This is a genomic window from Cupriavidus sp. 05T41, assembly GCF_056396525.1.
Window position 1 is genome coordinate 1 of the sequence record NZ_JBFTLQ010000063.1, and the last position, 46,517, is coordinate 46,517.

At 67.8% G+C, this 46,517-nt stretch carries 43 protein-coding genes; 17 read left to right on the top strand and 26 right to left on the bottom strand.

Annotated elements, in window-relative coordinates; all coding sequences use genetic code 11:
* The coding region (locus tag AC1DKV_RS29085; protein WP_477138588.1) for an MFS transporter at positions 1-888 on the bottom strand (888 nt) is incomplete at its 3' end.
* A gap of 245 nt (positions 889-1,133) precedes the next feature.
* On the opposite strand from AC1DKV_RS29085, the gene AC1DKV_RS29090 reads away from it, so the two are divergent.
* The 4 genes from AC1DKV_RS29090 to AC1DKV_RS29105 all read left to right on the top strand — a co-directional run bounded on the left by AC1DKV_RS29090 (position 1,134) and on the right by AC1DKV_RS29105 (position 6,183).
* Entirely contained in the window at positions 1,134-1,445 is a 312-nt protein-coding gene (locus AC1DKV_RS29090) for an ArsR/SmtB family transcription factor (RefSeq protein WP_441612088.1), read from the top strand.
* A gap of 96 nt (positions 1,446-1,541) precedes the next feature.
* Positions 1,542-2,597, top strand: coding sequence for an alkene reductase (locus AC1DKV_RS29095; RefSeq protein ID WP_441612087.1), 1,056 nt, complete (start codon positions 1,542-1,544; stop codon positions 2,595-2,597).
* 491 nt (positions 2,598-3,088) lie between these two features.
* Positions 3,089-4,141, top strand: a complete 1,053-nt coding sequence (locus AC1DKV_RS29100; protein WP_477138589.1) for an alpha/beta fold hydrolase — start codon at positions 3,089-3,091, stop codon at positions 4,139-4,141.
* Between the two features lie 305 nt (positions 4,142-4,446).
* A complete protein-coding gene (locus tag AC1DKV_RS29105; RefSeq protein WP_477138610.1) occupies positions 4,447-6,183 on the top strand; it encodes an FAD-dependent oxidoreductase in 1,737 nt (578 codons plus the stop codon).
* 22 nt (positions 6,184-6,205) lie between these two features.
* Here the strand turns inward: AC1DKV_RS29105 and AC1DKV_RS29110 are convergent, their stop codons facing one another.
* Positions 6,206-7,129, bottom strand: coding sequence for a tripartite tricarboxylate transporter substrate binding protein (locus tag AC1DKV_RS29110; RefSeq protein WP_477138611.1), 924 nt, complete (start codon positions 7,127-7,129; stop codon positions 6,206-6,208).
* Between the two features lie 231 nt (positions 7,130-7,360).
* On the opposite strand from AC1DKV_RS29110, the gene AC1DKV_RS29115 reads away from it, so the two are divergent.
* Positions 7,361-8,182, top strand: a complete 822-nt coding sequence (locus AC1DKV_RS29115; protein WP_477138590.1) for a class II aldolase/adducin family protein — start codon at positions 7,361-7,363, stop codon at positions 8,180-8,182.
* 7 nt (positions 8,183-8,189) lie between these two features.
* Here AC1DKV_RS29115 and AC1DKV_RS29120 read toward each other — a convergent pair whose 3' ends face one another.
* Positions 8,190-8,351, bottom strand: a complete 162-nt coding sequence (locus AC1DKV_RS29120; RefSeq protein WP_441612083.1) for a hypothetical protein — start codon at positions 8,349-8,351, stop codon at positions 8,190-8,192.
* A 133-nt stretch (positions 8,352-8,484) separates the two neighbouring features.
* Between AC1DKV_RS29120 and AC1DKV_RS29125 the strand changes: the two genes are divergently transcribed.
* Entirely contained in the window at positions 8,485-9,186 is a 702-nt protein-coding gene (locus AC1DKV_RS29125) for a glutathione binding-like protein (RefSeq protein ID WP_477138591.1), read from the top strand.
* A gap of 13 nt (positions 9,187-9,199) precedes the next feature.
* On the opposite strand, the gene AC1DKV_RS29130 is transcribed toward AC1DKV_RS29125, so the two are convergent.
* From AC1DKV_RS29130 to AC1DKV_RS29170, 9 genes are all read right to left on the bottom strand, one after another.
* The gene (locus AC1DKV_RS29130; protein ID WP_441612081.1) at positions 9,200-9,856 is read right to left on the bottom strand and encodes a methionine ABC transporter permease; all 657 of its coding nucleotides are present in this window, start codon (positions 9,854-9,856) and stop codon (positions 9,200-9,202) included.
* Positions 9,837-10,769, bottom strand: coding sequence for a methionine ABC transporter ATP-binding protein (locus AC1DKV_RS29135; RefSeq protein WP_477138612.1), 933 nt, complete (start codon positions 10,767-10,769; stop codon positions 9,837-9,839). Before AC1DKV_RS29135 ends, AC1DKV_RS29130 begins: the two co-directional genes overlap by 20 nt.
* A gap of 25 nt (positions 10,770-10,794) precedes the next feature.
* Entirely contained in the window at positions 10,795-11,607 is an 813-nt protein-coding gene (locus AC1DKV_RS29140; RefSeq protein WP_477138592.1) for a MetQ/NlpA family ABC transporter substrate-binding protein, read from the bottom strand.
* A gap of 259 nt (positions 11,608-11,866) precedes the next feature.
* Positions 11,867-13,075 (bottom strand): ABC transporter substrate-binding protein, encoded by a 1,209-nt coding sequence (locus tag AC1DKV_RS29145; protein WP_477138593.1) that lies wholly within the window; start codon positions 13,073-13,075, stop codon positions 11,867-11,869.
* An 88-nt stretch (positions 13,076-13,163) separates the two neighbouring features.
* Positions 13,164-13,934 carry an enoyl-CoA hydratase/isomerase family protein gene (locus AC1DKV_RS29150; protein WP_441612078.1) on the bottom strand — a complete coding sequence of 257 codons (771 nt, stop codon included), beginning with the start codon at positions 13,932-13,934 and terminating at the stop codon, positions 13,164-13,166.
* A 79-nt stretch (positions 13,935-14,013) separates the two neighbouring features.
* Entirely contained in the window at positions 14,014-14,817 is an 804-nt protein-coding gene (locus AC1DKV_RS29155) for an enoyl-CoA hydratase-related protein (protein ID WP_477138594.1), read from the bottom strand.
* Positions 14,818-14,828: 11 nt separating this feature from the next.
* Complete coding sequence (locus AC1DKV_RS29160) at positions 14,829-15,596, bottom strand: glucose 1-dehydrogenase (protein ID WP_477138595.1); 768 nt, start codon at positions 15,594-15,596, stop codon at positions 14,829-14,831.
* Positions 15,597-15,600: 4 nt separating this feature from the next.
* Positions 15,601-17,277, bottom strand: coding sequence for an AMP-binding protein (locus AC1DKV_RS29165; RefSeq protein ID WP_441612075.1), 1,677 nt, complete (start codon positions 17,275-17,277; stop codon positions 15,601-15,603).
* Positions 17,278-17,348: 71 nt separating this feature from the next.
* Positions 17,349-19,373, bottom strand: coding sequence for an oxidoreductase (locus AC1DKV_RS29170; RefSeq protein ID WP_477138596.1), 2,025 nt, complete (start codon positions 19,371-19,373; stop codon positions 17,349-17,351).
* A gap of 417 nt (positions 19,374-19,790) precedes the next feature.
* Here AC1DKV_RS29170 and AC1DKV_RS29175 point away from each other — a divergent pair, with 417 nt between their 5' ends.
* Entirely contained in the window at positions 19,791-20,267 is a 477-nt protein-coding gene (locus AC1DKV_RS29175) for a MarR family transcriptional regulator (protein WP_477138613.1), read from the top strand.
* Between the two features lie 387 nt (positions 20,268-20,654).
* Positions 20,655-22,739: a putative bifunctional diguanylate cyclase/phosphodiesterase gene (locus AC1DKV_RS29180; protein ID WP_477138597.1), complete on the top strand. Its 2,085-nt coding sequence runs from the start codon at positions 20,655-20,657 to the stop codon at positions 22,737-22,739.
* Positions 22,740-22,810: 71 nt separating this feature from the next.
* On the opposite strand, the gene AC1DKV_RS29185 is transcribed toward AC1DKV_RS29180, so the two are convergent.
* From AC1DKV_RS29185 to AC1DKV_RS29225, 9 genes are all read right to left on the bottom strand, one after another.
* Positions 22,811-23,497 (bottom strand): MlaC/ttg2D family ABC transporter substrate-binding protein, encoded by a 687-nt coding sequence (locus tag AC1DKV_RS29185; protein ID WP_441612072.1) that lies wholly within the window; start codon positions 23,495-23,497, stop codon positions 22,811-22,813.
* A 181-nt stretch (positions 23,498-23,678) separates the two neighbouring features.
* A complete protein-coding gene (locus AC1DKV_RS29190; RefSeq protein WP_441612071.1) occupies positions 23,679-24,743 on the bottom strand; it encodes a 2-aminoethylphosphonate aminotransferase in 1,065 nt (354 codons plus the stop codon).
* The gene (aepY, locus tag AC1DKV_RS29195) at positions 24,743-25,927 is read right to left on the bottom strand and encodes a phosphonopyruvate decarboxylase (RefSeq protein ID WP_477138598.1); all 1,185 of its coding nucleotides are present in this window, start codon (positions 25,925-25,927) and stop codon (positions 24,743-24,745) included. Before aepY ends, AC1DKV_RS29190 begins: the two co-directional genes overlap by 1 nt.
* Entirely contained in the window at positions 25,924-27,630 is a 1,707-nt protein-coding gene (aepX, locus tag AC1DKV_RS29200; RefSeq protein WP_477138599.1) for a phosphoenolpyruvate mutase, read from the bottom strand. The genes aepY and aepX overlap by 4 nt, the downstream gene beginning before the upstream one ends.
* Positions 27,627-28,391 carry a phosphocholine cytidylyltransferase family protein gene (locus tag AC1DKV_RS29205; protein ID WP_441612068.1) on the bottom strand — a complete coding sequence of 255 codons (765 nt, stop codon included), beginning with the start codon at positions 28,389-28,391 and terminating at the stop codon, positions 27,627-27,629. Before AC1DKV_RS29205 ends, aepX begins: the two co-directional genes overlap by 4 nt.
* Positions 28,392-28,422: 31 nt before the next feature.
* Positions 28,423-29,448: a flippase-like domain-containing protein gene (locus AC1DKV_RS29210; protein ID WP_477138600.1), complete on the bottom strand. Its 1,026-nt coding sequence runs from the start codon at positions 29,446-29,448 to the stop codon at positions 28,423-28,425.
* Positions 29,445-30,272, bottom strand: a complete 828-nt coding sequence (locus AC1DKV_RS29215) for a 2OG-Fe(II) oxygenase family protein (RefSeq protein ID WP_477138601.1) — start codon at positions 30,270-30,272, stop codon at positions 29,445-29,447. The genes AC1DKV_RS29210 and AC1DKV_RS29215 overlap by 4 nt, the downstream gene beginning before the upstream one ends.
* Positions 30,269-30,943: a CDP-alcohol phosphatidyltransferase family protein gene (locus AC1DKV_RS29220; protein WP_477138602.1), complete on the bottom strand. Its 675-nt coding sequence runs from the start codon at positions 30,941-30,943 to the stop codon at positions 30,269-30,271. Before AC1DKV_RS29220 ends, AC1DKV_RS29215 begins: the two co-directional genes overlap by 4 nt.
* A 316-nt stretch (positions 30,944-31,259) precedes the next feature.
* A complete protein-coding gene (locus AC1DKV_RS29225; protein WP_477138603.1) occupies positions 31,260-32,153 on the bottom strand; it encodes a LysR family transcriptional regulator in 894 nt (297 codons plus the stop codon).
* 120 nt (positions 32,154-32,273) lie between these two features.
* Between AC1DKV_RS29225 and AC1DKV_RS29230 the strand changes: the two genes are divergently transcribed.
* Both AC1DKV_RS29230 and gcvA read left to right on the top strand, forming a co-directional pair.
* The gene (locus AC1DKV_RS29230; protein ID WP_441612063.1) at positions 32,274-33,167 is read left to right on the top strand and encodes an alpha/beta fold hydrolase; all 894 of its coding nucleotides are present in this window, start codon (positions 32,274-32,276) and stop codon (positions 33,165-33,167) included.
* A 279-nt stretch (positions 33,168-33,446) separates the two neighbouring features.
* The gene (gene gcvA / locus AC1DKV_RS29235; RefSeq protein ID WP_477138604.1) at positions 33,447-34,358 is read left to right on the top strand and encodes a transcriptional regulator GcvA; all 912 of its coding nucleotides are present in this window, start codon (positions 33,447-33,449) and stop codon (positions 34,356-34,358) included.
* A gap of 23 nt (positions 34,359-34,381) precedes the next feature.
* Here gcvA and AC1DKV_RS29240 read toward each other — a convergent pair whose 3' ends face one another.
* The 5 genes from AC1DKV_RS29240 to AC1DKV_RS29260 all read right to left on the bottom strand — a co-directional run bounded on the left by AC1DKV_RS29240 (position 34,382) and on the right by AC1DKV_RS29260 (position 38,965).
* Complete coding sequence (locus tag AC1DKV_RS29240) at positions 34,382-34,804, bottom strand: thioesterase family protein (protein ID WP_441612061.1); 423 nt, start codon at positions 34,802-34,804, stop codon at positions 34,382-34,384.
* A 62-nt stretch (positions 34,805-34,866) separates the two neighbouring features.
* A complete protein-coding gene (locus AC1DKV_RS29245) occupies positions 34,867-35,778 on the bottom strand; it encodes an amidohydrolase family protein (protein ID WP_477138605.1) in 912 nt (303 codons plus the stop codon).
* A 2-nt stretch (positions 35,779-35,780) separates the two neighbouring features.
* Positions 35,781-36,788 carry a tripartite tricarboxylate transporter substrate binding protein gene (locus AC1DKV_RS29250; protein ID WP_477138606.1) on the bottom strand — a complete coding sequence of 336 codons (1,008 nt, stop codon included), beginning with the start codon at positions 36,786-36,788 and terminating at the stop codon, positions 35,781-35,783.
* 69 nt (positions 36,789-36,857) lie between these two features.
* Entirely contained in the window at positions 36,858-38,096 is a 1,239-nt protein-coding gene (locus AC1DKV_RS29255) for a CaiB/BaiF CoA transferase family protein (protein ID WP_441612058.1), read from the bottom strand.
* Positions 38,097-38,185: 89 nt separating this feature from the next.
* Positions 38,186-38,965 carry an enoyl-CoA hydratase-related protein gene (locus tag AC1DKV_RS29260; RefSeq protein ID WP_477138614.1) on the bottom strand — a complete coding sequence of 260 codons (780 nt, stop codon included), beginning with the start codon at positions 38,963-38,965 and terminating at the stop codon, positions 38,186-38,188.
* 359 nt (positions 38,966-39,324) lie between these two features.
* Here AC1DKV_RS29260 and AC1DKV_RS29265 point away from each other — a divergent pair, with 359 nt between their 5' ends.
* From AC1DKV_RS29265 to AC1DKV_RS29295, 7 genes are all read left to right on the top strand, one after another.
* Positions 39,325-40,464 (top strand): iron-containing alcohol dehydrogenase, encoded by a 1,140-nt coding sequence (locus tag AC1DKV_RS29265; protein WP_441612056.1) that lies wholly within the window; start codon positions 39,325-39,327, stop codon positions 40,462-40,464.
* A gap of 80 nt (positions 40,465-40,544) precedes the next feature.
* Positions 40,545-41,516, top strand: a complete 972-nt coding sequence (locus AC1DKV_RS29270) for a Bug family tripartite tricarboxylate transporter substrate binding protein (protein WP_441612055.1) — start codon at positions 40,545-40,547, stop codon at positions 41,514-41,516.
* A 147-nt stretch (positions 41,517-41,663) separates the two neighbouring features.
* Complete coding sequence (locus tag AC1DKV_RS29275; RefSeq protein ID WP_477138607.1) at positions 41,664-42,671, top strand: DctP family TRAP transporter solute-binding subunit; 1,008 nt, start codon at positions 41,664-41,666, stop codon at positions 42,669-42,671.
* Between the two features lie 8 nt (positions 42,672-42,679).
* Entirely contained in the window at positions 42,680-43,630 is a 951-nt protein-coding gene (locus AC1DKV_RS29280) for an amidohydrolase family protein (protein WP_441612053.1), read from the top strand.
* Positions 43,631-43,673: 43 nt separating this feature from the next.
* Complete coding sequence (locus AC1DKV_RS29285) at positions 43,674-44,210, top strand: TRAP transporter small permease (protein WP_477138608.1); 537 nt, start codon at positions 43,674-43,676, stop codon at positions 44,208-44,210.
* Between the two features lie 16 nt (positions 44,211-44,226).
* A complete protein-coding gene (locus AC1DKV_RS29290; protein WP_441612051.1) occupies positions 44,227-45,507 on the top strand; it encodes a TRAP transporter large permease in 1,281 nt (426 codons plus the stop codon).
* A 141-nt stretch (positions 45,508-45,648) separates the two neighbouring features.
* Positions 45,649-46,305: a PPC domain-containing DNA-binding protein gene (locus AC1DKV_RS29295; protein WP_477138609.1), complete on the top strand. Its 657-nt coding sequence runs from the start codon at positions 45,649-45,651 to the stop codon at positions 46,303-46,305.
* Positions 46,306-46,517: the final 212 nt, after the last annotated feature.

Below are 46,517 nucleotides of genomic sequence, written 5' to 3' on the forward strand. Positions count from 1 at the left end.
GTCGGCCAGCCGGCCGGCGCKCGCGGCCGCCAGCGCGCCCGCCGCGCCCACCAGGCCGAAGGCGCCGATGGCGGTGTGCGACATGGCATGCGGCGGCGCGCTCAGCGGCAGCACCAGCGCGGTCCAGAACACGCTGAAGGCGGCGAACATCAGCATCGCCAGCACGCCGCGGATCTGCAGCGTGCGCTCGCTCTTGAGCAGCGCGAACATCGAGGCGAGCAGCCCCGCATAGCTCATGCGCAGCGGCGCCACCRCCTGCCGTGGCAGGCGGCGTGCCAGCACCGCCAGCAGCAGCAGCGCCAGCAGGCCCGATACCGCGTACACCGCGCGCCAGCCGCCCAGGTCGGCCAGCGCGMCCGCCATGGCGCGCGCAGCCAGMAAGCCGGTCACCACGCCGCCCTGCGCCGCGCCCACCACGCGCCCGCGCTCGGCCGGCGCGGCCAGGGTGGCGGCAAACGCGATCAGCCCCTGCGTCATGGCCGTGCCCAGCAAACCCACGGCGAGCATGCCGGCCAGCAGCGCGGTGCGCGTCGCGGCAAGACTGACCAGTGTCAGCGCCAGCGCCAGCAGCAGCGATTGCAGCAGGATCAGCCGGCGCCGGTCCACCAGGTCGCCCACCGGCACCAGCAACAGCAGCGCCAGCGCGCAGCCGGCCTGGGTGACGGTCACCACCATGCCCACCGCGCCTTCGGCAAAGCCGAACTCGCGCGCCATGGCGTCCAGCAGCGGTTGTGCGTAGTAGACATTGGCCACGCTCAGCCCGCAGGCCAGCGCGAACAGCCAGACCAGCGCGGGCGGCATGCGGGCCGGCACCGAGGCATCGGGGGGCGCTGCGCACGCGTCGGGCGTGGTGGCGGCGGTGGCGGCGGTGGCGGCATTCACGGTCATCTGCGGCTCCATCCGGTCTTTCTGGTTGCATTAGAAAACCAGATGGAGTTTAGTCACTATGGTTTTTTAAAGCAACCACGCGATGAAAGCCGCACATCACGCTGCATCGTAAATGTGCTGCCAAAGGCTGCCCAGCAAACCTTCCATGTATATCGTATAGTTGCGATCTTAATTTTGTGAGAAGCGGATATATGTTTCGTAGAAAGACGAAACARGTCCCACTCCGCCCGCATGCAGACCCGCCCATGGACACCGACGCCATCGACATCGACGCCATTCACAAGGCCCTGGCCAATCCGCTGCGGCGCAATATCCTCGCCTGGCTGAAGTCMCCCGAGGAGCACTTCGCCATGCAGGACCACCCGCTTGACATCGGCGTCTGCGCCGGCCTGATCGACGCGCGCACCGGGCTGTCGCAGTCCACCGTGTCGGCCCACCTCGCCACGCTGCAACGCGCCGGGCTGGTGACATCGAAGCGGGTCGGCCAGTGGATTTTCTTCAAGCGCAACGAGCAGACCATCCAGGCCTTCCTCGACCAGATGCATAGCGATCTCTGACCCCTGGCGGCGCGCAAGCGCCGCCTGACCGACAAACGGCGCGAACGCCGGAACCCGCACCACGGTGCACTTCTCACCTCGACCCGAAACACGTACATGACCACACTCTTCGATCCCATCCGCATCGGCGACCTCGATCTTCCCAACCGCGTCATCATGGCGCCGCTGACGCGTTCGCGCGCAGTGGGCGGCGGCCGCGTGCCCAACGCAATGATGGCCGAGTACTACGTGCAGCGCGCCTCGGCGGGCCTGATCCTCAGCGAGGCTACCGCCGTCACCCCGCAAGGCGTGGGCTACGCCGACACCCCGGGCATCTGGTCCGACGAACAGGTCGCCGGCTGGAAGGTGGTCACCGATGCCGTGCACGCCGCGGGCGGCCGCATCTTCCTGCAGCTCTGGCACGTAGGCCGCATTTCCGACCCGGTCTTCCTCGACGGCGACCTGCCGGTGGCGCCCAGCGCCATCGCGGCTGGCGGCAACGTCAGCCTGGTCCGCCCCAAGCGCCCCTATGTCACCCCGCGCGCGCTGGAAACCGATGAGATCCCCGGCATCGTCGCCGCCTATCGCCACGGCGCCGAAAACGCCAAGGCCGCCGGCTTCGACGGCGTGGAAGTGCACGGCGCCAACGGCTACCTGCTCGACCAGTTCCTGCAGGACAGCACCAACCAGCGCACCGACGCCTACGGTGGCTCCATCGAGAACCGCGCCCGCCTGCTGCTGGAAGTGACCGACGCCTGCATCGCCGTATGGGGCGCATCGCGCGTGGGCGTGCACCTGGCACCGCGCGGCGATGCCCACACCATGGGCGATTCCGACCCCGCCGCCACCTTCGGCTATGTGGCGCGCGAACTCGGCAAGCGCAAGATCGCGTTCATCTGCGCGCGCGAAGCGCTCGGCGACAACCGCCTGGGCCCGGCACTGAAGCAAGCCTTCGGCGGCGTCTATATCGCCAACGAGAGGATGACCAAGGCCACGGCCGGGCACGTGCTGGAAGCCGGCGAAGCCGATGCGGTGGCCTTCGGCCAGCTGTTCATCGCCAACCCGGACCTGCCGCGCCGCCTGCAGATCGACGCGCCGCTCAACGTGCCGCAGCCGGAGACGTTCTACCACCCGGGCGCCGAGGGCTATCTCGACTATCCCGCGCTCGCCTGAGCCAGGGACACCGGCMCCGCGCAGCATTGCGCGGGGCACGCCGGACGCCGCGCCCTGGCGTGGCGTCCGGCCCGAAGGGCGCCACAGCCGGCCAGCCTTGCCCAGCCTCCTGACCGAACGCACAGCCACCGCGCATCTTCACGAACGCGCTGCGCACCACGGGTGCCCCGGCATCGGCGATGCCAGCCACGGCCCACCCGCGCGCAATCAACCACACCCGCCTTCTTTCCGCCAACCCTCGTTCTCGCTGTTCCCGCGGCGCCCGACGGCTTCCGGCCTGTTCACGCACTGGCTMGCCGGCATCTTGGCGATACCTCCCATCCGGCATACATTGGTTTGATCGCACTGCAAACCATCGTCGTGTCGGCTCTGGTATCGGCGTGTGACGCAAGCGCTCATGCTGCCAGCGGAATTGCTTCCACCCCAGGATAGAGCGCACCTGATGGAACGATTCCGCCACAGGACCGCATCAAGCGCGCCAGGAGACGAAAATGACGGAGAAGATCGATTTGCCTCGTCGAGGCTTCCTGGGCACGGCAGCCTCGGCACTCGCTGCCGCACAACTCGGGCTGCTGCCTCGCGCACAGGCCCAGACCAATCAGCCGAAGCCGGCACCMCGGCCCCGGGCCACGCCGGTTAGCCCGACGGCCTTTACGTCGATCAGGCAGATCAACGCCGGGCTGCTCAACGTCGGCTACGCCGAAGCGGGTCCTGCCGATGGGCCAGCGGTCGTCCTGCTGCACGGCTGGCCCTACGATATCCACAGCTTCGTCGAAGTCGCGCCTCTGCTGGCATCGCGCGGGTATCGCGTGGTGGTCCCGTATCTGCGCGGCTATGGTTCGACGACCTTCTTGTCGGGCGAAACCATGCGCAACGGCCAGCCGGCGGCCGTCGCTCTCGATATCGTCGCACTGATGGATGCGCTTGGTATCCAGAAGGCCGTCGTGGCAGGGTTCGACTGGGGCGCACGCACGGCCTGCATCATCGCCGCACTGTGGCCGCAGCGCTGCAACGGGCTGGTATCCGTAAGCGGCTACCTGATTGGCAGCCAGGCGGCGGGCAAGGTGCCGTTGCCGCCCGAGGCCGAGTTCCAGTGGTGGTACCAGTTCTATCTGGCAACGGAGCGCGGACGCGCTGGCTATCAGAAGTTCACGCACGATTTCGCCAGGCTGATCTGGCGGCAGGCGTCTCCCAAGTGGAAATTCGACGACGCCACCTTCGAGCGCAGTGCGGTGGCCTTCGACAACCCCGATCACGTGGACATATCTGTTCACAACTATCGCTGGCGGCAAGGTCTTGCACCAGGCGAGGCGAAATACGACGATGTCGAGAAGCAGCTCGCGGCGGCMCCCGTCATCAGCGTGCGCACGATCACCATGGAAGGTGATGCCAACGGCGCCCCCCATCCGGCGCCCTCTGCCTACGCAAGCAAGTTMACCGGCAGATATGAGCACCGCGACCTCACGGGAGGCATCGGCCACAACCTGCCGCAGGAAGCGCCACGGGCATTCGCGCAGGCGGTGATCGACGTCAGCAAGCCCTAGCCGCGGACCGGTACCGGATGAAGCCCTGGCCAGAAGGCTCTCGAGCTCGCGCCCCGGGACGAATGCAAGAGTTCTTGGCTGGCCGCGGCAGGTCAATTACTCTCGTCAATGCAACCGCGCCTCCAACCCTGGTGCCCGGCTATTCCCCTGCGACCCGTCAGCTTGCGCGCGGGGCGTGCTKAAGTACCTTGCAGCCGACTTKCCTTGACATGGGGGGAAGTCCTGGCTGTCCGTCACTGACCGCAGTCGACGGAGAAGTGGACGGAGAAGTGGCGGCGCCATCAGCCGCCGGAGGAGATTCGGCGATKAGCAACGAGGCAGAGCCGGGGGCCGGGGACGCTACCCATCAGCCGGCAGCAGATCCGGGCGGTATCGACGACGGCGCGATCGACGACGACGAGATCGTGCGGCAGCATCCGCGCTATCAGCAAATGTTTCCCGTCCTTGGCGAGGAAGAAGTCGACAGGGTGCGTCGCTTCGGCAGCCCGTGCCACCACGCCAGGGGCGAGATGCTCTACAGCGCCGGAAGCATCTGCCCGGGCGTGTTCGTCGTCCTGTCCGGAAAGGTGCGGATAGTCACGCGCGACGGTTTGTCCCACATGCGGATCCTCCACACCTACACACAACGCGGAGAGTTCACTTCCGATATCAYGCAACTCTCCAGCAAGCAGGCGGTCGTTGACGCGCATGTCATCGAAGATGTCGAGGCAGTGCTGATACGCCCCGACGATCTCAGCGCCATGATGATCAGCGAGGCCGATCTTGGCGAGAAGATCATGCGCGCCCTGATCCTGAGGCGTGTCCTGGCGATCGAACGCGGACGCGGTGTCGTCATCGTCGGGACCCCCAGCAACGCGCGGCTCCTCGAACTGCAGAATTTCCTGCGCAGCAACTCCTTTCCGAATACGACGCTCAATGCCGAACAGGACGCTGAAGCGATTGCGCTGCTGCAGCGCCTGACGCCGCAGCCCGATGACTTCCCGCTGGTTGTCTGCCCGAACGGCACCGTGCTGCGAAACCCCGATGTGGGGCAGCTCGCGTCTTGCCTTGGACTGATCCCCGACTTCGATCCGGCGCATGTCTACGATGTGGCCATCATCGGCGCCGGCCCGGCGGGACTGGCGGCGGCCGTCTACGCGGCATCCGATGGCCTGTCCGTGGCCGTGTTTGATTGTCGCGCCCCCGGGGGCCAKGCCAGTACCAGCGCGCGCATCGAGAACTATCTGGGCTTCCCCACCGGCATCACCGGGCAGGACCTCGCGGGACGCGCATTTATCCAGGCRCAGAAGTTCGGCGCCCATATCGGCATACCGTGCGAGGTGAAGGCCTTGTACTGCGACCAGCTCCCGCTGGTCGTCGAGCTTGCCGACGACCGCCGTATCCCCGCGCGCACCGTCGTCATCGCCAGCGGCGCAGAATACCGGCGCCCGGTTGTCGACGGACTCGAACGCTTCGAGCGCTGTGGCGTCTACTATTGGGCTACGCCGATCGAGGCCCGACTATGCCGCAAGGAGCCAGTGCTGTTGCTCGGTGGAGGCAACTCGGCGGGCCAGGCGGTGGTATTCCTGGCATCGCACGCCGAGCACGTGCACATGTTCATTCGCGGATCGCGCCTCGCCGACAGCATGTCACGCTACCTCGTCGAACGCATCGGCTCGCTTGCGAACGTGACGCTTCATACGCGGATCGAACTGACCGCGCTCGAGGGCGGCGCGCGTCTTGAACGCGTGCACTATCGCGGCGCCGGCGGCATCCAGGGAAGCATGACGACGCATCATCTGTTCGTCTTCATTGGCGCACAGCCGAATACGCGATGGCTMAAGAGTTGCGGCGTGGCGCTCGACGGCAACGGCTTCGTATCGACCGGCGCCGACGTCGCGCAGGCATCCGTGCCCAAGCTCCCTTTCCAGACCAGCGTCGACGGCGTCTTCGCGATCGGAGACGTCCGCTCGGGCTCCACCAAGCGAGTCGCATCGGCGGTCGGCGAAGGCGCGGCCGTGGTCGCGCAGATTCATCAATTCCTGCCCCTGCCAGGCCGGTGAAGCCKGAGCGCCAGCCCCGGGGCTAGTCTGCCTGCGCGCCCGAGCGCTTGACCACCGGCCCCCACTTGCGGATCTCGCTGTCGACGAATTTGCCGGTTTCCTCGGGGCTCATCGGCATCGGCTCCGAGCCGCGGTCCACGATGAACTTCTGCAGCTCGGGCGACTGCAGCGCCTTTACCGTCTCCGCGTTGAGCTGGCTCACCAGCGCCGGCGGCAGGCCCTTMGGCGCCATCAGGATGGCCCAGCCAAGCGCCTCGAAGCCGGGCACGCCTTCTTCGCGCACGGTCGGCACGGACGGCAGCTGGGGCGTGCGCTGCGCGACCGTCACCGCCAGCGGCACGGCCTTCTTCGACTGGATCAGCGGCAGCGCCGCGGTGACCGAGTCCACCATCAGCGGGATCTGATTGCCGAGGAAGTCCGACTGCGCGGGGCCGCTGCCCTTGTAGGGGATGTGCACCATGAAGATGCCGGCCTGCGCCTTGAGCATCTCGGCAGACAGGTGCTGCGTGCCGCCGATGCCGGCGCTGGCATAGCTGTACTTGCCCGGCGCAGCCTTCGCCTTGGCGATCAGGTCGCGCAGCGAGACGATGCCGGAAGCCGGCGTGGCAAGGAACACCAGCGGCACCGAGAACACGCCCGAGATCGGCTGGAAGTCCTGGCGCGGGTTATAGGCCAGCTTCTTGTACAGGGTCTGGTTGATTGCCATCGCGCTGCCGGCCATCACCAGCGTGTAGCCGTCGGGCGCGGCGTGCGCGGCGATCTCCATGCCGAGGTTGCTGCCGGCGCCGGCGCGGTTGTCCACCACCACCGGCTGGCCGAGCTGCTTGCCGAGCCTCTCGGCCAGCGCGCGCGCGAAGATGTCGGTAGCCTGCCCAGGCGGGAACGGCACGATCAGCTTGACGGGCCGCTCGGGATAGGCAGCGTGGGMGAGGGTGGCGCCTGCCATGACAGCGGCGGCGACCAGGGCGCGGGTAGTCTTCAAGGGGCTCTCCTGTTTCTGTCTTGTTGTTCTGCGGCGTGGCATGGCGCGGCGTCCGGCACCTGCCGCCCACCGCGCGCAGGAGAGGATTCTACGGGATGCCGCGCCGCGCATTTCCTTATGTGGTTCGCTGCGTTGGCAGGGCTGCGCGGGCGCCGTATGATGTCGCGGCACCCACCCCACATCATGGAGCGCTGCATGAACGCCGTCACCGAGCCGCCGCTGGCATCGCAGGATCCCGGCCTGTCCCTTCCCGCGCTGCATTTCCCCGCGGTCCGGGCCGAGGTCTCGCCGCAGGAATGGGCGGTGCGCGTGGAACTGGCCGCCGCCTACCGGCTGGCCGCGCAGTTCCGCTGGACCGATCACATCTACACGCACTTCTCCGCGCGCGTGCCCGGCCCCGACGAGCACTTCCTGATCAATGCCTACGGACTGACCTTCGACGAGATCAGCGCATCCAACCTGGTCAAGGTCGATATCGACGGCGAGATCATCCGCGACGACACCGGCCTGGGCATCAACCCGKCCGGCTACACGATCCACAGCGCCGTCCACGGCGCGCGCCACGACGTGGGCTGCGTGCTGCATACCCACACCGCCGCCGGCATCGGCGTCTCCGCGCAGCGCGACGGGCTGCTGATGATCTCGCAGCACGCCATGCGCTTCTTCGGACGGGTGGCGTACCACGACTACGAAGGCATCGCCATCGACCTCGACGAACGCGCGCGGCTGGTGGCCGATCTCGGCGACAGGGACATCTTCATCCTGCGCAACCACGGCCTGCTGACCTGCGCGCCGACCGTCGCCCAGGCCTTCCAGGAACTGCATATGCTCKAACGCGCCTGCGTGGCGCAGCTGGCCGCGCAGTCGGGCGGTGCGCCGCTGGTGATCGCGCCCGATGCGGTGGCCMGCAAGGTGGCCGATGTGGTGATCGCCAATGCCGGCGGCCCGGTCACGCGCAAGCACTGGGCCGCGCTGCTGCGTCAGCTCGAGCGCAGCGACAAGGCGTACCGCCAGTAGCGCGACGCTAGATCCGCACGCCGAGCATCCCCGCGACGATCGCCACGGTCCAGGCCAGCGAMGCCGCGATCAGGATCCGGCAAACCCGGTTGGCGCGCCCCGGCGGCGTGCCGTGCGCCAGCATCACCGTGCGCAGGCCGCAGGCAATATGGCTCAGCACGAAGAACACCCCCAGCCCATAGTGGGGAATCAGTCAATATCCTTGAACCTTMAAGAATCCCCGGGCACGGCCAGCAGGAAAGGCTGCGCGCTCCTATAATCGACCGGCCTTCACCGCTCCCTCCGGGAAAAGGACCTGCGCCATGATCGACCTGTACTACTGGACCACGCCCAATGGCCACAAGATCGCCATGTTCCTGGAGGAGGCCGGACTGCCCTACCGCGTGGTGCCGGTCAACATCAGCCGCGGAGACCAGTTCGAGCCAGCCTTCCTGAAGATCTCGCCCAACAACCGCATCCCGGCCATCGTGGACCATGCGCCGGCCGATGGCGGGGAACCGCTCTCGACCTTCGAGTCGGGTGCGATCCTGCTGTACCTGGCCGACAAGACCGGGCATCTCATCGCGCAGGACCTGCGCGGGCGCAATATGGCGCTGCAGTGGCTGTTCTGGCAGATGGGCGGGCTGGGTCCGATGGCCGGGCAGAATCATCACTTCGTGCAGTACGCGCCGGAACAGCTGCCCTACGCCATCGAGCGCTACGTGAAGGAGACGGCGCGCCTGTATGGCGTGCTGAACAAGCACATGGCGGACGGCMGCGATTTCATCTGCGGCACCGAATATTCGATCGCGGACATCGCATGCTACCCATGGGTGGTGCCGCACGAACGGCAACGGCAGGACCTCGCCGATTTCCCGCACCTGCAGCGCTGGTTCGCGCGCGTGCGCGCGCGTCCCGCCACCGAACGGGCCTATGCGCTGGCCAATACCGTCAACACCGCGCCGGTGGTCAGCGAGGATTCCAGGAGCGTGCTGTTCGGGCAGGACGCCTCGAGCGTGCGCTGAGGCCGCTGAGGCGTCAGCGGCGGTGATCGAAGCGGCGCGCCAGCCGCTCGCCGCCGAACTGCACCAGCGTCACCAGTGCGATCAGGATGGCAATGACGTTGAACATCACCGCGGTCTCGTAGCGCTCGTAGCCATAGCGGATGGCGAGGTCGCCGAGGCCACCGGCACCGACCGCGCCGGCCATGGCCGACGAGCCGATCATGGCAATCACGCTGACCGTGGCGCCGCCCACGATGCCCGGCAGCGCTTCGGGCAACAGCACGTGGCGCACGATGTGCCAGCGGCGGCAGCCCATGGCGCGCGCGGCTTCGATCAGGCCGGGGTCGATCTCGTTGAGGCTGACCTGGGCGATGCGGGCGAAGAACGGAATCAGGTGCACGCTCAGCGGCACCACCGCCGCCCAGGTGCCCATGGTGGTGCCCACGATCAGCCGCGTGACCGGCAGCATCGCCACCAGCAGGATGATGAAGGGTATCGAGCGGAAGGTGTTGACCAGCACCGACAACGTGCGGTGCAGGCGGGGCCGCGGGCGCAGTCCGCCCGGCGCACTGAGCGTCAGCACGATCGCCAGCGCCATGCCGCACACGAACACTACCAGGCAGGCAGAGCCGGTCATCAGCAGGGTCTCGCCCAGCGCTTTCACATACTTGTCAGCCAACGGCGGAAACATGGTCGCTTGCCTCGTTGTCGCTGGCGCGCTTGCTTGCATGGGCCGCATTGGCTGCCGCGGACTCGATGGCCAGGTTCGCMATGTGCGCTGCGCGGGCAATGCCGCCGGCGAGCTGCAGCGGGCGCAGCAGCGCCAGCGTGGCGGCAGCCTGCGGCTGCGCGAACACCTGCTCGACCGTGCCATGCTCCACCACCTGGCCGTGGTCGAGCACCAGCACGCGGTCGCAGGCCTGGCGGATCACCGCCATGTCGTGCGTGATCAGCACCACCGTCAGCCCCAGCTGGCGATTGATGTCGCGCAGCAGGGCGAGGATCGATTCCGTGGTTTCCGGGTCGAGCGCAGAGGTAGCCTCGTCGCACAGCAGGATCTCCGGGCGCTGCACCAGCGCGCGCGCAATGCCCACGCGCTGCTTCTGCCCGCCCGAGAGCGTGGCCGGATAAACCTGCGCCTTGCCGCCCAGGCCAACGAGTTCGAGAAGTGCCGTCACGCGCGGCGCGATCTCCGCGCGCGGCACACCGGCCACGCGCAGCGGCAGCGCCAYGTTCTCGAAGACGGTCTTGGCCGACAGCAGGTTGAAGTGCTGGAAGATCATGCCGACGCGGCGGCGCAGCGCCACCAGCCCGTCTTCGTCGAGCGCGCCCGCATCCACGCCGTCCACGCGCACCTGGCCCGTGCTCGGCCGCTCCAGCATGTTGATGGTGCGCAGCAGCGTGGACTTGCCGGCGCCGCTGCGGCCGATAATGCMGAAGATCTCCCCGCGCGCCACGGTGAAGGACACCTCCGCGAGCGCCGCGGCCGGCGCGCCGGGATATTGCTTGCCGAGCCGGTCGAACACGATATGCGGCACGGGAGACGATTGCGGGGATGAGTGCGGGAACGCCTGCGGCACGGCGGGATCCTCCTGGAACGGCATCGGCATCAAGGAACTGTGGCTGGCGTCAGAATGCCGGGATGACCGAGCCCTGGTACTTGCTCAGGATGAACTTGCGCACTTCCTCAGAGTGGTAGGCCTTGATCAGCGGCGCCACCCACGGCGCGGCCTTGTCGCGCTCGCGCACGGCGATCACGTTCACGTAGGGGTTGTTCTCCTTTTTCTCCACGGCGATGCCGTCGCGCGTGGCGACCAGGCCGGCCTGGTAGGCGAAGGTATTGACCACGGCGGCGGCATCCACGTCGGGCAGCGAGCGCGCCAGCACCACCGACGCGCTTTCGACCAGGTCCAGCTTGCGCGGGTTGGCGGTCACGTCGGCCAGCGTGGCGGTACCGGTGAACGGGTCGAAGCCGTCGCGCAGCTTGATCAGGCCGTGGTCGCGCAGGATCACCAGCGCCCGGGTCTGGTTGCTGGGATCGTTGGGAATGCCGAGGCGCGCACCCTGCGGCAGCGTCTCCAGCGACTTGTACTTCTTCGAGTAGAAAGCGATCGGCGAGATCAGCGTATCGGCCACCGCCACGATMTTGTAGCCGCGCTGCGTGACCTGGTCGCGCAGGAAAGGCTTGTGCTGGAAAGCGTTGGCATCGAGGTCGCCGTTGTTGAGCGCCTCGTTGGGGCTGGCGGTGCCGGTGATGACKATGGGTTGTACGTTGAGGCCCTGCTTCCTGGCCACCTGGGTGACGACCTCCCAGATTTCTTCGTCGACGCCGCCGCGCACGCCCACCTTGATGGTCTTGTCGGCGGCCAGCGCCGGAGCCGAGCCGATGGCGAGCGCGGCCGAAGCGGCCAGCAGGGTGGAGAGAATCGTGCGCAGGTTCATGAGCGGTCTACCTCGGGGTCGGTTTGCGTTGACGGCGGTGGCGCGATGCCAGGGGATGCAGTCTAGGCAGGCACCCGCTCCGCGGTCCACGAATGTTTCCGCAGTAGCAAATCCGGAAAAATGCGGCGCACGCGGCATGCCGGCGGTGACGGKATGCGGCGCGCGGCGCCTGACCGGCGCCGCGCGCGTCTCCCCTCCCCCTCTCACCTCCCCTCTCTCCCGGAAGGGCCCTGCGCAAGGCTGCCCGGCGCGGGCACCCCTAGCCCTTCAGGAACCTGCACGTGCTCTCCGCCTGCGGCCTGAATGCGGATGCCCCCGGTATGGTCCTGGTGATCTTCAGCAGATCCCAGCCGTTGCGCGATTCGCCCGGCGTCTTGACCTGGGCCAGATAGAGATCGTGCACCATCAATCCGTTCTTCTGGATTGTTCMGTTGCTGGCAAAGAAGTCGTTGACGGGCATTGCCTTCATCTTCTCGACCACCTTGTCGCTGTCGGCGGTGCCTGCCTCCTTGATCGCCTTCAKGTAATGCATCGTCGCCGAATAGGCGCCGGCCTGCACCATGGTCGGCATGGCCTGGTGCGCCTCGAAAAAGCGCTTCGAGAACGCCCTGGTGGCCTCGTTGGCATCCCAGTAGAAGGCGGTGGCGAACTGCAGCCCTTGCGCCAGGTTCAGGCCGATGCCGCGAATATCGGTCTCGAAGATCAGCAATGGCGCGATCACCTGCTTGCCGCGGCCAAGGCCGAACTCCGCGGCCTGGCGAATGGCATTCTGCGTGTCCTTGCCGGCGTTTGCCAATCCGATCACCGAAGCCTTCGAACTCTGCGCGGCGACCACGAAGGACGAGAAATCCGGCGCGCCGATCGGATGCCTGGAGGAACCGAGCGTGACCCCGCCCATCTTCTTCACCACCGCGGACGTGTCGCTCTCCAGTGCCTGGCCGAATGCATAGTCTGCGGTGATGAAGTACCAGCTGCTTCCCCCGCCRTCGACGATCGCCCGCCCCACGGTGTTGGCCAGGGCCTGCGTGTTGTACACATAGTGGATGCCATACGGGGAACACTCGGACTCGGTAAGCGCCGAGGTGGCGGCCTGGACAAAGATGGTCACCTTCTTGCGCTCCAGCCCCAGCCGTTGCAGCGCGATGGCCGAGGCCGAATCCGTGCCCTCCAGGATCATGCCGACCTGCTCGCGGTCATACCATTCCCGCGCCCGGGTGGCGGTGACATCGACCTTGTTCTGGGAATCCGCCGTGAGGATCTCGATCGGCCTGTCCAGCACCTTGCCGCCGAAGTCCTTGACCGCCATCTTCACCGCCGTCGCCATGCCCCGGCCGCCAAGCGCCGAGTAGACACCGGTCATGTCGGCAATCACGCCGATCCTGACCGGTTGCGCGGGCGTCTCGCCATGTGCCGCCGACCAGGCCAGAAGCGCCATGGCGGCAGCGGCGGCCGTCGCTTTTTTCTTCATGTCTTGTCTCCTCCTTTATTGGCTCGACCCGCATATGGCGCATGGCATCCGGCCGGCGCGGCCGTTCMTGCGCCCTGCCGGCGGGTGGTCAGCAGTCCTTGAAGACAGCCGCGCGCTTTTCCAGGAAGGCGGCCATGCCCTCCCTTGCGTCTCTGGTCTGGAATGCCTGTGCGATGAGGTCCGCCTCGATGCGCAGCCCCTGCGGCAGCGGCACGGAAAGCGCGCGCTGCACCGCGTCCCTTGCCAGTACGGAAGCGCACTGGCTGTAGCCGGTAAAGCGTTGCGCAAAATTCCGGGCGATCGCGACGGGGTCGCCGTCCTCGACAAGCTCGTTGACCAGTCCGATCTCCCTGGCCTCCCGCGCATCGATGATCCGTCCCGACATCACCAGTTCCAGCGCGCGCGATTCGCCAACCAGCCGCGGCAGCCGCTGCGTGCCGCCGTAGCCGGGTAGCAGGCCAAGCTTGATTTCAGGCAGCCCCATCTGTGCGCTGGTGGTGGCTACCCGGAACGTGCACGCCATGGCCAGTTCGAGCCCGCCGCCGAGTGCATAGCCATGCAGGACGGCAACGGAAGGTATGCGCAGGCGGTCCAGGCGCATGAACGTCTCCTGGCCCATGCCGATGCCGTCGCGCTGCGCCCAGAAATCCCGGTCGGCCAGGCCCGCCACGTCGGCGCCGGCGGAAAACGCCTTGTCGCCCGCGCCAACCAGCGCCAGCATGCGCGCCCGTGACGCCGATACCTGGTCGAGCGCGCGGCCGATGTCTTCGATCAGCGGCAGGCTCAACGCATTGAGACGGTCCTGCCGGTCGATCGTGATGACGGCCAGGGGGCCGTCGTAATGTAGTTTGATTGCCATGGTGTGTGTCCGGTCTGTCGAGTGCGCGCCGCGCCCGGGCGCCCCGCCTGCGGTGCGGGGGCGCGGATGGCATGCCGGGTCAGGAATCGTTCCGGCCGGCGCCGGCATGGCGGCGAAAATCCGGCTTGCGCTTTTCCAGGAACGCGGCCACGCCTTCGCGTGACTCGGCGGACTGGTAGTACAGCGCCAGCGCCTGCATGCCTAGCCCGCCGATGCCGCGGATGGAATCGGAATCGGCATTGAAAGAGCGCTTTGCGATCGCGATCGCGGTGGGACTCAGGGCAAGGATCTCGTCACACCAGCGCGCCACTTCCTGGTCAAGCTCTTCGGGCGCGACCACGCGATTCACCAGGCCCATGTCCAGCGCCTCCCGGGCTCCATAGCGGCGGCACAGGAACCAGATTTCCCTGGCCTTCTTTTCTCCGACCACGCGCGACAGATAGGCCGTGCCGAAACCCGGGTCCACCGAGCCCACCTTGGGGCCGACCTGGCCGAAGATGGCGGATTCGGAGGCKATGGCAAGGTCGCAGCAGGTGACAAGCACGTTGCCCCCGCCGATGGCATAGCCATTCACCCTGGCGATCACCGGCTTGGGCACCTCGCGGATGAGGCTCTGCAGTTCCTCGACGGGCAGGCCCACGATGCCCCTTCCGTCGTACTTGCCGCTGTGCGCGGACTGGTCCCCGCCCGTGCAGAACGCCTTGTCGCCGGCGCCGGTCAGCACGACCACGCCGATGGACGGATCCCATCCCGCGTCGTGCAGCGCATCGATCAGTTMATCGCAAGTCTTGCCCCGGAACGCGTTGTAGCGCTCCGGCCGGTCGATGGTGATGCGTGCCACGCCGTCCGTCTTCTCCAGGCGGATATCTGTGTAGTTGCTCATTGTCTTCCCTCTTATCCGTGCATGGTGAGTCCACCGGACACACTGATGGTCTGTCCGGTAATGAAATCCGCTTCCTGGCTGGCAAGGAAGGCCACGATCCCGGCGATATCGTCCGGCTTGCCGAGCCGCTTCAGCGGAATGGCGCGCTTCAGGCCTTCGTACAGTTTTTTCCCGTACTCGCCGTCGCCGCCGAACGACTGCAGCAGCGCGGTGTCCGTCGGTCCGGGGCAGACGGTGTTCACGCGGATGTTCTGGCTGGCGCATTCGCGCGCAATCGTCTTCGAGAAGGCGATCACGCCACCCTTGCACGCGGAATAGACGGCCTCCCCGGAGGACCCCACGCGCCCGGCGTCCGACGCGATGTTCACCACCATGCCGCCGCCCGCGGCCACCATATGGGGCAGCACGGCATGATGGAGATTCAATGGCCCGATCAGGTTGATCGCGATCACCTGGTTCCAGAACGCGGGCGTGCTTTCCAGGAACTGGACCGGTACGTCCCACCCCGCGTTGTTCACCAGTGCATCGATACGGCCGAATCTCTCGCCCACGGCGGCCATCTCGCGCGTGACGCCGGCATGATCCGTGATATCGAGCGCGACCTGCAGCGGCCGCGGCCCCAGGCCCGCCAGGCTGTMGGCAAGACGCTGCAGCGACGCCTGGTTCTTGTCGACGGCGATGACMTGCGCCTGCTCTTCGACAAAGCGCCGGCTGATGGCCGCGCCGATGCCGCCGCCGGCGCCTGTGATCACGACGATCTTTCCTTTCAGTTCCCGCATGACGCTACTCCGCACATTGTTGATTCACCGTGATKACGCCGGTCGCCGCCAGGTGTTCTGCCGCTGAAGCCCGCAACTTGAATTTCTGTAGTTTTCCCGTCGCGGTGCGGGCAAGTTCATCGAAAATGACATGGCGCGGCGTCTTGAAGCCCGGCAGGCGCGCGCGACAGAATTGAATGATTTCATCGGCATCGATGCGCCCGACGGCATCCGCCTTGAGCTCGACGATGGCGCACGGCACCTCCCCCCAGCGCTGGTCGGGCACCGCGACCACCGCGACATTGGCCACTGCCGGGTGCTCGTACAGGACATCCTCGACCTCGACGGAGGAGATGTTCTCGCCGCCGGAAATGATGATGTCCTTCGACCGGTCCTTGATCTCGATGTAGCCATCGGCGTGCACGATGGCGAGATCGCCGGTGTGATACCAGCCGCCCGCGAACGCTTCTTCCGTGGCCGCGGGATTCTTGAAATAGCCCTTCATGGCGAGGTTTCCGCGCAAGAGGATTTCYCCGATCGACGCGCCGTCATTGGGAACCGGCGACTGCGTCGCCGGATCGACAACGCGCATCTCGTTGAGCACCACGGTGCGCACGCCCTGCCGGGTCAGGTGCTTGAGATGCACCTCGCCCGGGAGGGCTTTCCATGCTTCCTGGCTCTGGCACAGGGTGGCAACCCCATGCATCTCGGTCATCCCGTATACGTGCAGGACCGAGAATCCGAGTTCCATGAGCCTGCGGAATACCTGGGGCGGTGGCGAGGCGCCGCCCGACAGCACCCGTATCGGGTTCTCCGGCGGCTGCCAGCCATCCGGCGCCCCCTCGATCAGGAAGGCCAGCACCGTCGGCGCGCAACAAAAATGCGTCACGCCGAATCGTTCGATGGCGTCGTAGATGACGGCGGCGCTCACCTTTCGCGTGCACACCTGCGTGCCGCCGATCGCGGCCATGGCCCATGCATAGCACCAGCCGTTGCAGTGGAACAATGGCAAGGTCCAGAGATACACCGGGACCGGGCCGGTCAGCTCCGCGTTGACAAGCTGCGCCAGCGCGTTCAGGTAAGCGCCGCGGTGGTGGTAGACCACGCCCTTCGGGTTGCCGGTCGTCCCCGAGGTGTAGTTGAGCGCGATCGCATCCCATTCGTTCTCCGGGAAGCGGAGCTCCGGCCGGGAGGGCGAGCTGTCCAGGAACGCTTCATACTCGATGCTGCCGATGCGCGCGCCGCCCTCTGCCGCCGGGTCTGCGATGTCCACTACCGCAATGGGCAACCCGAGCCGTTCGATCGCATCGCGGGCGACCGTGGAAAACTGCTGGTCGACCAGAAGCAGGCGGGTCTCGGAATGCTGCAGGATAAACGCCATGGCTGCCGCATCCAGGCGCGTATTGATGCAGTTCAGGACCGCGCCCGCCATCGGCACGCCGAATTGCGCTTCGAGCATTGCCGGCGTGTTCGGCGCCATGATGGCCACGGTGTCGCCTCTCTCGATACCGTGGGCAATCAGTGCGCCGGCGAGCTTGCGGCAGCGGCTCGCATACTCCGCCCAGGAGTACGAGCGGTCGCCGTAGATGACTGCGGTGCGCTGCGGATACACATCGGCCGCGCGGCTGAGGAAATGAATCGGCGTCAGCGGCTGAAAGTTGGCTTCGCGCTGGTCTAGCTCGTTGTTGAACTTGGTCACCATGGGGCGTCTCCAGGAAATCCCTGCTCTTATTGGCGTAATGGCGTTCTGAATTGATTGCGCTGCGGGAACCGCTACACGGTCATGGCAAGCCGTGTCGCCTGGTCGATCGCCCTCAGGGCGTCCAGCTCGCTGGCGACATCGGCGCCGCCGATGACATCCACCGCCGCGCCGCTGGCGCGGAGCTCCTCGTACAGGCTGCGCTCCGATTCCTGCCCTGCGCAGAGCACGACGTGGTCGACGTCGAGCACATGATCCTTGCCGTCTACCGAGTAGTGCAGGCCGTCGTCGTCAACGCAGCGATAGACCGCGCCGCCCGTCATGACCACGTTCGCGCGCTTGAGCCTCGACTTCAGGATCCATCCGGTGGACTTGCCCAGGCGCTTGCCCAGGCTTTCCTGCTTTCTCTGGAACATGAAGACCTGCCGCCGGGGCTTGCCGCCTGCCTCTGCCGATGCCTGCAAGCCCCCGGAAGTGGACAACGACGTATCGACGCCCCATGCCCGGAGGAAATGCGCGGGGGCAAGCGCCTCCTCGGCGTCGCCCAGCAGGAATTCCGCCACGTCGAAGCCGATCCCTCCCGCGCCGATGATGGCGACCCTGTCGCCCACTTTTGCGCCACCGGCCAGCACATCGATGTAGGACACGACCTTCGGGTGGTCCACGCCCGGGAAACCCGGCGAGCGGGGGCKAACGCCGGTCGCGACGACGATCTGGTCGTAGCCTTCGTCCCTGAGCTGCGCTGCCGTCACGCGGCAACCCAGGCGAACGTCCACGCCGAGGTTCGCGATACGCGTGCGGAAGTACCTGAGCATTTCATTGAACTCGTTCTTCCCCGGCACGACCCGCGCCATGTTGAGCTGGCCGCCAAGCTCGGCGCCCGCTTCGAACAAGGTGATCTCGTGCCCCCGCTCCCGCGCATTGATGGCAAAGGCCATGCCGGCGGGACCGCCGCCGACGACCGCGATCTTCTTGCTGGMCACCGATGCMGCGGCAACGAATTCGATCTCCCTGCCGGCGCGCGGATTCACCAGGCACGTGGCGGTGCGCTCGGTAAAGATGCGGTCCAGGCAGGCCTGGTTGCAGCCGATGCAGGTATTGATCTCCGCCACGTTGCCAAGCCGTGTCTTCCTGGCGAAGTCCGGGTCCGCCAGCAGCGGCCGCGCCATCGAGACCATATCCGCGCAGCCCGAGGAGAGCAGCGACTCGGCGCCTTCCGGGGTATTGATCCGGTTGGAGGCAATCACGGGAATGCGGACCGCGCGCTTGACGTTCTCGATGGCGTAGGCCCAGGCGGCGCGCGGCACCGATGCGGCGATGGTCGGCACCGCGGACTCATGCCAGCCGACCCCGGTGTTGATGATGTTGGCGCCCTCGGCTTCGGCGCGCCGCGCAAGTTCCGCGACCTCCTCGCCGGTMATCCCGCCGTCGACCAGGTCGACCGCCGAAATGCGGTAKATGACCAGGAATGTGTCGCCGACGCGCTTGCGGATGGCCTTGATGACCTCCAGGGGAAAGCGGATCCGTGCCTCGAAGCTCCGGCCGAATTCGTCGGTCCGCTGGTTGGTGACGCGGGCCGTGAACTGATTGATCAGGTAGCCCTCCGAGCCCATGATCTCGACACCGTCGTAGCCGCCTTCGCGCGCCAGCTGCGCAGTAAAGGCGAAGTCTTCGACGGTCTTCCAGACTTCCTCCGTGGAMAGCGYGCGCGGCGCGATCGGGTTGATCCTGGCGCGCGTGGCGGATGGCCCGACGCAGTGCTCGTGCTTGGCATAGCGCCCCGCGTGAACGATCTGCAAGGCGATGCGCCCGCCCGCGGCGTGGACCGCGCCGGTGATGGCATGGTGTTCGGCCAGCTGCGAGCGCTCGCACAGCAGCGGCGCGCMCGGCTCGAAGATGCCTTCGATGCTCGGCGCGTAGCCGCCCGTCAGGATCAGGCCGGCTTCGCCTTCGGCGCGCCTGCCGTAGAAGGCCGCCAGGCGCTCGTGCGGCCTGTMCAGCGTCTCCAGGCGCGTATGCATTGCGCCCATCACGATGCGATTGCGAAGGGTCAGGGCGCCGACATCGAGCGGGGCCATCAAATGGGGGTATGGATTCATGATCTCCTCGTTTTGGTAGTCCACGAAGTGGTTGTACTGAGTCTAGTTCAGTCGGCCTATTGTGTAAACATGTTGATGTATGTTCGTTTCGCGGCCTAGGGAAAATACGTAGCAAACTGGATTATTTGCCGGAAAAACTGCCGAATGGCTCGCTTGATGAACTGACATGTATATCAATGTATTGTTCTATATGCGTAAAACGGGACAAGCCGGGGCGGGGCCTGGCAACGGGCAGCCGGCCAGGGGGCGGTATCATTGCCATCCGCTCTCGCGCCGGTCCGCGCGCGKGTACGATGTGGACGCCGGCCGCGAGGCTCGCCATGCCGGCCCGCGGCTCACGGCGCGGGGATGACAGGGGCCACCAGCGGCCACCAGCGGCATGCGTGCCGCAGTTCGAATCAGAAGAGAAAGACCAAAATGGAATCTGGAAGCACGCAAACGGGAGCCCCTCAATCGGGGCTCGATGTCACCAACCGGCTCTTCTTCCGCTTGTTTCAGATCGGCAATGTCCTGCAGCGGCAGACCGCCAAGGAACTCGGCATCAGCGGCGTGCAGTGGGCGGTAATGGGCGCCCTATCCCGGCCCAAGGCAAAGGATGGGATGTCGTTCTCGGAGCTGGCGGAATATCTCGTGGTCAGCCGCCAGAATCTCGATGGCGTGCTGAAGCGGCTCGAGCGCGACGAGCATGTGTCGCGTGTTGCCAGCGAGGAGGACCGGCGTGCCCGCCGCGTGGTGCTKACGGACAAGGGGCGCCACTTCTGGGAAGCATTGCAGCCCCGGATCCATGAGTTCTACCGGCAGGCCGTGGTCAATCTGCGCTTCGATKACAAAGTCTCCTTTCTGCACTTCGTGAATACGCTGCAGGCCGACCTCGGCAAGGTCCGGCTGCCCTGACGGCTGGGCGCTTGCGGCGGTTGCCCGCGCGCCTCGGGCGGCGCCGGGACCCCGGCGCGCAAGCGACACGCCGCGGTGATTCAGGAATCCATATTCGGGCGTGCGCCTGCGGGTGTAAACCCACTGTTTTGAATGCCTTCAATGCATTTATGAATGGGATTTCACCCGGCGTGGCCGCGGGACCAGGCAAGGCGCGCGTGTTCATGCATGYCGGCGAGTCCGGGCCTGGCAAGCGCCGGCCGCCCGCAGCCGCCCGCCTAAAGTTGGACGCCAGCCTGTCGATATGAAACGGACTGGCGCGTTTTTTATTTTTTTGCATCCTCCGGCACGAGTGACGTGTGATTCGCGAGGTATGCAGTACCAGTCAACGTCTTGGAAGGGCATCCCATGCTTGCCAGTAGCTACAACAGTCTGCTCGTGCTGTTCTCACTGCTTGTCGCGATCCTGGCTTCGTACACGGCCCTGGACATGGCCGGKCGCATCGCCTCCGCGCAGGGCAACGCCGCGCGCTGGTGGCTGGCGGGCGGCGCCTGCGCCATGGGCACGGGCATCTGGTCGATGCACTTCGTCGGCATGCTGGCGCTGCACCTGCCCATCCCGCTTGGCTATGACCCGGCGATCACGCTGGGCTCGCTGCTGATCGCCATCGCATCCTCGGCGCTGGCACTGTGGCTGGTGGGCCGCGACACGCTGCCCTGGCGGCGGCTGACGGGTGGCGCGCTGCTGATCGGCGCCGGCATTTCCGGCATGCATTACACCGGCATGGCCGCGCTGCGCATGCAGCCGGGCATCCGCTATGTTCCCTCCCTGTTCCTGCTGTCGGTGGCCGTGGCGGTGCTGGCCGCCGGCGCGGCGCTGTGGATCGCCTTCCGGCTGCGCAGGCAGTCCGTCTGGGTGCGACCCCTGCGCGCGGGCGCTGCGGTGGTGATGGGCCTGGCCATCGTCGGCATGCACTACACCGGCATGGCGGCGGCCGGGTTCCCGCCCGGCAGCATCTGCGGCGCGGCCAGCGACGGCGTGGATGCCGGCTGGCTGGCGGTGGTGATCATCGTCGCCACGCTGGCGGTGCTGGCGATCGCGCTGATCATCTCGGTGCTGGACGTACGCCTGGAGGCGCGCACCTCGATACTGGCGCGCTCGCTGGCCGAGGCCAACCAAGAGCTGACCTACCTGGCCCTGCACGACAACCTGACCAAGCTGCCCAACCGCGTGCTGCTGGAAGACCGGCTCGAACAGGCGATCCAGGCCGCCGGGTGGGAGCAGGGCCGCTTCGCGCTGATGTTCATGGACCTGGACGGCTTCAAGGCGGTCAACGATGCCTATGGCCATCCCGTCGGCGACCTGCTGCTGGTTGAAGTGGCGCGGCGCCTGAGCGCCACGGTACGCGCGCAGGACACCATCGCCCGGCTCGGCGGCGACKAATTCGTGCTGCTGGCCGCCGTGGGCGAACCGGCGGACGCCGCCACGCTGGCCGACAAGGTGCTGAGCGCCATCCGCGAGCCGTTCCAGGCGGCGGGACGCGAGCTGCGCGTGTCCACCAGCATCGGCATCGCCATGTACCCCGGCGACGGCGACCTGCAGCATGACCTGATGACCAATGCCGATGCGGCCATGTATCACGCCAAGGCGCTGGGCCGCAACGCCATCTGCTTCTTCGAGGCATCGATGAACGCCAACGTGCACGAGCAGCTGCAACTGGTGCAGGACCTGCGCCAGGCACTGGAGCGGCGCGAACTGGTGCTGCAATACCAGCCCAAGCTGACCGCGCCCAGCGGTCCGGTGACGGGCGTGGAAGCACTGGTGCGCTGGGCCCATCCCACGCGCGGCCTGATCGGCMCGGACCACTTCATCCCGCTGGCGGAGAAGACCGGCCTGATCGTGCCGATCGGCGAATGGGTGCTGGACGAAGCCTGCCGCCAGATGCGGGAATGGCGCAACGCCGGCCACCCGGAGTGGAGCGTGGCGGTCAACCTGTCGGCACTGCAGTTCCGCCACGCCAGCCTGATCCGCACCGTGCGCGAGACCCTGGCGCGCCATGCGCTCGAGCCGCACTGCCTGACGCTGGAAGTCACCGAATCCACCGCCATGCGCGACGCCGATGCCAGCCTGAAGATCCTGCAGCAGCTGCACGACATGGGCGTGCGCATCTCGATCGACGATTTCGGCACCGGCTATTCGAGCCTGCTCTACCTCAAGCGGCTGCCGGCCAGCGAGCTGAAGATCGACCGCGCCTTCGTCCGCGAGCTGGCGCGCGATACCGAGGATGCCGCCATCGTCTCGGCCATCGTGGCACTGGGGCGCACGCTCAACCTGAACATCGTCGCCGAAGGCGTGGAGACGGCCACGCAGCAGGAGTTCCTCACCCGGCTGGGCTGCGACTCGCTGCAGGGCTTCCTGCTGGGCCGGCCGATGTCGGCGGACCAGCTGATGGACGCGCTGGCACGCGACGCCATGCTGGAAACGGCTGCCTAGCCCGGGCGCGACGACGCGCATGGCCTGCGTTCGCGCGGCCGTCGCCCCGCGGCCGGGGACCGGCGCCCGGCTCAGGCCGCGTTATGGCTGACCAGGTACTTGATCAGCCCGTCGATGCCGCTCTTGGCCACGATGTCGGCGAACTGCCGGCGGTAGACCTCGATCAGCCACGCGCCGCTCATATTGATGTCGTAGATCGACCAGCCGGTCGCGCCGCGCTGCAGCCGGTAGTCGATCTGCACCTCGTCGCCGTTGTTGATGACGCTGGTCTCGACCACCGTATCGGTGCCGGCGGCGCGCGGCGGCTTGTAGCGGAACTTCAGCGCCTGGTCGCGCACCTGCGACAACGACAGGGCGTAGCTGCGCACCAGCAAGGTCTGGAATTGTTCGTAGAGCTGCTTCTGCTGTTCGGGTGTTGCAGTGCGCCATGCATTGCCGACGGCCAGCCGCGTGGTGCGCTGGAAATCGGTATAGGGGAGAAACTGGCGGCGCACCACGGCCGTGATCTTCTCCAGGTCGCCGCCGCGGGTATCGGGACTGGCCTGGATGGTGGTGAGCACGCCTTCCACGGCGGCGCGCACCATGCGGTCCGGTGCGGAGCGGTCCACGGCGGGTGCCGGAGCGTCGGCGGCGCGGGCGGCGGGCGCCAAGGCCGCGCCAATTGCCAGCGCGGCGCAGGCGCCGAGGGCGGCAAGCGCGGCCACGTTGATCCTGGCGGCCACGGCAAGCCCGCCCCGGTGACAAAGGCTACGACGCATCGCGATCTACCTCCGATGTACGTCCATGAGCGGATTGCGGCKCGGCCGGAACCCCGGCATGCCGCTTCCATTGCCTAATGCTAGTGCTTCGCCCGCAAAAACCAAAAGGCGGCAGCGCGGGAATCCCGCGCTGCCGCCTTGGGTGTTGCTATTCGCGCCGCTCCCGCGGCGCTTGTCATTTTTACTGCGTCAGTTCCCTGAAGCCCTGCAGCAGGCGGTCGATATCGTCCGGCTGGATATTGCCCATCGTCGAGATGCGGAACAGCTCGGCCGACAGGCCGCCCTGCCCGGCGTAGATGACGAAGCCACGCGCCTTCAGGCCATCGTGCAGCTGCGCATACGACAGGCCCGCCGGCAGATGGTAGGCGCGCAGCACCACCGAGGATTGTCCGGCCGGCCACAGTGCCGGCATGCCCAGCGCCTCCAGCCCCACGCGCGCGCGCTCGGCCAGGCTGGCGTAGCGCGCGTGGCGGGCCTGCCAGCCGCCTTCGTCGGCCAGCTCGCGCAGTGCTTCCACCAGCGCGTAGTAGGCGTGCACGGAGGGCGTGAACGGCGTATTGCGCTGGTCCTGCAGGCGTGCCAGGCGGCCCAGGTCCAGGTAATAGGTGCGGCTCGCGGCCTGCGCCAGCGCGCTGCGCCGCACAATGACGAAGGACGCACCGGGCACCCCGTGCAGGCATTTGTTGGCGGTGGCGGCCACGGCGTCGATATGGCCATTGAAATCGATGGCCTCCGCGCCGAAGCTGCTCACGCCGTCCACCAGCAGGCGCACGCCACGCGCGCGGCACAGCGCGTCCAGCGCCGGCAGGTCGTTCAGGCGCCCGGTGGTGGTCTCGTGGTGGATCACGGCCACGTGCGTGATGGCGCGGTCGGCCTCGAGCGCGGCAGCGATACGGGCGAGGTCGGGCGCCTCCTTCCAGTCGTGCGCCACCACCTCGTGGGCGATGCGGTACTGGCCGGCGATCTGCGCGATGCGCTCGCCRTASACRCCGTTCTGCACCACCAGCAGYTTGCCGTTCTCGGGCACCAGCGCGGCGGTCATGCTTTCCATCGCGGCGGTGCCGGAGCCGGTCATCAGCACCGCGGCCCATTCGGCGGGATCGAGCTGGTAGATATCCAGCAGCCGCGCGCGCGCTTCGTCCTGCAGGTCGAAGAACTCGCTCTCGCGGTGGCACAGGTCGGGCTGCAGCAGGCTGCGGCGCACGCGCTCCGACAGCGTGACGGGACCCGGATTGAGTAGCAGCATCAGTTGGCTCCTTGGGTTGCGCCGAGATCCGCGCTGATCTGGCGGGCCAGGCGGGTCCTGACCTCGACCGGCGTCACGGTGGGACGCGGCAGGCCGTCCGGCGTGCCGGCGCTGATCGACAGCGCCACCAGGCGCGGGCCCGCGGCGCGGGCCGGCTGCGCCAGCGTTTCGTCCAGCAGGGCGAGGTTGTCGCCTTCCACCGCCGAGGCATAGCCGCATGCGGCCGCCACACCGGCAAACGAGACATTGTGCGATACCGTGGCCTGCCCGCCCGTGGAATCGTGGGCGCCGTTGTCCAGCAGCACGTGGGTCAGGTTGGACGGGCCATAGGCGCCGAGCGTGGCGAACACGCCCATGCGCATCAGCGCCGCGCCGTCGCCGTCCACCGCGATCACGTGCAGGTCCGGGCGCGCCAGCGCCAGGCCGAGCGCGAACGGCGTCAGGCAACCCATCGAGCCCACCATGTAGAGCTGGTTGGCGCGGTCATCGAGCGCGTACAGCTCGCGCCCGCAGAAACCGGTGGAGGCCAGCACCACGGTGTTGTCCAGCGGCGAATGCGCGATCACGCGCTGCAGCGCTTCGCGGCGCGTGGGCAGTGCGCCCGCGCCGCCAGGCACGGTGCGCGGCACGGCCTTCGGGCGCGGCGCGGGGCGCGCCTGTTCCTTTAGCGCGTACKGCGCCACGCTGCCCTTTTGCATCACCAGCGCGTAGGGCCGGCCCGTGGCGTCCATATGGGCCACCGCGCGGTCCAGCGCCGGGCCTACCTCGGCCGGGTCGGTCGGGAAGGTCTCCCACGGGATCTCCATGGTGTCGAGCATGTTCGGCGTGACCGGGCCCATCAGTGCGTGCTGCGGCTCGTCGGCAACGCCCGGCTGGCCGCGCCAGGTGACGATCAGCAGTTGCGGCAGGCGGAAGGTCCAGGTCAGCGAGGTCAGCGGGCTGACCGCGTTGCCCAGGCCCGAGTTCTGCATCATGGTGATGCCGCGGCGGCCTTCGCGCGCGCCCAGCGTCACCCCTGCGATCAGGGCCACCGCGTCGCCCTCGTTGGCCGCCGAAACGTAGTGCAGCGTGGGATCCTGCASCACGTAGTTGATGAACGGCGTCAGGTACGAGCASGGCACCCCGGCATACCASTCGAAGCCGCGCKCGCGCGCGGCCTCSACGAACTGKRCCGCTTCGATCATCGGGCTTCCTCGCCGTCCGTGGTGTCGGCCGCGAACTGCGTCTGCGTRTGGGCGAAATCGCCCKCGCGGCGGAARTCGTCCAGGTCGTTCACGCCACGCCAGTGGCCGTGCACGTACTTGACCTCGATTTYCTCGCCGGCCTCGACCAGCGCGTTGAGCAGCGCCGGCAGGTCCAGCGTGTCGAAGTCATCGCGCGCGCGCAGCTCGCCGATCAGCTTCTGCAGGCGCACGCGCCCTTCGCCGCGCACGTTGAGCAGGCCGATCCAGCGGCCATTGGCCGGCTGGGCGGGGGCCGCGCCGGCTTGTTCCGCCTTGCTCGAGACATGGCGCAGCAGGACCTTCTGGCCGAACAGGTCGCGGTCGTCCGCGGCCGAGCACCAGGCGAAGTCGTGCACGCTCTGGTTGGACGGCGCATTCTGCGACGAGTCCACCACCACGCTGAACGGCGCCTCGCTTTCCAGCAGGTCGCGCAGGATATAGCTGCGGAACAGCAGGTCGCCGTAGGCGATCACGGTGTCGGTCTGCAGGCCGTCGACCGCGCACGCCAGCGAGGCCAGCTCGCCGGTATGGGCGTGGCGCTCGTTGACCACCAGCTTGATGCCGGCGGTATCGATGGCGCCGGCCTGGTAGCYGCCCACCACGGTGATGTCGTTGATCGACTGTTTCTTGAACGCATCCACCAGCCAGCGCAGCAGCGGCTTGCCGGCCACCGGCAGCATKACCTTGGGCTTGTCCTCGGTCAGGGCTTCCAGGCCCTTGCCGCGGCCCGCGGCCAGCACCACCGCCGCGCCCGGCACCTGCGTGCCGGACAGGTAGATCTTCTCGGCGGCCGAGTATTCGTCGGCGTCCTGCAGGCGGAAGATCTCGTTGACGGTGGCGATGCGGTCCTCCACGTTGACCAGCGTCTCGCTGTMGTGGATTTCGCGGGCCACGGCCTGCATCGACGACGCGGCCACGCGGATCAGGTGGTTGGCCCAGATCACCAGGCTGATGCCGGCCTTGCGATAGGCTTCGGTGGGCGTGCTGTAGTACTTGGTCGGCACGATCACCAGCGGGCCGCGGCCGGCCCACTCGCGCGCGAAGGTCAGGATCTCGTCGGGCTTGGACAGCTTGCTGTGGATCAGGATGGCGTCGGCGCCGGCCTGGCGGTAGGCCTCGGCGCGGCGCAGCGCCTCGTCCATGCCCCAGCCCGCGATCAGCGCTTCGACGCGCGCCACGATGGAGAAATCGTCGTCGGCCTGCGAGTCCTTGCCGGCCTTGATCTTGCCGCAGAATTCATCGATCTCGGCCAGCGGCTGGCGCTCGCCGTCGATGAAGCTGTTGGTCTTGGGGAACTGCTTGTCCTCGATGCACACGCCGGCGATGCCGCGCTGCTCGAGCTTGCGCACCAGGCGGCGCATGTTGTTGAAGTTGCCGTAGCCGGTGTCGCCGTCGAGCAGGATCGGCAGGTCGCTGGCGTCGGCCATGAACTCGAKGTTGTCGACCACCTGGGTCCAGCTCGCCTCGTTGTTGTCGCGCACGCCGAACTGCGCGGAGATCGCCAGGCCCGAGGCCCAGATGCCCTTGAAGCCGGCCTCGCGCACGATGCGCGCGGACAGGCCGTTGTGGGCTTCCATGATGAATTCGAGTTCCTTGCCGACCAGCATCTGGCGCAGGCGGGCGCTGCGCGTGGCGCGCGGGAAAATCGGGTCAATCGCGTTCATTGTGCTACTCCCACGGGGCGCTGCAGTTCAGGCAAGACTTCGTCGCGCGCGCGCGCGACGTCGTTCGGAAAATCGATCTCGATCCAGGGTGCGCCGCTCACGTCGGCGGTGTCGAAGACATGGCCGCCTTCGAGCAGCAGGTCACGCACCGCTTCTTCGTGCGGCATGTTGGCGCGGCCGCCGTCCACATAGCCCTTGACGATCTCGGCCAGGCGGCGCGCGGTCTGTTCCTGGAAGCGGAAGAAACCGACGGATTCGCCGATGGTGTCGTACTCCAGGCCCGCGGCCAGCTGCTTGCGCAGCTCGACCGGCACGCCATCCTTCAGGCACAGCTTGACGGGCTCGTCGCCGGCTTCGAAATCGCGGTCGATCAGCAGGCGGTTGGTCGTGGTGCCGGCCACCAGGGCGCTCAGGATGCGCTCGTCGTACAGCACGTCGGCATCCATCAGCAGCACATCGCCGCCGCGCGTGAGCGCGTCGGCCACGGTGTGCACGGTCAGCACGCTGCCCAGGTCGTAGCGCGGGTTCAGCACGATCTCCGGATACGGCTGGCGGCCCAGGCGCTTGAGCTCGGTTTCCACCTGTCCGGGCTGGAAGCCGAGCGCCAGCACGATCTCGTCGACACCCGCCGCATCCAGCATGCGCAGATGCCGCTCCAGCAGGGTGATCCCCTCAAAACGCAACAGGCACTTGGGGAACTGCTCCCCTTGCTGTTGCTGCAGTCGCAGGCCTAGGCCTGCGGCAAGAATGATTGCTCGCATTCTTTCTCCGCACCCATGCAAATAGCTTCGGTCAATCGGTAGTGGCCTGCCCACTGGCCGCACTGGTGGTGCTGGCCGCGGCACGCCGTCGCTGGAAACTTCTTTCACTCAAATGCAAATACAGCAGCCCCGGCGCACCGAGGCCGATCTCGCGGGCGCGCTTGGCCAGCGAAAGGGCCAGCGCCGCATCCGGCGGCAGGCCCACGATGGGCGCCAGCAGCAGGTAGCCGCCTTCCTGCGCGCCCAGCGAACCAGGGATGGCGAACGCGGCGCCGCGGATGGCCTGCCCCACGCTMTCCAGCAGCAGCGCCTCCACCCAGCTCACCGGGTGGCCGAGGAAATGCAGGGCCAGCCAGACTTCGCCGGTGCCGACCACCCAGCCGGCCAGGCTCAGCACGAAGCTCTTGGCCACCCTGGCGCGGTCGCGGTACATGTCTTGCACGGCCATGTCCACCGCGTCGGCGCGCGTGGTCAGGCCGCTCYAGTCGCGCTTGCCGAACAGCCGGGACAGCACGCGCAGCACGCKGCCGAACAGGCCGCGCTTCTGCACGAAATAGAAGCCGACGATGCACAGTCCGAGCACGGCGGTGACGATCAGGGTGGGCGTGCGCAGGTCGGACAGCGCATCCTGCCCGCCGTACAGGCCGAACAGCGCCAGCCCGGCGAAGGCGAACACCATCTGCGCGAGCGCCTGCATGGTGGTGCTGACCGTAATGGCGGCGGCGGCATCGCGCATGCGCGTGCCGCGCTGCGCCAGGTAGCGCACCATCAGCACGGGGCCACCGATCTGCCCGGCCGGCAGCAGGCTGTTGACCGACTCGCCCGCCCAGCGCGCCAGCAGCGTGTCGCGCAGGCTGCAATGGTCGTCACGCTCGAACAGCACGCGGATGGCGGCGGCGTCCAGCGCCAGCGGCAGCAGATGGAAGGCGGCGACCAGCGCCAGGCCCCAGCCCGCCGACATCAGCGTCGACACGACGGAACCGAAGCCCTGCCAGGCCAGCAGCGCGACAAACAGCGCCACGCCGACCGACAGCAGGATCATTGCAGCACGGGTCATGCGCGTGGCTTCTTCTTGCCGGACATCAGGTTCCTGAACACCTGGCGGAAACCGAAATAGGCCACCGCGTCCTTCATGTTGGAGATAAAGCGCAGCCACGGGCGCRTGCCCGGATCGGTGACGTACTCGAAGGTCAGCGAGACGCGGATCTCGTCGGGGCCCGCCGGCGTGATGCGGTGGCGCAGCTTGTCGCCATCGAAGAACACCAGCCCCCCCGGGGCGATCTGCACGGTGCCCGGCTCATCGGGCACGTCGGGGTTGCGCGTATGCAGTTCGTAGTCCAGCCGGCAGGAGGACTCGTCGATCACGCCCAGCAGCAGCGTGTAGCGGCGGCCGTCGTAGTAGGAGGTGTCGTAGTGCCAGCCGATGTGGTCGCCCGGGCGCGTGTAGTAGTACAGCGCATACGCATGCGGGTCGGAATCCGGCGAGGGCAGCAGTTTGTCGCCGCACATCTGCTCGAGCCAGGAGATCAGCGCCTTCGAACGGTACAGCTCGGCGATGAACGGGGCCTTCTCGTCGATGGTGTGGCGGCTGACGCTGCCGCCCTGCTTGTGGCCCGGCAGGTAATTGCGGTTGATCTCGGGCATCAGCGCGCGGGCGCTGGCCACCAGTTGCTCGGTKACTTCCGGCGCGAGGAATTCCTGCAGGTTCAGGAAGGCGCCCTGGCGCTCGAAATCGGCGCGCAGGCCGGCGTTGTCCAGGCGGGCGGTCTGCCCTGCCACGCTGGCATCCGGATCGGGCCGCGCGGGCGTGCCCTTGCGCGGCGCCGGCGACGCCACGGCTCGCGGCGCGTCCAGGGTGATGTCGTTGGCTTGCTCGCTCATCGCGTTCCTCGGATATGAGTCGCGGCCATGCGCACCTTGCGCATCACCCGCCAGTAGTCGATCAGCACCAGCACCGCGAACAGCGGGGCGCCGATCGACGCGACGGTCAGGAACGGTGCGATGCCACCGGTCAGGGTCACCAGCGGCAGCAGGTACAGCACGTCTTCGGTCTCGAAGCCGGCCACGGACGCCTGCTTGGTGCCGCTCTTGCCGACCGCGGACTCGATGCGCATGCGCAAGAAGAAGATCAGCGCGACCGCCAGGCCCGCCAGCGTACCCTGCAGCACCGGCGAGAACGCGCCCGCCGGCGCCAGCCCGGTGATCGCCACGCCCATCCCGACGAACAGCAGCACGGTGATGACCGCATCGCTGGCGAGGTCGTAAAAATGGCCGATCTTGCTGGATTTCCCGCTAATTCGCGCCAACTCTCCGTCCGTGTGATCGACGAAATTGGACAGCACGATCAGGAAGGCGCCGTAGTTGGTCCAGGCATAGCCGCCCTGCATCAGGCAGGCGACACCCGCCAGGCCGATCAGCAGGCGCACGGTGGTGAGGTGGTTCGGTGTGATCCAGGAGTCCTTCAGCKGGCGCACGAGCGCGCGCGCAAGGCGGCCGTCCCAGGTACTTGGCGCGGGAGGCTCGCCACGGGAAATCTTTGGATTGTCGTTCATCTGGAATAGATACAGTGGGCAGCGCAAGCTACCCCATCGCTGCCGCAAGGCCCGAATACCAGCGCGACGCCACCCGCCCTGCATTGCGGGAGCGCAAGCCGGCGGGGCGTCGGCGCCACGTAAGGTGGATGCGGATAACGCTGGCCAAACCGCTATGGTAAGCGATGTGACACGCATCGGCACACCCGCCCTGCCGGCGCAGGCGGCGCCTGCCCTGCTTACGCGGCACCGCCCGGCCTCGGCATGCCGAAAAAGTCACACCGAACAGGCCGCGCGCCGGTCGCGCGACGACCGGCCGGGACCCGCGTCACCGCTATCACCCCCTGGTCTCGCCGAAGCGGTGCTGGCGGCCGGCATCGCGCACGGCGTCCGTCAGCGTGCGGGCGGCGGGCGCTCCTTCGCGCACGAAGGCGTAGAAGCGCGCCTTGGGCAGCGCYGGCATGCGGTCGCGCGAATCGAGCACGCGCAGGCCCTCCCGGACCTGGCTGCGCGCCACCGGCGTCACCGCGAAGCCCGCGCGCGCCGCCGACAGGCACCCCGCCATGCTGCTGCTCTCGAAGGCCACGTGCCAGGGCCGCCCCACCCGCGTCAGCGCCGCCACCGCCGACTCCCGATAGACKCACGGCTCGGGGAAGGCCGCCAGCGGCACTTCGGATTCCGGGTCGAAGGGCTCCGCGGCGGCATAGACCCACACCAGTTCTTCCTCCCACAGCAGCTCGCCGCCCGTCGTGCGCKAGCATTGCTTGCCGAACACGATATCGAGCCGCCCCCGCTCCTGCTGGCGCAGCAGGTCGGCCGTGACACCGACCTTCAGCTCCACCGAGACACCGGGATGCCCGCGCCGGAATACCTGCAGCATGCGCGGCAGCCAGGTGCCKGCGAAGTCCTCCGAGCTGCCGATGCGCAGGCGCCCGCGCGCCGGCGCGCCGTGCAGCCGCGCGCGCACCTCCTGCTCCAGCGCGACGATATTGCGCGCGTAGGCGTACAACAGCTCTCCGGCCTGGGTCAGCGTGAAGCTGCGCGTCGTCCTCTCCAGCAGCACGGCGCCGGCGGCCTGCTCGAGCCGCTTGACATGGCCGCTGACGGCCGAAGGCGTCAGGCTCAGCGACTCGGCCGCCAGCGCGAAGCCGCCGCAATCCACCACGGCGAGGTAGGTCCGCAACAGGCCAATGTCGAGGCYGGCCGCCGCCGAAGCCGGCATGGAGTCCATGGGTCACACCACCAATTCATCTTTAAATATTCATAATCATATCCAATACATCACGAATCACGAAGTACGCCGATGCTATCGTCAAGCCATGTCCACTGCCCCGAAAAGGAGCGTCGCGCGATGACCGCCTATCAATTTGCCGCCACCAGCATGCTGGAAACCGGCTACCTCGAATGGAACCCGCGCGGCAAGCGCACGGCAGTGCTCGTTCATGGCTGGCCGGACAGCCCGGAGAGCTGGCGCGGCGTCGCGGCCGAACTCGCCCACGCGGATTTCCGCGTGCTGTGCCCGGCGCTGCGCGGCTTCGGCCCGACCCGCTTCCGCGACGCGGCCACCATGCGCAGCGGCCAGCTGGCGGCGCTCGGGCGCGACCTGCTCGAATTCATCGACACGCTGTCGCTGCGGGACCCGGTGCTGGTCGGGCACGACTGGGGAGCGCGCGCGGTCGCCAATGCCTTCGGCCTGCGGCAGCGGGCGGGTTCGCACCTGGCGATGCTGTCGGTCGGCTATGGCACCAACGATCCGCAGCAAGCCATTTCGCTGCAGCAGGCGCGCAATTACTGGTACCACTGGTACATGGCCACGCCGCGCGGGCAGCGCAGCGTCGAGGAGGACCGGCGCGCCTTCGCGCGCCTGATGTGGGACACATGGTCGCCACCGGGCTGGTACCAGGAGGCCGATTTCGAAGAGGCCGCGGCGGCCTTCGACAATCCCGACTGGGCGGCAGTCGTGCTGCATTCCTACCGCCACCGCTGGGGCTTTGCCGCCGGCGATCCGGCCTATGCAGGGGACGAGCAGGCCTTGCAACCCGCGCCGGTGCTGGCGGTGCCCACGCTGGTCCTGCATGGGGGCCGCGATACCTGCAACCAGCCCGCCAGCTCCGAAGGCAAAGAGGCGTTCTTCTCCGGGCGCTACGTACGGCAGGTGCTGGACGGCGTCGGCCATTTCCCGCAGCGCGAAGCGCCCGCGGCCGTCGCCGAGGCCATCCTGCGCTTCTGCCGGCAGCCGGGCTGAACGCCCGCACCGGGCCGGGCGCCTCCTGCCTGCCGCCCAGGTCCGGTCACGCATCGCGCCTGTCCGGACTCTTCCCTATTCCATCGGCGAGCGCTAACTGCTAGTCTGCCGAACTTGGCTTTGCCTGCCCATGGCCGGCACTGCCGGCCGGTGTCCGCGGCACGCCAGCGTCCTGATCCGCGMATCGCTGTTCGCGCATCCCTGTTCGCTCATGCCGGCGCCGCTCATTCCGATCCGCTGCCTTTCGTATTCGTTGKAAATACCCGCATGTCGCKACAAATGCCTCCTCTGAATCCTCTGCGAGCTTTCGAGGTTGCGGCCAGGCATCTGAGCTTCACCCGCGCCGCCGACGAGCTGTTCGTMACGCCGTCCGCGGTCAGCCACCAGATCAAGACGCTGGAAGAAAGCCTCGGCGTGCAGCTGTTCCTGCGCGAGGCCAAGTCGCTGGTGCTCACGCCCGCGGGCATGGCCTACCTGCCKAGCGTGCAGCAGGCCTTCAAGCAGCTTGCCGACGCCACCCTGCGCCTGCATAGCAAGGACCTGCCGGCGCTGAAGGTCAACATGCCGCCGACGTTCGCCGTCAAATGGCTGATCCCGCGCATGGACCGCTTCATGAAGGAGCACCCCGAGATCGACCTCAAGGTCTCGACCTCGAACCACGCCATCAACTTCGACCGCGACGATTTCGACCTGGCCATCCGCTACGGGCGCGGCGTCTACCCGGGCCTGCATTCGGAGCTGTGCCTGTCGGTCGAGGTGATCCCGGTCTGCAGCCCCGGGCTGCTGGCCGGCAGCCGGCCGCTCAGGGAGCCCGCCGACCTGCGCCTGCATACGCTGCTGCACGACGACAGCACCTACACCGACGTCAGCAACCCCGACTGGGCCATGTGGCTCAGCCACGCCGGCGTGACCGATGTCGATGCCACGCGCGGCCCCTCGTTCTGGCCGAKCCACCTGGTCATCAACGCCGCCATCAGCGGCCTCGGCGTGGCGCTGGTCAAGAAGAACTGGGTCGAGGAAGACCTGCGCCAGGGCCGCCTGGTGCGCCTGTTCGAACAGATCAGGCTGCCGGTGGAGTTCTCCTACTTCGTGGTGTTCCCCGAGGATCGCCTGAACGATCCGCGCATCGTCACCTTCCTGGACTGGCTGCGCGCCGAAGTGGCCGCCGGCGCCGAAGCGCCGCACGCCTGAACTCCCGCGGCTTTTTCCCGCGGCTACCGCGCCGCGCCCGCCTGCTCCCTGCCGTGCGCCGCCTTGGCCTCCACCCGCGCGCGCAGCTTGTCCACGTTCACCACGAAGCGGCTGTGGGTGCCGGTGCAGATCTCCTCGATACCGTCCCTGGCCGAAACGCGGAAGGTAACGCTGCGGCCATCCACCGCGCTCACTTCGGCCCGGATCGTCACCTCGCCGCCGAGCAGGGTGGCGCCGCTGTGCCGGACCGAGACCTCGGTGCCGACCGAGCTCTCGCCGGCTTGCGCATAGTCCGCCAGGAAGTCCAGGCAGGTCTGCTCGATGTCGCGGACCAGCTCGGGCGTGGCGTAGATGCGCAGCGCCTCGCCAAGGAAGTCGATGGTGCGGGGGCGGTCTACGGTCAGGGTGCGCGACGTCGCCGCGCCGGCAATCAGGCTGTTCTTCATTTCGTTTTCCAGTTGTGGCCGGGCATGCGTGGCGGCACCTGCGCGGCGCCGCCCATGGCTGCTCAGAGCCGGTAGATGCGTACCGCGTTGTCGTGCAGCAGCCCGCGCTGCTCGTGCCGCGGGTAGATCTCGATCGCTTCGAGGAAGCCGGCGAGAATGGTGTCGTAGCGGGCCACCAGGCTGTCCACCGGATAGTTGCTCGCGAACATGCAGCGCGCGGTGCCGAAGATCGCGATGGCATCGCGGATCACCGGCACGTTGTCCGCCKCCGTCCACGGCCGCCCGAGCAGGCCCAGCCCCGAGATCTTTACCGCCACGTTGGGCTGCGCGGCGAGCGCGGCCAGCGCCGCGCGCCAGCCCGCCAGTCCGGCTTCACTGCGGTCCGAAGGCAGGCCCGTATGGTTGAGGATGATCTGCGTCGCGGGGAAATCGCGCGCCAGCGCGGCGGCCTGGTCGAGGTTCCACCAGGGCGCCTGCAGGTCGTAGGACATGCCGTGGCGAGCCAGCAATGCGTAGCCCTGGCGCCAGCGCTMGTCGTCCATCGATCCCGCCATCCCGCGCGCGGCGCCTGCGTGCGTGGTGCTGGTCACGGGCTTCTGGCGGATGCCGCGCACCATGGGAAAGGCGGCCTGCGCGGCGAGGATGGCCTCCACGTCGGCGCGGTCGAGCTGCGCGTGCGCGACCAGCGCCGTTGGCCGTCCCACCTCCTGCGCCAGCGTGGTGAGCCAGGCGGTCTCGTCCACCGGATTCGCGCGCGCCCACTCGGCTTCCACGTGCACCGACATGGCGGGCGCGCAGCCCTGCGTGTCGCGCGCGAAATCCTCCGGCAGGTAGTTCCGCTTCAGGGCGGAGTAATCGCCGTAGCGAAACCCTTTCACCTCCTCGCCCTGCAGCCACGGGTAGGGATTGGCGCCCAGGTCCCAGAAGTGGTGATGGRCATCGACGAAGGGCTGGTCGAAGCGAAGGCCGGGCATCGCTACTCCTTGACCGCGATGCGGCTGKCGAGTTGTTTGTATTGCGCCGATTCCCTGGCCATCACGGCCTGCAGCGTCACGTCGTCGGCATAGGTATCAGTGCTGAAATGCAGCTTCTCCAGCGTCTGGCGCATGATCGGCTCCTGCACCGACTTGGCCACCGCGACCTTGAGCACATTGATGACTTCCGGCGGCGTGCCCTTGGGTGCCGAGATGCCACGCMAGATGCCCATCGACAGGTCGATATTGCGCTCCTTGAGGGTCGGTACGTTCTCGTAGCCGGCGACGCGCTTGTCGGCCATCACCGCCAGCACCTTGAGCTTGCCCGCGGCCACGTAGGTGGCGACCTCGGCCGTGCTCACGGTCACCGCGTCGATATGGCCGCCGAGCAGCGCCATGGTGGCCGGGGCGCCGCCGGGATACGGGATGTGGTTGAACCTGGCGCCGGTCTTCTCGGCCAGCGCGGCGGCGGCCATGTGCCAGGTCGAGCCCTGCCCGGCGTTGCCCACGCGCACGTTCGAATCCGGCTTGCGGGCTTCGGCGATGAATTGCTCCAGCGTGGCATAGGGCGCATCGGCGCGCACCACCACCGCCGCGGGATCGGCGTTCAGCCGCGCGATCGGCACCAGGTCCTGGTAGGTGAACTTGGCCAGCCCGAGGTAGTTGAGAAAGGTCAGCTCACTCGACGACAGCACCAGCTTGTAGCCGTCCGGCTTGGCGTGCACCACCTCGCCCAGGCCGACCGCGCCGGTGGCGCCCGGCTTGTTGATGACCACCAGCGGCTGCGACAGGTGCTTGGCCGCCGCCGCCGACAAGGCGCGCGCGACCACGTCGGCGCCGCCGCCGGCCTGCCAGGGCACGATCAGCTCGATGCGGTGGTTGGGATAGGCGTCGGCCTGCGCGGCGGCCGCGGCATTGCCGGACCACGCGGTTGCGATGACGCCGAGCGCGGCACTGGTGGCGAACGCGGCCAGCGCCGCCATGCGCCACGGCTGTGAATGGAACTTCATGATGGTTGTCTCCGTGATGTCTTGTCTTGTCTTTCTGAATGCTTGCCGGATGCTTGCCGGATGCGCCGGTCAGCCGGCGCGGCGCTCCAGGGGCGGCGCCTGCGGCGCGGCGGCCTGGCCGAACGCCCCGCGTTCGCGCAGTGCCTGGATCGCCATCTCGTCGAGCCCGAACTCCGCCAGCACCTGCTGCGTGTGCTGCCCGAGCAACGGTGCCGGATACCTGACCTGCTGCGGCGTACCGCCAAGCTTAACGGGAAACCCGAGCGCCTTCACGCGGCCTTCCACCGGATGGTCGATCTCCAGCACCATCTCGCGCGCGACCGCCTGCTCGCTCACCAGCGCTTCGTCGTAGTTCAGGATCGGCGCGGCCGGCACGCCGGCCGCCAGCAACGCGTCCACCCAGTGCGCCGCCGGGTGCCGCGCGAACTCCCCTTCGATCTCGCCAATCAGCATATCGCGGTTGCGGATGCGCGCCGCGTTGTCGGTAAAGCGCGCGTCCTGCAGCAGGTCGGGGCGTTCGATCACCTCGCACAGCGCGGTCCACAGCTTCGGGTTGGCCGCGCCGATCACGAAATGGCGATCCGACGCGCGCACGGCCTGGTAAGGCGCGCTCATGCGGTTGGCGCTGCCGATCGGCACCGGCACCGTGCCGGTGCCCCAATACTCCGCCGATTCCCACACCGACAAGCCCAGCGCGGTCTCGAACAGCGAGGCGTCCACATATTGCCCCTGCCCGGTGTGCTCGCGCCCGATCACCGCGCTCAGGATGCCGTAGGCACAGAACAGCCCKGCGCCGAGATCGGCGATCGGCACGCTCGACTTGACCGGCGCGGCGTCGGGGTGCCCCATCACGCTCATCACGCCGGACATCGCCTGCGCGATCAGGTCCAGCCCCGGCCGGCGCGACCACGGCCCGGTCTGCCCGAAGCCGGAAATGCTGGCATAGACCAGGCGCGGGTTGATCTCGCGCAGCACCGGGTAGTCGATCTTCAGCCGGGCGGCCACGCCCGGGCGGTTGTTTTCCACCAGCACGTCGGCGCCGCGCACCAGCTCGTAGAAGGCCTCCAGCCCGGCCGGGTTCTTCAGGTCGATCTCCACGCTGCGCTTGTTGCGGTTGAGCGCGAGGAAGCCGCCGCTATCCTCGCCCTTGAGCCGGAAGCCCATGGCCTTGCGGGTCTGGTCGCCCACGCCCGGTGTCTCCACCTTGATCACGTCGGCGCCCATGTCGCCCAGCAGCATGCAGCAGAAAGGACCGGCCATGATCTGGCTGACATCCAGGACCTTGATTTTCGACAACGGCAAATTCATTGGAAACCTTGTGGCTTGGTGACGGCCGCCCGCGGTTCGGGCTGGTGGCGTMGGAGTGAAAGAAGTGCGCGGGCGGGCTGACGATCGTGTCAGCGGCCCACGAAGGCCGGCTTCGCCTTCCCGACGAAGGCCCGGTAGCCGATGCGGAAGTCCTCGGTATCGAAGCAGGCATAGGCCTCGGCATGCTCTTCGGCGCCCAGCGGTGCCGGGTTCAGCAGGCGCCGCACGAACTTCTTGTGCCAGCGCGCCACCAGTGGCGCGCCCTGGCTGATGCGGCGCGCCGTCGCGTACGCTTCGGCCGGCACTTCGGCGTCGGGCACCACGCGGTTGACCAGGCGCTTTTCCAGTGCCTCGGCGGCGCCGAACACGCGCCCCTCCAGCACGATCTCCAGCGCTGCCGCGGGGCCGGCCAGCGCCATCAGGCCGCCGAGCTCGCCATACGACATGACCAGCCCCAGCCGGTTGACCGGCACGCCGAAGCGGCTCGATTCGCCGCAGATGCGCATATCGCACATCGACGCAATCTCCAGGCCGCCGCCCACGCAGGCGCCCTGGATCAGGGCGATGGTCGGATGGCGGCTGCCGGCAATGGCCTCCATCGCCGCGTGCGTGATCTGTGCATATCCTTCGGCCTGCGCGKCGTTGGAGCGCATGCGGGTGAACTCCTCGATATCGGCGCCGGCGGCGAAGGCCTTGTCTCCCGCGCCGCGCAGCACGATGCAGCGCAGCTCGTCGTTGGCCGAGAGCGCCTGCATCGCCTCGGTCAGGCCCTGCCACATGCCCAGGTCGAGCGCGTTCAGCTTTTCGGGGTTGTTCAGCGTGATGGTGGCAACGCGCTMGTCGTACTCGATMAGGATGGCTTGTCTSATGGTGCGCCTGTGTCTCGCTCAGGATCTGCTTATGGTGGGTGGGCACMTGCCGCACGGGCAGGATCGGGGAAGCCTCTCGACCTGCGKAAGTCTAGGGTCTGGCCCCGCGCGCGCCAAACGAGAAAAACTCAGCGCCATTTCAAGAAAAACTAGGGGTGGTGCGCGGGGCGCGGCAAGCGCCACGGCTATGAGAAAAACTTGGGGTGCCTTCAAGTAAATCCACGTTGTCGCGCTGGCGGCTTGTTCCTAGACTTCGTCACCAATGCAGCTTCCGGCAGCGGCGCACGCGCTACGGCGCCCCGGCCCGCGCTGCCCGGCGAAGCGGCAAGAAGCAAATCCCGCATGGAGACAGAGACAAGATGGCCCTCATCAACTACATCACCCAGATCCAGATCGATTTCGGCGCGATCGCGCTGCTGCAGCAGGAATGCGAGCGCATCGGCATCGCCCGGCCGCTGGTCGTCACGGACGCCGGCGTCAAGGCGGCCGGCATCCTGGAGCGCGTGCTGGCGCAACTGCCMGCCGGCGCCGGCGCCGTGGTCTTCGACGGCACCCCGTCCAACCCCACCGAACGCGCCATGCGCGAGGCCGTGGCGCTGTTCGTCGAGCACCGCTGCGACGGCATCATCGCGGTGGGCGGCGGCTCGCCGATCGACCTGGCCAAGGGCGTGGCGGTCTGCGCCACGCACGAAGGCCCGCTMAAGACCTTCGCCGCCATCGAGGGCGGCACGGCCCGCATCACTGCGGCCACCGCGCCGCTGATCGCCGTGCCCACCACCGCCGGCACCGGCAGCGAAGTGGGCCGCGGCGCGGTGCTGATCCTCGACGACGGGCGCAAGGTCGGCGTGCTGTCGCCCTACCTGGTGCCGCGCGTGGCMATCTGCGACCCCGAACTGACCTTCGGCCTGCCGCCGAAACTGACCGCGGCCACCGGCATGGATGCCATCGCCCATTGCATCGAGACCTTCCTGGCGCCGGCGTTCAACCCGCCGGCCGACGGCATCGCGCTGGACGGGCTGCGGCGTGCCTGGATGCATATCGAGACGGCGACGGCGCAGCCGCAAGACCGTACCGCGCGGCTCAACATGATGAGCGCCTCGATGCAGGGCGCGCTGGCCTTCCAGAAGGGACTGGGCTGCGTGCACAGCCTGAGCCATTCGCTGGGCGGGCTGGATCCGTCGCTGCACCACGGCACGCTCAACGCGATCCTGCTGCCCGCGGTGATCCGCTTCAACGCGGCCGCGCCGTCGGTGCGCGGCGAGCAGCGCCTGGAGCGCATGGCGCAGGCCATGCAGCTCGACGGCCCCGGGTCGATCGGCCCGGCCATCGACGCGATGAACCGGCGCCTGGGCCTGCCGTCGGGCCTGGCGGAACTGGGCGTCACGCCTGCCCTGTTCCCGCGCATCGTCGAGGGCGCGCTGGCCGACCACTGCCACAAGACCAATCCACGCCTGGCCAGCGCGGACGAATACGCGGCCATGCTGCACGAGGCAATGTAGGCACGGCGGCGGCGCGCACGGGCCAACGCAGTCCATCGCAGTCCATAGCAGTCCGATAAAAAAAACAGACTGGAGACAACATGCATCGCAGGACCTTCCTCACCGCAGCCGCGGCCGGCGCCGCCACGCTGGCCTCGCCCCTGGCGTTCGCGCAGGCGATGCCCGCCGGCCCGGTCCGCATCGTGGTCGGCTTTCCGCCCGGCGGCGGCACCGATGTGATGGCGCGCGTGATCGCCAACAAGCTGGGCGAGATGTGGCACACCTCGGTGATCGTGGAAAACCGGGCCGGCGCGGCCGGCGTGATCGCCGCGGAGTACACCGCCAAGCAGCCGGCCGATGGCACCACGCTGCTGATGACCAACATCAGCAACCACGCCATCGCKCCCAGCCTGTACCCCAAGCTCGGCTACGTGGTCGAGCGCGACTTCACGCCCATCATGCTGGTGGGCGTCACGCCCAACCTGCTGATCTGCAGCCCGCACGAAGGCGCCAGGACGCTCAACGACGTGATCGACCAGTGCCGCAAGCGCCCGGGCAAGGTCACCTTCGGCTCGTCAGGGGCCGGCGCGGCCCAGCACCTGGCGCTGGAGCTGTTCAAGCTGCGCGCCGGCGTGGACGCGCTGCATGTGCCCTACCGCGGCTCCGCGCCGATGCTGACCGACCTGATCGGCGGCCAGATCGATTTCAGCTTCGAGACCATGACCTCGGCCACGCCGCAGATCCAGGGCGGCAAGCTGACGGCCATCGCGCAGACCCGGCCCACGCGCGCGAAGAGCTTCCCCGGCGTGCCGACCGTGGCCGAATCCGGCTTCCCCGGCTTCGATGCCAGCACCTGGTACGGGCTGGTGGGCCCGGCACGCATGCCGCCCGCCATGGTGCAGAAGATGAACGCGGACATGAACAACGTGCTGGCGATGCCCGAGGTCGCGGACAAGCTCGCCGGGTTCGGGGCCGAGGACGGTGGCGGCAGCGCCGACCGCTTTGCTTCGTTTATCTCCGCAGAGACCACCAAGTGGGCCAAGGTGGTMAAAGAGGCCAAGGTGAAGGTCTGACATGCACCGCCGCACCACCCCGGAGCAGGCGCTGACGGCGGCCGCCGCGCGCCCCCCGCCCGTCCCGCCCGCCTGAGCGCCGCGCGMCATCMGGCAAGACCCGGGATGCACCCGGGCACGCCATCCAAACCATCCCTAGGAGACACCATGAGACACGCAATCTCGCGCGCAATCTCGCGCGCCATTTCGCATACCGTGCTGGCCGCATTGCTCGCCGGCGCAGCCAGCATCGCGGCCGCGCAATCGCCCATCAGGCTGSGCTTCGCCCACACCGTGCCGGAGACCGATTCCCAGCACCTCGCCGCGCTGTCGTTCAGCAAGAAGGTCAAGGAGCGCACGCAGGGCGCGATCGAGATCCAGGTCTTCGCCAACAGCCAGCTCGGCAACGACACCACGCTGGTCACGGGCATCCGCAGCGGCACCATCGACATCGGCGCTACCGGCAACCCCTTCGTCACCGGCCTGGTGCCCAAGCTCAACGCGCTGGACCTGCCCTATCAGTTCGACGATGGCCCGCAGGCTTACCGCACGCTGGACGGCGCGGTCGGGCGCGGGCTGCTGGACGAACTCGGCGCGCACCAGATCAAGGGCCTGGCGTTCTGGGAGATCGGCTTTCGCAGCCTGGGCAACAACAAGCGCCAGATCAGCAAGGCCGACGATATCCGCGGCCTGAAGATCCGCACCACGCCCAACCCGTCCCACATCAAGGCGTTCCAGTTGCTGGGCGCGAGCCCGCAGCCAATGCCGTTCGCCGAGGTCTTCGGCGCGCTGGAATCGGGCGCGGTGGACGGCCAGGAGAACCCGCCCACGCTGATGCTTTCGTCCAAGATGTTCGAAGTGCAGAAGTACCTCTCGCTGACGCGCCATGCCTACACCGCGCTGGTGGTGCTGATGAACAAGGCGAAGTTCGATTCGCTCAAGCCCGAATACCAGAAGATCCTGCTCGAGGAGGCCGCCGCGGCCGCCACCTACCAGCGCAAGCTCAATGCCGACAACGAAGCGGCCGCCATCGCGCAACTGCGCGCCAAGGGCATGCAGGTCAACGAGCATCCGGACGTGGCGAGCATCAGGAAGATCGTCAAGGAAGAGACGCGCCAGCTCTACGTGCAGAAGAACGGCGACGCCGTGCTGCGCGCCATCGACGGCCAGCGCTGAGACCGCTCATGGACAACCTGACCCTGCCGTCGGCCATCGTCGACGCCCACCATCACCTCTGGCGGCTCGGCGACGATGCGCGCTACCCGTGGCTGCAGGAACGCTACGACGCGCAAGCCTTCTTCCTGGGCGATTACAGCGCGCTGCGCACCGACTTCGGCCCGGAAGCCTACCTGGCGCAGTGGGCGGGGCTGCCCCTGGCGGCCACCATCCACGTCGAAGCCGAACGCCATCCCGCCGAGTCCCTCGCCGAGACCGGCTGGCTACACCGCATCCATGCCGTGCACGGCTTGCCCAACGCCATCGTGGCGCATGTGGATTTCAACGGCGCCGAGCTGGAGCAGCGCCTGCTGGCGCAGGCCGCCTTCCCGCTGGTGCGCGGCGTGCGGTGCAAGCCGCGCACCAGCGCACGCGCCGACCTGAGCGTACGCGGGCAGCCCGGCACCTTGCAGGACGCGCGCTGGCTCGAAGGCCTGCGGCTGCTGGCCGAGCACGGGCTCTCATGGGATCTGCGCGTGCCGTTCTGGCACCTGCACGAAGCGGCCGATGCGGTGGCGATGTTCCCGGGGCTGCGCGTGGTGCTGGAACACACCGGACTGCCGTGGGACCGCTCCGAGCAGGGACTCGCGGCATGGCGCCGCGGCATGGAGGCGCTGGCGCGCCTGCCGGACGTGCACGTKAAGCTGTCCGAATTCGGACTGCCCGGCGCGCCGTGGGACCGCGCCGGCAACGTGCGGGTCATCCGTCAGGCCCTGGACATCTTCGGCTGGCAGCGCTGCATGTTCGCCAGCAACCTGCCGGTGTCGGGCCTGCGCGCGGGCCTGGGGGAAGTGGTTGCGACGGTGGCCGAAGCGCTGCGCGGGCTGGATGCCACGGCGGCGGATGCGGTCTGGCGCGGCAACGCGCTGCGCTTCTACCGCGCCGAGGTGTCGATGCAGCTGGCGCAAGCCGCGCCATAGCGCCGGCACCGCATCGCCAGACAACAATTCAGCGAGACAAGCCATGATCGATACAACGACAGAAACGGAAGAACCCGCCGTCACCCGCGCCTTCGTGCGGACGGCGGAAGGCGCGATGGTGGCCATGATGGCCGTGATGATCGTGCTGGTATTTGCCAATGTGGTGCTGCGCTACGCCTTCAACTCGGGCATCGCGTTTTCCGAGGAAGCCTCGCGCTTCGTCTTCATGTGGCTGACCCTGACCGGCGCGCTGCTGGTGATGCGCKACAAGGCCCACCTCGGCATGTCCACCGTGGTGTCACGGCTCGGCGAGCCCGGCCAGCGACTGTGCCGCTTCCTCTCCKACCTGGGTGCGCTGGCCTGCTGCCTGCTGCTCGCCAACGGCGCGTGGAAGCTGGTGGTGATCKGCATGGACGACATGGCCCCGGTAACGGGCGTGCCCATCGGCCTGGTGTACGCCTGCCTGCTGTTCAGCAGCGTGGGCATGGCCGGGCTGCTGGCGCACTCGCTGTGGCGCCTGCTCAGCKGGCGCATGCCCAGCGCGGAACTGGTGCCGGAATCCGGCGCTAGCGGCGAATGACCCCCTGGAGACTGTCATGACCATCGTTGTATTCGTCGGCTCGCTGCTCGGCGCCATGGCGCTCGGCATGCCGATCGCATTCTCACTGCTCGTCTCCGGCATCGCGCTGATGATGCACCTGGGCAACTTCGACACGCAGATCATCGCGCAGAACATGCTCGAAGGCGTGAACAACTATCCGCTCATGGCGGTGCCGTTCTTCATGCTGGCCGGCGAGCTGATGAACGCGGGCGGGCTGTCCACCCGCATCGTCAAGGTGGCGGAAGCCGCCGTGGGCCATGTGCGCGGCGGGCTCGGCTATGTCGCGATCATCGCCGCCACCGTGGTGGCCAGCATCTCCGGCTCGGCGGTGGCGGACACCGCCGCGGTGGCGGCCCTGCTGATCCCGATGATGCGCAAGGCCGGCTATAACGTGCCGCGCTCGGCCGGCCTGATCGCGGCGGGCGGGATCATCGCGCCGGTGATTCCGCCGTCGATCGCCATCGTGGTGTTCGGCGTGGTGGCGCAGGTATCGATCACCAAGCTGTTCCTGGCCGGCATCGCGCCCGGCGCCATGATGGCGCTGACGCTGACCGCCACGTGGTACGTCTGCGCGCGCAAGGACAAGGCGGCCGCCGCCACGCAGCGCTTCGAGCTGCGCCGCCTGCTGCGCGCGCTGATGGATGGGGTGTGGGCGCTGGTGCTGCCGGTGGTGATCATCGGCGGCATGAAGATCGGGGCCTTCACGCCCACCGAGGCGGCCGTCGTGGCGGTGGTCTACGCCATGGCGGTGGGCCGCTTCGTGTACGGCGAACTGGACCTGCGCGCGCTGCCGCGGCTKATCGTCACCGCCACCAAGACCTCCAGCACCGTGCTGTTCCTGGTGGCCTGCGCGCTGGTCTCGGCGTGGCTGATCACCATCGCCAATATCCCGGCGCAGGTGACCGCGCTGCTCGATCCTTTCATCGACAACAAGATCCTGCTGATGTTCGTSATCATGGTGCTKGTGATCATCGTCGGCACGGCGCTGGATCTCATGCCGACCGTGTTGATCATGACGCCGATCCTGATGCCGGTGATCACCAAGGCCGGCATCGACCCGGTGTACTTCGGCGTGATGTTCATCCTCAACAACGCCATCGGGCTGCTGACCCCGCCGGTGGGCACCGTGCTCAACGTGGTGGCGGGGACGTCGCGCGCCAGCCTGGACAGCGTGATCTCGGGCGTGTGGCCGTTCCTGCTGTCGCTGACGACGCTGATGTTCCTGTTCGTGCTGTTCCCGCAGCTCATCCTGGTGCCGGCGAGCTGGCTGCGCTAGGGATCTCGGCGACACGATGCCAGCGAAGGCGGCCACACAGGCGGAAACRAAGACGAATTGATCCGACACCCCGGATTCGAGACCTGACCGAAACCAACCACTTACACAACGAAGCCTTACACAACGAAGACGGAGACAGAGATGAACGAAGCCATGATCAAAGACATGAAGCAGACCGCGGGCAAGGCCGTKGACAAAACCATGGACAAGGCCGCGGCGCCGGCCCCGCTTGGGCGCCGCCTCGCACGGCTMGGCAAGGCCCTCGCGGCCGGTGGCGTCATTGCGCTTGGCCTGGCGGCCGCGCCCGCCAGCGCCCAGTCGAGCGAATGCGCCGCGGYGCAAGCCACGGCCCAGAACCCCACCTACCCGAGCGCCAGCGTCAAGCGCTACATCAAGACCCCGACCGGCTACCTGCTGGTGCTGCGCATGGGCGACAACGTCTTCGAGCAGATCGAAGCCTTTGCCATCTGCGAACGCGTGCCCAGCGCCAGCCTCAGCGCGATCGGCTTTACCAACGTGACCTTCGGCTTCTGGGACGCGGACAAGAAAGCCTTCAACCCCAGGACCTTCCGCAACGTGGAAATGGCCAGCATCGTCGGCAGCCTGGCATGGAAGGACGGCAAGCCGTCGATCCACGCACACGGCGTCGCCGGCGACAGCAAGTTCGACACCTATGGCGGCCACATCCTGTCGATGGAGGTCGGCACCGGCTCGCTCGAGGTGACGGTCACGGTCTATCCCCAGCAGCTCGAGCGCGCCATCGATCCGCGCATCGGGGCCAATGTGCTGGGGCTGTAGCCRGTTGAAACKGAGCTGGCCGGGCGCCCGTCCGGGCCAGCTCCGGATACGCCGCGAAGGCCATATTCATCAGCTATCGCCGCGGCCTCGCCCTGCTCCGTGACCGTGGGCGCCGRTGGCCCCACCGGGGCCTCTATTGCGCCTGTGGCGGACCGCCTTCGCTGGCCGTCCCGCCATTCTGCGCCGGCGCMAGCACKGCGGCAGGCAAACCC

Bases quoted from the DNA above. Each gene is read 5' to 3' on its own strand.
- AC1DKV_RS29205 (WP_441612068.1), bottom strand. From the start codon at position 28,391: ATGCGAGCAATCATTCTTGCCGCAGGCCTAGGCCTGCGACTGCAGCAA.
- AC1DKV_RS29185 (WP_441612072.1), bottom strand. From the start codon at position 23,497: ATGCGTCGTAGCCTTTGTCACCGGGGCGGGCTTGCCGTGGCCGCCAGG.
- AC1DKV_RS29095 (WP_441612087.1), top strand. From the start codon at position 1,542: ATGACCACACTCTTCGATCCCATCCGCATCGGCGACCTCGATCTTCCC.
- AC1DKV_RS29130 (WP_441612081.1), bottom strand. From the start codon at position 9,856: ATGTTTCCGCCGTTGGCTGACAAGTATGTGAAAGCGCTGGGCGAGACC.
- AC1DKV_RS29150 (WP_441612078.1), bottom strand. From the start codon at position 13,934: ATGGCAATCAAACTACATTACGACGGCCCCCTGGCCGTCATCACGATC.
- AC1DKV_RS29240 (WP_441612061.1), bottom strand. From the start codon at position 34,804: ATGAAGAACAGCCTGATTGCCGGCGCGGCGACGTCGCGCACCCTGACC.
- AC1DKV_RS29230 (WP_441612063.1), top strand. From the start codon at position 32,274: ATGACCGCCTATCAATTTGCCGCCACCAGCATGCTGGAAACCGGCTAC.